This is a genomic window from Actinocorallia sp. A-T 12471 (assembly GCF_033875155.1).
Taxonomy (GTDB): Bacteria; Actinomycetota; Actinomycetes; order Streptosporangiales; family Streptosporangiaceae; genus Actinocorallia.
The window spans coordinates 169317-226014 of record NZ_JAWZTE010000011.1 but is presented as its reverse complement, the minus strand read 5'-3'; the positions used below and the strand labels follow the sequence as shown (position 1 = coordinate 226014).

General features: G+C 71.6%; 53 protein-coding genes (2 of these 53 only partly in view). 26 read left to right on the top strand and 27 right to left on the bottom strand.

The features are described from left to right. The 3 genes in view from R9X44_RS27095 to R9X44_RS27085 are tightly spaced (at most 33 nt apart) and all read left to right on the top strand, a layout consistent with a single transcriptional unit that may run on beyond the window. Window positions 1–494, top strand: the end of a protein-coding gene (locus R9X44_RS27095) for an FAD-binding oxidoreductase (protein ID WP_319817117.1). It extends 631 nt beyond the left edge of the window; only the last 494 of its 1125 coding nucleotides appear in the window; the start codon falls outside the window, past its left edge; the stop codon is at window positions 492–494. Continuing rightward, entirely contained in the window at window positions 495–1793 is a 1299-nt protein-coding gene (locus tag R9X44_RS27090) for a (Fe-S)-binding protein (RefSeq protein WP_319817116.1), read from the top strand. It abuts the gene before it with no gap. 33 nt (window positions 1794–1826) lie between these two features. Next, the gene (locus R9X44_RS27085; protein WP_319817115.1) at window positions 1827–2480 is read left to right on the top strand and encodes a hypothetical protein; all 654 of its coding nucleotides are present in this window, start codon (window positions 1827–1829) and stop codon (window positions 2478–2480) included. 25 nt (window positions 2481–2505) lie between these two features. On the opposite strand, the gene R9X44_RS27080 is transcribed toward R9X44_RS27085, so the two are convergent. The 7 genes from R9X44_RS27080 to miaA form a co-directional block, all read right to left on the bottom strand. Continuing rightward, entirely contained in the window at window positions 2506–3822 is a 1317-nt protein-coding gene (locus tag R9X44_RS27080; RefSeq protein WP_319817114.1) for an ABC transporter family substrate-binding protein, read from the bottom strand. Between the two features lie 497 nt (window positions 3823–4319). After that, the gene (locus R9X44_RS27075) at window positions 4320–5699 is read right to left on the bottom strand and encodes an ABC transporter ATP-binding protein (RefSeq protein ID WP_319817113.1); all 1380 of its coding nucleotides are present in this window, start codon (window positions 5697–5699) and stop codon (window positions 4320–4322) included. Beyond that, entirely contained in the window at window positions 5696–6544 is an 849-nt protein-coding gene (locus R9X44_RS27070) for an ABC transporter permease (protein WP_319817112.1), read from the bottom strand. Before R9X44_RS27070 ends, R9X44_RS27075 begins: the two co-directional genes overlap by 4 nt. Next, complete coding sequence (locus R9X44_RS27065; protein WP_319817111.1) at window positions 6541–7509, bottom strand: ABC transporter permease; 969 nt, start codon at window positions 7507–7509, stop codon at window positions 6541–6543. Before R9X44_RS27065 ends, R9X44_RS27070 begins: the two co-directional genes overlap by 4 nt. 304 nt (window positions 7510–7813) lie before the next feature. Next, entirely contained in the window at window positions 7814–8554 is a 741-nt protein-coding gene (locus tag R9X44_RS27060) for an SCO6745 family protein (RefSeq protein ID WP_319817110.1), read from the bottom strand. Between the two features lie 99 nt (window positions 8555–8653). Continuing rightward, window positions 8654–9490: a diaminopimelate epimerase gene (dapF, locus tag R9X44_RS27055; RefSeq protein ID WP_319817109.1), complete on the bottom strand. Its 837-nt coding sequence runs from the start codon at window positions 9488–9490 to the stop codon at window positions 8654–8656. Beyond that, window positions 9487–10377, bottom strand: coding sequence for a tRNA (adenosine(37)-N6)-dimethylallyltransferase MiaA (miaA, locus tag R9X44_RS27050; RefSeq protein WP_319817185.1), 891 nt, complete (start codon window positions 10375–10377; stop codon window positions 9487–9489). Before miaA ends, dapF begins: the two co-directional genes overlap by 4 nt. Before the next feature lie 119 nt (window positions 10378–10496). Here miaA and R9X44_RS27045 point away from each other — a divergent pair, with 119 nt between their 5' ends. Next, window positions 10497–10688, top strand: coding sequence for an antitoxin (locus R9X44_RS27045; protein ID WP_319817108.1), 192 nt, complete (start codon window positions 10497–10499; stop codon window positions 10686–10688). Between the two features lie 18 nt (window positions 10689–10706). On the opposite strand, the gene R9X44_RS27040 is transcribed toward R9X44_RS27045, so the two are convergent. Further along, on the bottom strand, window positions 10707–11372 hold the full coding sequence (locus R9X44_RS27040) for a class III extradiol dioxygenase subunit B-like domain-containing protein (protein ID WP_319817107.1): 666 nt from the start codon (window positions 11370–11372) through the stop codon (window positions 10707–10709). Between the two features lie 23 nt (window positions 11373–11395). Continuing rightward, the gene (gene miaB, locus R9X44_RS27035) at window positions 11396–12877 is read right to left on the bottom strand and encodes a tRNA (N6-isopentenyl adenosine(37)-C2)-methylthiotransferase MiaB (protein WP_319817106.1); all 1482 of its coding nucleotides are present in this window, start codon (window positions 12875–12877) and stop codon (window positions 11396–11398) included. Between the two features lie 231 nt (window positions 12878–13108). Between miaB and R9X44_RS27030 the strand changes: the two genes are divergently transcribed. The 6 genes from R9X44_RS27030 to R9X44_RS27005 all read left to right on the top strand — a co-directional run bounded on the left by R9X44_RS27030 (window position 13109) and on the right by R9X44_RS27005 (window position 18821). Next, window positions 13109–13858, top strand: coding sequence for an amino acid ABC transporter ATP-binding protein (locus tag R9X44_RS27030; protein ID WP_319817105.1), 750 nt, complete (start codon window positions 13109–13111; stop codon window positions 13856–13858). 127 nt (window positions 13859–13985) lie between these two features. After that, window positions 13986–14834: a glutamate ABC transporter substrate-binding protein gene (locus tag R9X44_RS27025; protein WP_319817104.1), complete on the top strand. Its 849-nt coding sequence runs from the start codon at window positions 13986–13988 to the stop codon at window positions 14832–14834. 67 nt (window positions 14835–14901) lie between these two features. Continuing rightward, window positions 14902–15588, top strand: a complete 687-nt coding sequence (locus R9X44_RS27020) for an amino acid ABC transporter permease (protein ID WP_319817103.1) — start codon at window positions 14902–14904, stop codon at window positions 15586–15588. Then, window positions 15585–16499, top strand: coding sequence for an amino acid ABC transporter permease (locus tag R9X44_RS27015; protein WP_319817102.1), 915 nt, complete (start codon window positions 15585–15587; stop codon window positions 16497–16499). Before R9X44_RS27020 ends, R9X44_RS27015 begins: the two co-directional genes overlap by 4 nt. A 71-nt stretch (window positions 16500–16570) precedes the next feature. Then, window positions 16571–18553, top strand: coding sequence for a prolyl oligopeptidase family serine peptidase (locus tag R9X44_RS27010; protein ID WP_319817101.1), 1983 nt, complete (start codon window positions 16571–16573; stop codon window positions 18551–18553). Window positions 18554–18626: 73 nt separating this feature from the next. Continuing rightward, a complete protein-coding gene (locus R9X44_RS27005) occupies window positions 18627–18821 on the top strand; it encodes a DUF3046 domain-containing protein (protein WP_319817100.1) in 195 nt (64 codons plus the stop codon). A gap of 18 nt (window positions 18822–18839) precedes the next feature. Here the strand turns inward: R9X44_RS27005 and R9X44_RS27000 are convergent, their stop codons facing one another. The 4 genes from R9X44_RS27000 to R9X44_RS26985 all read right to left on the bottom strand — a co-directional run bounded on the left by R9X44_RS27000 (window position 18840) and on the right by R9X44_RS26985 (window position 21858). After that, window positions 18840–19283, bottom strand: coding sequence for a DUF350 domain-containing protein (locus R9X44_RS27000; RefSeq protein WP_319817099.1), 444 nt, complete (start codon window positions 19281–19283; stop codon window positions 18840–18842). Between the two features lie 101 nt (window positions 19284–19384). Then, window positions 19385–20521 (bottom strand): glutathionylspermidine synthase family protein, encoded by a 1137-nt coding sequence (locus R9X44_RS26995; protein WP_319817098.1) that lies wholly within the window; start codon window positions 20519–20521, stop codon window positions 19385–19387. Window positions 20522–20524: 3 nt separating this feature from the next. Then, entirely contained in the window at window positions 20525–20851 is a 327-nt protein-coding gene (locus tag R9X44_RS26990; RefSeq protein WP_319817097.1) for a hypothetical protein, read from the bottom strand. A gap of 143 nt (window positions 20852–20994) precedes the next feature. Further along, window positions 20995–21858, bottom strand: a complete 864-nt coding sequence (locus tag R9X44_RS26985; protein ID WP_319817096.1) for an ATP-grasp domain-containing protein — start codon at window positions 21856–21858, stop codon at window positions 20995–20997. Between the two features lie 258 nt (window positions 21859–22116). Here R9X44_RS26985 and recA point away from each other — a divergent pair, with 258 nt between their 5' ends. Both recA and R9X44_RS26975 read left to right on the top strand, forming a co-directional pair. After that, a complete protein-coding gene (recA, locus tag R9X44_RS26980) occupies window positions 22117–23235 on the top strand; it encodes a recombinase RecA (protein WP_319817095.1) in 1119 nt (372 codons plus the stop codon). A 101-nt stretch (window positions 23236–23336) separates the two neighbouring features. Next, on the top strand, window positions 23337–23897 hold the full coding sequence (locus tag R9X44_RS26975) for a regulatory protein RecX (protein WP_319817094.1): 561 nt from the start codon (window positions 23337–23339) through the stop codon (window positions 23895–23897). A gap of 50 nt (window positions 23898–23947) precedes the next feature. On the opposite strand, the gene R9X44_RS26970 is transcribed toward R9X44_RS26975, so the two are convergent. Both R9X44_RS26970 and R9X44_RS26965 read right to left on the bottom strand, forming a co-directional pair. Then, window positions 23948–24109, bottom strand: coding sequence for a hypothetical protein (locus R9X44_RS26970; RefSeq protein WP_319817093.1), 162 nt, complete (start codon window positions 24107–24109; stop codon window positions 23948–23950). After that, window positions 24106–24462 carry an ATP-binding protein gene (locus tag R9X44_RS26965; RefSeq protein ID WP_319817092.1) on the bottom strand — a complete coding sequence of 119 codons (357 nt, stop codon included), beginning with the start codon at window positions 24460–24462 and terminating at the stop codon, window positions 24106–24108. The genes R9X44_RS26970 and R9X44_RS26965 overlap by 4 nt, the downstream gene beginning before the upstream one ends. Before the next feature lie 184 nt (window positions 24463–24646). Here R9X44_RS26965 and R9X44_RS26960 point away from each other — a divergent pair, with 184 nt between their 5' ends. From R9X44_RS26960 to R9X44_RS26940, 5 genes are all read left to right on the top strand, one after another. Then, window positions 24647–25477, top strand: coding sequence for a Scr1 family TA system antitoxin-like transcriptional regulator (locus R9X44_RS26960; RefSeq protein WP_319817091.1), 831 nt, complete (start codon window positions 24647–24649; stop codon window positions 25475–25477). Then, complete coding sequence (locus R9X44_RS26955; RefSeq protein ID WP_319817090.1) at window positions 25468–25644, top strand: DUF397 domain-containing protein; 177 nt, start codon at window positions 25468–25470, stop codon at window positions 25642–25644. Before R9X44_RS26960 ends, R9X44_RS26955 begins: the two co-directional genes overlap by 10 nt. Window positions 25645–25839: 195 nt before the next feature. Next, on the top strand, window positions 25840–26916 hold the full coding sequence (locus R9X44_RS26950; RefSeq protein ID WP_319817089.1) for a hypothetical protein: 1077 nt from the start codon (window positions 25840–25842) through the stop codon (window positions 26914–26916). Between the two features lie 56 nt (window positions 26917–26972). After that, complete coding sequence (locus tag R9X44_RS26945; protein WP_319817088.1) at window positions 26973–28064, top strand: hypothetical protein; 1092 nt, start codon at window positions 26973–26975, stop codon at window positions 28062–28064. Between the two features lie 121 nt (window positions 28065–28185). Beyond that, on the top strand, window positions 28186–33846 hold the full coding sequence (locus R9X44_RS26940; RefSeq protein WP_319817087.1) for a DEAD/DEAH box helicase: 5661 nt from the start codon (window positions 28186–28188) through the stop codon (window positions 33844–33846). A gap of 1005 nt (window positions 33847–34851) precedes the next feature. Here the strand turns inward: R9X44_RS26940 and R9X44_RS26935 are convergent. Further along, entirely contained in the window at window positions 34852–36045 is a 1194-nt protein-coding gene (locus R9X44_RS26935; RefSeq protein WP_319817086.1) for an ROK family transcriptional regulator, read from the bottom strand. A gap of 277 nt (window positions 36046–36322) precedes the next feature. On the opposite strand from R9X44_RS26935, the gene R9X44_RS26930 reads away from it, so the two are divergent. The 3 genes from R9X44_RS26930 to R9X44_RS26920 all read left to right on the top strand — a co-directional run bounded on the left by R9X44_RS26930 (window position 36323) and on the right by R9X44_RS26920 (window position 38226). After that, window positions 36323–36802, top strand: coding sequence for an Rrf2 family transcriptional regulator (locus R9X44_RS26930; RefSeq protein WP_319817085.1), 480 nt, complete (start codon window positions 36323–36325; stop codon window positions 36800–36802). Window positions 36803–36943: 141 nt separating this feature from the next. Then, window positions 36944–37723, top strand: coding sequence for a YndJ family protein (locus R9X44_RS26925; RefSeq protein WP_319817084.1), 780 nt, complete (start codon window positions 36944–36946; stop codon window positions 37721–37723). After that, window positions 37720–38226, top strand: a complete 507-nt coding sequence (locus R9X44_RS26920) for a DUF1990 domain-containing protein (protein ID WP_319817083.1) — start codon at window positions 37720–37722, stop codon at window positions 38224–38226. Before R9X44_RS26925 ends, R9X44_RS26920 begins: the two co-directional genes overlap by 4 nt. 290 nt (window positions 38227–38516) lie before the next feature. On the opposite strand, the gene R9X44_RS26915 is transcribed toward R9X44_RS26920, so the two are convergent. From R9X44_RS26915 to R9X44_RS26870, 10 genes are all read right to left on the bottom strand, one after another. Further along, complete coding sequence (locus R9X44_RS26915) at window positions 38517–38885, bottom strand: helix-turn-helix transcriptional regulator (protein WP_319817082.1); 369 nt, start codon at window positions 38883–38885, stop codon at window positions 38517–38519. A gap of 111 nt (window positions 38886–38996) precedes the next feature. Further along, window positions 38997–40274, bottom strand: coding sequence for a CinA family nicotinamide mononucleotide deamidase-related protein (locus R9X44_RS26910; protein ID WP_319817081.1), 1278 nt, complete (start codon window positions 40272–40274; stop codon window positions 38997–38999). A gap of 5 nt (window positions 40275–40279) precedes the next feature. Next, window positions 40280–40837: a CDP-diacylglycerol--glycerol-3-phosphate 3-phosphatidyltransferase gene (gene pgsA / locus R9X44_RS26905; RefSeq protein WP_319817080.1), complete on the bottom strand. Its 558-nt coding sequence runs from the start codon at window positions 40835–40837 to the stop codon at window positions 40280–40282. Further along, window positions 40834–42270, bottom strand: a complete 1437-nt coding sequence (gene rimO / locus R9X44_RS26900) for a 30S ribosomal protein S12 methylthiotransferase RimO (protein WP_319817079.1) — start codon at window positions 42268–42270, stop codon at window positions 40834–40836. The genes pgsA and rimO overlap by 4 nt, the downstream gene beginning before the upstream one ends. Window positions 42271–42321: 51 nt before the next feature. Further along, the gene (locus R9X44_RS26895; RefSeq protein WP_319817078.1) at window positions 42322–43086 is read right to left on the bottom strand and encodes a helix-turn-helix domain-containing protein; all 765 of its coding nucleotides are present in this window, start codon (window positions 43084–43086) and stop codon (window positions 42322–42324) included. Between the two features lie 84 nt (window positions 43087–43170). Then, on the bottom strand, window positions 43171–45735 hold the full coding sequence (locus R9X44_RS26890; protein WP_319817077.1) for an FtsK/SpoIIIE family DNA translocase: 2565 nt from the start codon (window positions 45733–45735) through the stop codon (window positions 43171–43173). Window positions 45736–45811: 76 nt separating this feature from the next. Beyond that, window positions 45812–46495 carry a Crp/Fnr family transcriptional regulator gene (locus R9X44_RS26885; protein ID WP_319817076.1) on the bottom strand — a complete coding sequence of 228 codons (684 nt, stop codon included), beginning with the start codon at window positions 46493–46495 and terminating at the stop codon, window positions 45812–45814. Window positions 46496–46588: 93 nt separating this feature from the next. Then, the gene (locus R9X44_RS26880; protein WP_319817075.1) at window positions 46589–47446 is read right to left on the bottom strand and encodes a 1,4-dihydroxy-2-naphthoate polyprenyltransferase; all 858 of its coding nucleotides are present in this window, start codon (window positions 47444–47446) and stop codon (window positions 46589–46591) included. Continuing rightward, window positions 47443–48999 (bottom strand): MFS transporter, encoded by a 1557-nt coding sequence (locus R9X44_RS26875; RefSeq protein ID WP_319817074.1) that lies wholly within the window; start codon window positions 48997–48999, stop codon window positions 47443–47445. Before R9X44_RS26875 ends, R9X44_RS26880 begins: the two co-directional genes overlap by 4 nt. A 161-nt stretch (window positions 49000–49160) precedes the next feature. Further along, on the bottom strand, window positions 49161–50123 hold the full coding sequence (locus R9X44_RS26870; protein ID WP_319817073.1) for a DMT family transporter: 963 nt from the start codon (window positions 50121–50123) through the stop codon (window positions 49161–49163). Here R9X44_RS26870 and R9X44_RS26865 point away from each other — a divergent pair. The 4 genes from R9X44_RS26865 (at window position 50122) to R9X44_RS26850 (ending at window position 54911) form a co-directional block, all read left to right on the top strand. After that, entirely contained in the window at window positions 50122–51516 is a 1395-nt protein-coding gene (locus R9X44_RS26865; RefSeq protein ID WP_319817072.1) for a PLP-dependent aminotransferase family protein, read from the top strand. The genes R9X44_RS26870 and R9X44_RS26865 overlap by 2 nt on opposite strands. Window positions 51517–51527: 11 nt before the next feature. Further along, complete coding sequence (locus tag R9X44_RS26860; RefSeq protein ID WP_319817071.1) at window positions 51528–52055, top strand: GNAT family N-acetyltransferase; 528 nt, start codon at window positions 51528–51530, stop codon at window positions 52053–52055. A gap of 224 nt (window positions 52056–52279) precedes the next feature. Further along, complete coding sequence (gene dapA, locus R9X44_RS26855) at window positions 52280–53197, top strand: 4-hydroxy-tetrahydrodipicolinate synthase (RefSeq protein ID WP_319817070.1); 918 nt, start codon at window positions 52280–52282, stop codon at window positions 53195–53197. Window positions 53198–53222: 25 nt separating this feature from the next. Further along, the gene (locus R9X44_RS26850; RefSeq protein WP_319817069.1) at window positions 53223–54911 is read left to right on the top strand and encodes a ribonuclease J; all 1689 of its coding nucleotides are present in this window, start codon (window positions 53223–53225) and stop codon (window positions 54909–54911) included. Window positions 54912–54963: 52 nt separating this feature from the next. On the opposite strand, the gene R9X44_RS26845 is transcribed toward R9X44_RS26850, so the two are convergent. After that, the gene (locus tag R9X44_RS26845) at window positions 54964–55335 is read right to left on the bottom strand and encodes a DoxX family protein (protein WP_319817068.1); all 372 of its coding nucleotides are present in this window, start codon (window positions 55333–55335) and stop codon (window positions 54964–54966) included. Window positions 55336–55463: 128 nt separating this feature from the next. On the opposite strand from R9X44_RS26845, the gene R9X44_RS26840 reads away from it, so the two are divergent. Both R9X44_RS26840 and R9X44_RS26835 read left to right on the top strand, forming a co-directional pair. Then, entirely contained in the window at window positions 55464–56042 is a 579-nt protein-coding gene (locus R9X44_RS26840) for a TetR/AcrR family transcriptional regulator (RefSeq protein WP_319817067.1), read from the top strand. Between the two features lie 95 nt (window positions 56043–56137). Continuing rightward, window positions 56138–56698, top strand: partial view of a serine/threonine-protein kinase gene (locus R9X44_RS26835; RefSeq protein WP_319817066.1) — the 5' end (the start) only. The gene runs 1767 nt beyond the window's last position; the window shows 561 of its 2328 coding nt (coding positions 1–561); the start codon lies at window positions 56138–56140; its stop codon lies off the right edge, out of view.

The window sequence follows — 56698 nt, the reverse complement described above, 5'->3', positions numbered from 1 at the left end:
CGCTGCTGCATTCGCCGCTCGTACCGAGCGCCATAGAAGTAGACGGAGCCGGACGGCACAGCACGGTCGCCGCCTTGTTCGAGGGAAGCGCCGCCGAGGCGCGCGCGGCGGAGGCCGTCCGCCTGCTCGGCGGCGGGGCCCGCGTCGCCGAGGAACCCCAGTGGTGGGGCCGCTACCCCGAGGCCGAGGTCCTGCTCGAGGTCAGGGCCAAGCCGAGCGAGCTCCCGGAAGTGCTCGCGTTGGGCGGCTCACGTATACGCGGCTCGGCGGGCAGCGGCGTGTGGTTCATAGGCACCTTCGCCGCTTCCGCCCCCGATCTTGTGGCCCGGCTGCGCCGCCGCTGGACGACGGTCGTCCGCAGCGCGCCCCCGAGGCTGCACGGGTCACTCGACCTGTGGGGCCCGTCCCCCGCGCTCCCCCTGATGCGCAGGGTCAAGGACCAGTTCGACCCAGGCCACCGCCTGTCCCCCGGCCGCTTCCTCGGAGGTCTGTAGATGAGCGACGAGTTCGGCGAACTGCTCGGCGACTGCGTCCACTGCGGGTTCTGCCTGCCCACCTGTCCGACCTACGTGCTGTGGGGCGAGGAGATGGACTCCCCACGCGGCCGTATCCACCTCATGGCGCAGCACCACGAGGGCACGCCGCTCACCCCGGAGATGGCCGGCCACTTCGACGCGTGCCTCGGCTGCCTGGCGTGCGTGTCGTCGTGCCCGTCGGGCGTGCGCTACGACCGGCTGATCGACGAAACGCGGGCCGAGGTCGAGCGCGTCCACCCGCGCACCCGCTCCGAGCGGGCGCTGCGCGAGGCGGTCTTCGCGCTGTTCCCGTATCCGCGCCGCCTGCGCGCCGTACGGGGCCCGCTGCGGCTCTACCAGGCCAGCGGCCTCGGCAGGGTCGTCCAGCCCGTCCTGGCCAGGCTCAGCCCCGCGCTGGCGGCGATGGAGCGGCTCGCCCCGCCGCTCGGCAGGGCGACGCGGCTGCCCGAGCGGGTCGCGGCGCGCGGTGATCGGCGCGCGGTGGTCGGGATGCTCACCGGATGCGTGCAGCGGGAGTTCTTCCCGCAGGTCAACTCGGCGACGGCGCGCGTCCTCGCCCTCGAGGGCTGCGACGTCGTGATCCCCAAGGGCCAGGGCTGCTGCGGCGCGCTGTCCCTGCACTCGGGACGCGCCGACGAGGCCAAGGCGTTCGCGCGCGCGACGATCGAGGCGTTCGAGCAGGTCGACACGATCGTGGTCAACTCGGCGGGCTGCGGCTCGGCCATGAAGGAGTACGCGCAGCTCTTCGCCGACGAGCCCGAGTGGGCGGACAGAGCCGCCGCCTTGTCGGCCCGTACGCGCGACTTCACCGAGTTCCTCGCCGAGCTCGGCCCTCAGGCCGAAAGGCACCCGCTCGAGCTGACCGCCGCCTACCACGACGCGTGCCACCTCGCACACGGCCAGGGCGTCAGGGCCCAGCCCCGCGCGCTGCTGCGCGGCATCCCCGGCCTTGAGATAAGGGAGATCGCCGACCCCGACGTGTGCTGCGGCTCGGCTGGGACCTACAACCTCTTCCAGCCGGAGGCCGCCGCGGAGCTCGGCGACCGTAAGGCCGAGCAGGTCGCCGCGACCCGGGCGGAACTGCTGATCGCCGCGAACCCCGGATGCACCGCGCAGATCGCCGCCGCGCTGGCCAGGGGCGGTGCGCCGATGGCGGTGGCGCACCCGGCGCAGGTGCTCGACGCGTCGCTGCGCGGGCTCGGCCCGGCGCACCTCGTGTCCCACCGGCATCACGTTGCTAACGCAACCGTGCGCTAGGCTCCGTGCTCCAGCCCGCAGATTGGACGTTCCGTGTCTGGATCGCACCGCTCTCCAGGTAGCAGACGCAAGAAGCAGAACCGCAAGGGCGCGGTGGTGGCCACCGTCGCCCTCGCGGGGCTGCTCGCCGTCGCCGCCGTAGGCGTGGGCGCTTACATCGCCCGGGAGACCGGCAAGGACGACGACGGTAAGAAGTCCTCGGTATCCGTCGCCCCAGCGGCCACGGGCCTCGCCAGCCCCGCCTCCGGCGAGCCGATGACGCTCTCCGACACCGAGGGAAACAGCTACACGATCGCCGCCGTGGACGCCGGACGCGACGAGAACGGTAGGGCGTACGCCGAGTACGTGATCGCCAACACCGGCGACGCCCAGGCCCCGCTGGAGACCCCCGGCGACCTCTTCGTGTCCAAGACCAAGTCGAAGGCCACCGCCTGCATGGAGCAGCCGGGAGCGCCCACGACGATGTGCACGCCGCCCAACTCCACCGAGGTGCTCGGCCCTCTGGAGGGATCCCCCGACATCGTCAGCGACGGCGTAGACGAGTACATGCCTGCGCACGCCGAGTACCTCGTGCGTATCACCACCGACGACGAGGTCGACGAACTCGCCGCGAGCGACCTCGGCCTCTACGTCTGGGACGTGCGCTTCATCAAGGACCGCAAGGCGCGTCTCATCCCCATGCCCTGACGCCGCGCCGTACCTCACCCCGCCCTCAGCGGAACCCGATGTCCTCGTACACGAGGTCGGCCAGGCCCGGCGCTCCTATGTTCGCCAGGCGGGCGTCCACGGCGACGAGTTGAGGCCGCTGGTAGAGGGGCACGACGGTAGCGAGCCGCCACAACCGGGCGTCGGCTTTGCCGAGCAGTCTGCGGCTCTTGGCCGGGTCGAGGGAACGGCCCGCCTTGGCGAGCAGGGCGTCGACCTGGAGGTCGCCCGCCCCGGTGAAGTTCTGGCCGCCGTCGGAGGAGAACACCGACGTCATCCATGAGGCGGGGAACGGGCCGCCGAGCCAGGAGAACGCGACGAGGTCGAAGTCGCCGCGCACGACGTACTGGCTGATCATCGCGTTCTGCGGAACGGGCCGCAGTTCGACCGCGAACCCCGCCTCGCCGAGCAGTTCCTGGACGAGTTCTGCCTCCTCCCGGTATGCGGTGTTCCCCGCCGGGATCAGATACCGCAGCGCGGGCCGTGAACCGCCCAGCAGCCGCCGCGCCTCGGCGACGTCGCGGGCCGGGGCGCGGTCGCGGTAGCCGGGCTGGCCCGCGACGAAGAAGCGGCTGCCGAGCGTGCGGGGCGGCGCGTCGAGCCGCGCCAGGGCCGCGCGCGCGAGCAGGTCGCGGTCCAGCGCCAGCAGGACCGCCCTGCGCACGGCGGGGTCGGCCAGCGGCCCCCGTGCGGCGTTGAGGGTCAGGTGCCGCCAGTCCGCGCCCGCCGCGCGGCGCACCCGCGCCCAGGGCAGCCCGCGCGCGCGCAGGTAGGCCCCGACGTCCCCGCCGACGTCAAGGAGGTCGATCTCGTGATTGGCGAACGCGCCGGCGCGGGCCGCGGAGTCGAGCGCGCGGAAGCGGATCTCGTCCAGCTTGGCGGGGGCGCCCCACCATGACGGGTCGCGCTCGACCGTCACCGTGCCCGCGGTCGCGTCGAGTTCTTTGGGACGGAAGGGCCCTGCGGTCACCGGAAGGGCCGACACCCAAGCGTGGTCGAACGCCTTGGGGTCGCGCGTTGTGGAGGCCGGGTAGAGCGGGCTGAACAGGGCCTTCCAATCAGCGAACGGCCTGCGGAACTCCACCACGATCTCGCCCGGCGACTTCCCTTTGCGCACCTCGGATATGTCGGCGTACCCGGTGTCGGAGGCGATCTTGTACCTGCGGTCGCGTCCCGACAGCGCCTTGGCCTGCGCCTTGAAGTCCCGTAGCCCGATCGCCCTGCCGTCCGACCAGCGCGCGCGCGGGTTCATCCGGTACCGGATCGTCTGCGGCGACTTCTTGATGACGCGGGCCTCAAGCAGGTAGTCCCGGTCGGGCGTCACGCGCCCCGAGGAGTCGGCCACCATCGGAAACGGAAGAACCGCCCGCAGAACAAGCTCCGTGGCCCCCTCCATCCCCGCGACGTGATGGTGGTTCCACTGCGTGGGGAACACCGGCAACGGCCAGCGCAACACCCCGCCATCCCGCACCTCCTGACGCGCCAACGGCGCAAGATCAGAAGCAGCAGGTTCCGGCGGCGTCCCGGAAGTCCCCGCCGTACAAGCCACCACCCCCACCCCAACCAGCACAAGCGCGACCACCGCCCGCACCCCCCGAACCCCCACCCTCCGCACACGAGCAGCACGGCCCCTCAGCGCCACCCGACCCTCCACCGGCACCGCACGAACGTTCGGTCGGTCCGCGCGGTCCCTCAGGGTCGCTGAATCCACCCGCGTAGCACGAACGTTCGGTCGGTCCGCGCGGTCCCTCGGGGTCGCTGAATCCACCCGCGTAGCACGAACGTTCGGTCGGTGCGTGTGGTCGGCGCGGTCGTTGGGGGTCACTGGATCTTTCCGTTGCGGAGGAGGAGGGTTCGGTCGGCGAGGGTGGTGAGGACGTCTTCGTCGTGGGAGACGAGGAGGCAGGCGAGGTCGAGGGCGGTGCGGAGTTCGCTGAGGAGGTCGACGATCTCGGCTTTGGCGCGTGCGTCGAGGGCCGATACGGGCTCGTCCAGGAGTAGTAGGCCGGGGTCGAGTGCGAGCGCGCGGGCGATGGCCACCCTTTGGCGCTGTCCGCCCGAGAGCGCGCCGGGACGGCGTCCGGCCAGGTCGGCGGGCAGCCCGACGCGCGCCAGCAGCTCGGCGGCCCTGCCGTCCGCCGGACGGCCGTGCACGCGCAGCGGCTCGGCGAGGCTCTGCCCGACCGTCATGACGGGGTCGAGGGCCGCCCTGGGGTCCTGGAAGACCGGCTGCATCCTGGCCCGCAGCGCCCGGCGCGCGGCGGGCTGCAGCGTGCGGGTGTCGCGGCCGTACACGACGATGCGTCCGGCCTGCGGAGGCCCGAGCCGCAGCACCTCGCGCAGGAGCGTGGTCTTGCCCGCGCCCGACGCCCCCGACAGCCCGACGATCTCTCCCGCGCCCACCTCCAGCGACGCCCCGTCGAGCACCTTGCGGCCGTCGAGTACGCAGCCGAGGCCGGACACCGAGAGCACCGGGTTGCCTGTGGGCCGTACGCGCAGGCGTAGGCCGGAGTGCTGCACGGGAGCCGGATCGCCGAGCACCCCTTCGCGCAGCGCGAGCACCCTGTCTGCGCGGCGTGCCACGAGTCCGGGATCGTGAGAGATGAGCAGGAGCGCGCTACCGGCCTCCCGGCACAGGCCGCACAACAGGTCCATGGTCCGCTCGCGTACGTCCGGGTCGAGCGAGGCCGTCGGCTCGTCGGCGACGACCACGGCGGGCCGGTGCGCGACGGCCATGGCGATGAGGACGCGCTGGCGCATCCCGCCCGAGAGCTCGGCCGGGTAGGCGCGGTACCTGTCGGCCGGGATGCCGACCATTTCCAGGAGCCGCGCCGCGCGCTCACGCGCCCCCGCCCGCCCCGCGTGCACCCGGACCGCCTCGGCGAGCTGTGATCCGACCCCGCGCACCGGCGTCAGGGCGGCCAGGGGGTCCTGCATGACGAGCGCGATCCGGCTGCCGCGCAGCCGCGACCAGGCGCGGTCGTCAAGGCCGTGCACGGGCGTCCCCGCGACGTGGATCTCGCCCGACGCCCGCGCGTCACGCGGCAGCAGCCCCAGCAACGCGAGCGCGATCGCGGACTTCCCCGCCCCGGAAGGACCCGTCAACGCGACGACCTCTCCCGCCGCCGCCTCGAAGTCGACCCCCTTGACGACCTGCGCGTTCCCGTAGGAGATCCGCAGATCCCGCACCCGTAGGTTCACCGGTCCTCCAACGCGCGATGCAGACCGTTGCCTACGAGGTTGACCGCCGCGGTGAGGGCGACGAGGACAAGGGCGGGCGGCAGGAACAGCCAGGGCTGGACCGTCGCCACGGGCGCTCCTTCGGCGATGAGCGTGCCGAGGGAGACGTCGGGCGGGGCGACCCCGAAGCCGAGGAACGACAGCCCGCTCTCGCCGAGGATCGCCATCCCGACATTGAGGGCGGCGTCGGCGGCCAGCAGTCCTGCGAGGTTCGGCAGGATGTGCCGCAGCACGATCCTGGCGCGCGACGCGCCGAGGTAGGACGCGGCGAGCACGAACTCCCTGGCGCGCAGCGACCGCGTCTGGGCGCGGACGGCGCGCGCGGTGAGCGGCCACAGCAGCAGCGCGAGCAGGAACACCACGTGCCCGCGCGACGCCCCCTGCGGCGCGATCACGGCCACCAGGAGCACCCCGGGCAGGACGAGCAGCAGGTCGGTCCCCGCCATGAGGAGCCGGTCCATGGGCCCCCCGACGAGCCCCGCGAACGCCCCGACCAGCGCCGCGACGGCCGTCGCGGCGAGCCCGGCGGCCAGGCCGAGCAGCAGCGACGAGCGCAGCCCGCGCATCGTCAGGGCCAGGACGTCACGGCCGGTGCCGGTCGTGCCGAACCAGTGCCGCATCGACGGCCCCTCGTGCAGCGCGGTCAGGTCCATCGCCCGCCACGCGTCGCCGCCGCGCACCAGCGCGGCGAGCGCCAGCAGGGCGAGGACCAGCAGCCCTCCCACGACCGCCTTGTCTCCCCGCAGCGCACCGCGTAGGCGAGCGCCCGGATTCGCGCCGCGCAGCGCGTGCGTCAGCCCGGTCACAGGACGCCCTCCCGCTGCCGGGACGCCATCGGGTCCAAAAGGCGATGGAGCACGGCAGCCGCGAGAGAGGCCGCAGGTACCGCGAGTGCCGCGACGGCCGTGCAGGCCGCCACAGGATGCGGGTCGGAAGCGCGCAACGAGTCCAACAGCCAAGCCCCCATCCCCTGCCGCCCGAAAGCCGTCTCGACATACGCCGCGCCGACCAGCAGGAATCCGAGGCTGTAAGCGAAGTACGTGGTTGTCGGAACGAGCGCGGTCCGCAAGCCGTGGCCGAAGTACGCCCGGTAGAGCCCGAGACCCCGTGCGCGCGCGGCCCGCACATGCTCGGACTCGGCCGCGTCGCGCATGAGCGCCTGCTGGTAGCGGCCGAACAAGGCGACGTAAGCCAGCGCCACCGTCAGAGTCGGCAGAACGAGGTGCTGGAGACGGCTGAGCAACCCGTCGCCCCCGTCGCCCACCCACCGCACGAGCGGCAGCCCGGTGACGCCGTTGAGCCGCTCCCCCGCGAGCTGGAGCGCGATCGCGATGACGAACACCGGCGTCGCAAGCAGCACATGGGACACGGCGGTGAAGACCCGTCCCGGCACGCGGGCCAGCGCCGCCCACGCGCCGAGCGCCACCCCCGCGAGCGCCCCCAGGACGGTGCCGGGCAGCAGCAGGACGACGCTCGTGGCGAGTCTGCCGGGCAGCTCGGCGGAGACCGAGGCCCCCTGGAGGGTGCGGCCGAAGTCGCCCCGGACCGCGCCGGACGCCCACGTCAGGTACCGCTCGTGCAGGGGCGTGCGGTCGTTGAGGTTCAGCGCGTCGAGCTCGGCCTCCACCGCGGCCTGCGGCGGCTGTGGCTGACGGCCCTCAAGACGCGCGCGCGGTTCGAGGCTGAGCGCGGCCAGGAGGTACCCCAGGCTGGCGGCCGCCGCCGCGAGGGCGAGCGCGACGCCCGCACGCCGTACAAGGGGGAAGAGCACCCACCGCTCCCGTCGTCAACAACGCAGAGCAAGTGAGATAGCACGCTCAGCTATCCGAGCGGCGGTGAGGTGGGGGATTGGGCATGACGCGCATGGACCCGTGCGTGAACGCGGCCGTGAACGCGAAGGGGGCCGGTGGTCGTCCCCCGCCAAGAGTATGACCACCGGCCCATCTGGTTCGCGTCCCGGGGCTCCCGACCCGGGGGGCGCGTACCCCCTTACGGATATGAAGGTACGGTCCTGGACATCCCGCCCCGAAGGGACAGCGGTCCCGATGTCTTCGGGAGCCCGTAAGGGACAACCCCTAACGGGTGAACGCGACGGCGTGCGCCTGCGCGAGCAGAGCGGCGAGTTCCTCACCTTCGGCCTTGTCGAGCCCGTCGAACGCCTGCTGGGCGAGCCTGTCGGTGACGGCCTCGGCCTCGCGCCACAGCGCGCGGTGCTCGTCGGTGATGTCCTCGAACGGCTCGGGCCAGCCGAACAGCCGCGCCTGGTCGGGCCCGGAGTTCAGCGGGGAGCCGCCGATGAGGACGGCCTGGAGCGCCGTCAGGCCGGCCGCCTTGACCGCGACGAAGTGCAGGCCGCCGCGCAGTTCGCGCAGCGCGTGGACGAGGTGCATGACCCGGCCGCGCGGGTCGTCGTCCAGCGGCAGGGCGCGCCAGCCGCCGAACAGGGGCGCGCCGATCGGGTCGGCGTTCTGCACGACCGCGAGCAGCAGCTCGGCGAGGCGCTCGGGCTTGTCGAACGCGGCGAGCTTGCGGCGGCCGAAGCCCTGGCAGGCCGCCAGATAGCCCTGGGCGGCCTCGGCGGCGGGCATGGGCACCGACTCCCATGACGCCCGCACGACGTCCACAGGGAAGAATCCGGCCGCCGAGGCGACCACGTCGGCGTCGACCTCGCCGAGGACGCCGCAGCGCCCACGGAAGTACGGGCCGAGGAAGCCCTCGACGCCGGTCGCGCGACCGAAGTCCCTGGCCTCGCGCGAGAACATGAACGCCCCGCCCAGTTCCTGGATGTGCCGCTGCACGGCGCCCGCCACGGTCATCCCGCCTCCTGCCACCGAAAAACCGAATGATGTTCTGGGCAGGCTAGGACACCCGTCATAGGCGCACCAGACCCGCCCCCCTCGCGGGCGGGCGGGGGCTCAGCGCAGGACGCCGTCGGCGACCAGGACCGCGGGGCCGCGCAGGAAGCTCGTCACGCCGTCGAAGACGACCTCGACCCGGCCGCCGAGCACGTCGACGGCCCAGGTGGACGCTTCGCGCAGCGGGTCGAGCCCCGCCGCGACGGCCGCCGCCACGGCGGTGGCGACCGCGCCTGTGCCGCACGAGCGGGTCTCTCCTGAGCCGCGCTCGTGCACCCGCATGGCCACGTGCCTGTCTTCGATCGGACGGAAGAACTCGACGTTCACGCCGGCCGGGAAGTCGGCGGCGGAGAACGCCGGCTCGCGGGTGAGGTCGAGCGCCGCGACGTCGTGGTCGATCAGGCAGGCGAGGTGCGGGTTGCCCATCGAGACCTTCAGGCCCCGGTAGACCGTGCCGCCCACCCGGGCCTCGCTTTCGGCGAAGACCTCCGGCCTGCCCATGTCCACGGTGACGTCGCCGCTCTCGCCGAGCGTTACGGCCTTGACCCCTCCGCGCGTCGCCACCGCGAGTTCTCCCGGCGCGGCGAGGCCGGAGTCGACAAGGTAGCGGGCGAAGACGCGGACGCCGTTGCCGCACATCTCCGCGACGCTGCCGTCGGCGTTGCGGTAGTCCATGAACCACTCGGCCGCCACGTCGGACAGCCCCGCGGCCTTCGCGCGCACCACCCGCAGCACCCCGTCCGCGCCGATCCCGGCGCGGCGGTCGCAGATCCGCGCGACGTCGGCGGCGGCGAGGTCGAGTTCGCCGTCGGGGTCGGGGAGGATCACGAAGTCGTTCTCCGTGCCGTGCCCCTTCGTGAAGGCGTGTCCCGTGAGGGCGCGTCCCGTGGTGCTCATGCACAGATCCTAAGGGCGCGCTCGAGGAGGTCAGGGGCGTCGTAGGGCAGCCACTGGATGCGCGGATCACGCCGGAACCACGACTCCTGACGCCGCGCGAACCTCCGGGTGGCCCGGACGGTCTCCTCCTTGGCCTGCTCCTGCGTCCACTCCCCCGACAGGTGCCTGAGCACCTGGGCGTAGCCGAGAGCCGCCGACGCCGTACGGCCCTCCCGCAACCCCTCACCCTCAAGTTCGCGTACTTCCTCCACAAGACCCGCCGCCCACATGCGGTCCACCCGCAGCGCGATCCTCTGGTCAAGCTCAGGACGCGGTACCAGCAGCCCTATCTGGACGGTCTGGGGATCACGGTAGAGGTGCTCGGGAAGGCTCGCGGTGAAGGGCCGCCCGGTGATCTCGATGACCTCGAGCGCGCGCACGACCCGACGCCCATTGGACGGCAGGATCTTCTTCGCCGCCTCCGGGTCGGCCTCCTCCAGCCGGGCGTACAGCACGCCCGAGCCGACCTCCTCCAACTCAGCTTCAAGACGGGCCCGTACCTCCGGGTCGGTCCCGGGGAACTCCATGACGTCCAAGGCCGCCCGGATATACAGGCCCGACCCTCCGACGAGGACGGGGACCCCGCCCCTCGCCCGGATGTCTGCGATCGCGTCATGGGACATGCCCTGGTACTCGGCCACGCTCGCGGGCTTGGTGACGTCCCAGACGTCGAGCAGGTGGTGCCGGACCCCACGGCGTTCGGCCTCGGTGAGCTTGGCGGTCCCGATGTCCATGCCCCGGTACAGCTGCATCGAGTCGGTGTTCACGCACTCGCCGCCGAGGCGCAGCGCCAGATCGACGGCGAGGTCGGACTTGCCCGCCGCGGTCGGACCGGCCACGGAGATCACGTTCACGGGTATCGGTTTCCAGGGTGCGCGAGGTTAACGGGGACGAGATGGGTAGTAACACAGAGATATCGGACGTCCGGAAGATCCGCACGGTCCGGACCAGTATCGGGGGGAAGCCGATGAGCATCGTCCAGAAGGTGATGGACATGTTGGGCAAGCACGCCGACAAGGCGGACTCGGCGATCGACAAGACCGGCGACATGATCGACCGCAAGACAGGCGACAAGTACAAGGGCCAGGTCGACTCCGCGCAGCAGAAGGCCAAGGACGCCGCCCGCCAGCTCGCCGACAAGCAGCGCCGCGCCCGCTAGCGCGCGGCCACGCGCCCGTCAGCGCCACACCGCGGCGAAGTAGCCCACGCCGTAGGGGGCCTCGTCGGCGAGCAGCGCGGCGGCGAACCGCCGGCCTCCCGCCGCCCCCGCGAGCACCTGCCACGCCGCCCGCCCGGCCGCCATCAGCTCCTCCGACAGCTTCGGATCGAGTCGGCCGAGCGCGGCGGCGTCGGCCTCACCCAGCGCCCTGGCGACCTCGGCGTCGTAGGGCGCGGCGCGCTCGTCGAAGTAACCCGGCGCCTTCTCGTCCCGGCAGGCCGACCCGTCTCCCATGACGAGCAGGGCCACATCCCGCGCGGCGAGCCTTTCGCCGAGTTCCAGGCACTCCGCTTCGGACGCGTCCGAAGCGATCTCCTGGAACGCCGAAGGCTCCCGTCCGTCCAGCAGCCACCTTCCGACCGTCAAGGACAGCGGCAGTACGGGCGCGCCGTCCCCCACCCGTAGGTCGAGCCCCCAAGGCGCGAACGTGCCCGAGGCCGTCCCCGGGTGCGCTCGGGTGTGCTCGCCTCCGCCGACCACCACGAGGTCGCCCCCGGCCGCGAGCACGGAGTCCACGGCGGTTCTGCACGCCGCGCGGAGCCCGTCGAGTTCCGGGGCGGCCAGGCCCGCGATCTCGGGCACGAGCAGGGGCGGATGCGGGCACACGGCCGCCGCGATCAGCACGCCGTCTCCTTACGGGCAGATCATCAAGGGCAGGTGGAGCAGCCGGACGCCGCCGGTGCGGGCGCGGGCGCGCCGATCTTCGGCATCCCGAGCGGGACCGCCGCTCCGGCGGCCTCAGGAGCCGCCTGACGGGCCTCCCAGGCGTCCCCGGCCCTGGTCCGCCGGACCGACCGCACGGGGGCGTCGGCGAGCAGATGGTGCGGCGCGGCGTAGGTGACCTCGACGGTCGCCATGTCGCCGGGGCGCACCGGCTGGTCGGGCCGGGTGAAGTGGACGAGGCGGTTGTCGGGCGCGCGCCCGGACAGCCGCCGCGTCTCGGCGTCCTTGCTGCCCTCGCCCTCGGCCACCAGGACCTCCAGGGTCCTGCCGACCTGCTTCTTGTTCTCGTCCCAGGAGATCTGCTCCTGCAACTCCACGAGCCGCTCGTAGCGCTCCTGGACGACCTCCTTGGGCACCTGGTGGTCCATGGTCGCCGCGGGGGTGCCGGGCCGCTTGGAGTACTGGAACGTGAACGCGCCGGAGAAACGGGCCTCCCGCACGACGTGCAGGGTCTGCTCGAAGTCCGCGTCCGTCTCGCCGGGGAAGCCGACGATGATGTCGGTGGTGATGGCCGCGTCGGGGATGGCGGCGCGCACCCGCTCGATGATCCCGAGGTAGCGGTCCTGCCGGTAGGAGCGGCGCATCGCCTTCAGCACCGGGTCCGAGCCGGACTGCAACGGCATGTGCAGCGACGGCATGACGTTCGGCGTCTCGGCCATCGCGGCGATCACGTCGTCGGTGAAGTCGCGCGGGTGCGGCGAGGTGAAGCGGACGCGCTCAAGGCCGTCGACGCCGCCGCAGGCGCGCAGCAGCTTGGCGAATGCCTCGCGGTCGCCGAACTCCGCGCCGTAGGCGTTGACGTTCTGGCCGAGAAGGGTGACCTCAAGGACGCCCTCGCCCACCAGCGCCTCGACCTCGGCGAGGATCTCTCCGGGCCGCCTGTCCTTCTCCTTGCCGCGCAGCGAAGGCACGATGCAGAAGGTGCAGGTGTTGTTGCAGCCGACGGAGACCGACACCCAGGCCGCGTAAGGCGACTCGCGACGGGTGGGCAGCGTGGAGGGGAAGACCGACAGGGACTCCTCGATCTCCACCTGCGCCTCCTGCTGCACGCGTGCGCGCTCCAGCAGGACGGGCAGGGCCCCGATGTTGTGCGTGCCGAACACCACGTCCACCCAGGGCGCCCGCTTGACGATCGTGTCCCGGTCCTTCTGCGCGAGGCATCCCCCGACGGCGATCTGGAGGCCGTTCTCCGCCTTCTTCCGCAGGTGTCCGAGGTTGCCGTACAGGCGGTTGTCTGCGTTCTCCCGCACCGCGCAGGTGTTGAAGACGATGACGTCCGGTTCGCCTTCGGCCCTGACGTATCCGGCGGCTTCAAGCAGCCCGGACAGGCGCTCGGAGTCGTGGACGTTCATCTGGCAGCCGTAGGTGCGCACCTCGTACGTGCGGGGAGACTCAACAGTGTTCATGGCGTGCCCCAGAGTACCCCCGGGAAGGGAACACAGCGCTGGCGTCACGGAGGGAAGCGGGAAGTATGACACTGAATGACGGCCTCGCCGGAAGACAACCGGAAGCGAGGGGTATTCCGGAAAAGACGCGGAATGATACGACCAAGGGCCCTTTGGATAACACTGTCGTGATCAGATCGGTATCGGCGTGTCCCTCCCCTCCCGTGATCAAGTGAACTAGCGTCTCGCCGTATGACGGTTAGCGGCGACCCCCTTGTGGTCCTGGAGAACGTCAACAAGTACTTCGGCGACCTCCACGTGCTGAAGGACATCGACCTGGAGGTGGCGCGAGGCGAGGTCGTCGTGGTGGTCGGGCCGTCCGGCGGAGGCAAGTCCACGCTCTGCCGGACCATCAACCGGCTGGAGACGATCGACTCCGGCTCCATCACCCTCGACGGCGTGCCCTTGCCGCAGGAAGGCAAGGCGCTGGCTCGGCTCCGCTCCGAGGTCGGGATGGTGTTCCAGAGCTTCAACCTCTTCGCGCACAAGACCATCCTCCAGAACGTCACGCTCGGCCCCACCAAGGTGCACAGGACGCCGAAGGCCGAGGCCGACGCGGCCGCGATGGAGCTCCTGACGCGCGTCGGGATCGCCGCCCAGGCCGACAAGTACCCCGCCCAGCTGTCCGGCGGCCAGCAGCAGCGCGCCGCCATCGCCCGCGCGCTGGCGATGCGGCCCAAGCTCATGCTGTTCGACGAGCCGACCTCCGCGCTCGACCCCGAGATGGTCTCCGAGGTGCTCGACGTGATGACCGGCCTCGCCGAGGGCGGCATGACGATGATCGTCGTCACCCACGAGATGGGGTTCGCGCGCAGCGCCGCGCAGCGCGTGGTCTTCATGGCCGACGGCCAGATCGTCGAGCGCGCCGCGCCCGAGGAGTTCTTCACCGCGCCAAGCACCGACCGGGCGCGCGACTTCCTGTCGAAGATCCTCCGCCACTGACCCCCCGCACCGACCCCCGCACCGTCCCTTGCCCCCGAGCACCGACCCCCGCTCCCGACCCCATCCGGCCGCCCTCGAGGACACCCCTGAGCTCGCACTCATCGGACCCTGAAGGGACCCCCGTTACATGAGACGTATATTCCTCGCCCTTGCCGCGTTCGCCTTGGGCGCGTCCGCCCTGTCCGCCTGTGGCGGCGACGGCGGCGCGACCGACCTCGTCACCAAGGCCAAAGAGGACAAGAAGATCAAGGTCGGCATCAAGTTCGACCAGACCGCGATCGGCGTGAAGAAGCCCGACGGCTCAGTCGAGGGCTTCGACGTGGACGTCGCCAAGTACGTCGCCGGCAAGCTCGGCGTGCCCGAGAGCGGCATCGAGTGGGTCGAGACGATCTCGGCCAACCGCGAGCCGTTCCTCATGCAGGGCCAGGTCGACATGGTCGTCGCGACCTACTCGATCCTCCCCGAGCGCAAGGAGAAGGTCACCTTCGCGGGCCCGTACGTCATCGGCCACCAGGACATCATGGTCCGCGGCGACGACACGTCCATCACGAAGGTGGAGGACCTCAAGGGCAAGCGCATCTGCCAGGCGTCGGGGTCCAACTCCTACAAGCGCATCACCGACCCCCCGCCCAACGGACGGGAGATCGACGCCGACCTCGTACCGGCGGGCAGCTACTCGGAGTGCATCACCAAGCTGAGCGGCGGCACCCTGGACGCGGTCACCACCGACGACTTCATCCTCGCCGGCTTCGCCTCCCAGGGCGGCGACTTCAAGATCCTCGGCACGCCGTTCACCGATGAGAAGTACGGCATCGGCATCAAGAAGGGCGACGTCGCCTCCTGCGAGGCCATCAACACCGCCCTCGGCGAGATGTACTCCGACGGCACGGCCACCCAGCTCCTCCAGAAGTGGTTCGGCACCGCCAAGGGACTCGAGCTGCCCACCTCCGTCCCCCCGGCTGAGGGCTGCTCCTGATCACGGCGCGGAACGCGGGGTCTTGAGCGCCCGCGTTCCGCGCCCAACCTGAGCGGAGACCGCGCAGATGGAAACGTTGTTCGACAATCCCCTGTTCGACAACCATGACGCCGTACTGACCGCCTTCTGGGCGACCATCCGGCTGACGGTGACCAGCGCCCTGTTGTCCTTCGTGTTCGGGACCCTGCTGGCGGCGCTGCGCGTCTCCCCGGTTCCCGTGCTGCGCGGGGTGGGGACGGTCTACGTGAACATCGCGCGCAACACTCCGCTCACGCTTGTGCTGCTGTTCTGCTCCTTGGGGATCAGCAGCACCCTGCGCCTTAACTTCGACGTCGAGGACCCGTCCTTCAACGGGTACTGGTTCGCCGTCCTCGGCCTCACCGCCTACACGTCGGCGTTCGTGTGCGAGACCTTGCGGGCCGGGATCAACACCGTCCCGATGGGCCAGGCCGAGGCGGCGAGGGCGATCGGCCTCAGCTTCGCCCAGTCGATGCGGCTGGTGATCCTGCCGCAGGCGTTCCGCGCCGTCATCGCGCCGCTCGGCAGCGTCCTGATCGCGCTCACGAAGAACACGACGGTCGCGGCGGTCGCCGGGTACGCCGAGGCGGCGTTCATCATGAAGGAGATGCTCTACGAGAGCACGGGCGGGGCGATCGAGATCTTCCTCGGCTTCGCCGCCGGGTTCGTCGTGCTCACCCTCCCGATCGGCTTCCTCACCGGACGGCTCGCCAGGCGGCTGGAGATCAAGCGATGAAGACCCCTGCCGCTGCGCGGTCCACCTCCGCGCCGCGTAAGCGCGCTCGTCCGACCGGTACCGCGGGGGTCCTCTTCGACGCCCCCGGCCCGAAGGCGCGGATCCGGCACAACGTCCTCACCCTGGTCGGGGTGGTGCTGCTGCTCCTCGTCGCCTGGTTCGTGTGGAGGCGCATGGACGAGGCGGGCCAGTGGGACGGCGACCTGTGGAGCCCGTTCCTCGACCCCCAGGTCTGGACCGGACTCATCCTTCCGGGCCTGTGGGGCACGCTGACGGCCGCGGCGGTGGCTGCGGTGCTGGCCCTCGCGTTCGGGGTCGTCTTCGGCCTGGGACGGCTCTCAGAGCGCGCCTGGATCCGTCTGCCGTCGGCGTGGGTCGTGGAGTTCTTCCGCGCGATCCCCGTCCTCATCATGATCTTCTCGGCGCAGTACCTCAGCTTCTCGGTCGCCGGACAGGTCATGCCCGCCTTCTGGGCGGTCGTCATCGGCCTCACCCTCTACAACGGGTCGGTCCTCGCCGAGGTGTTCCGCGCGGGCATCCTCGCGGTGCCGCGCGGCCAGTCCGAGGCCGCCTACGCGCTCGGCCTCCAGCGCGGGGCCGTCATGCGGCTGGTGCTGCTCCCCCAGGCCGTGACGGCGATGCTCCCGGCGATCGTCGGCCAGATGGTCGTGCTGCTCAAGGACACCGCGCTCGGCTACATCATCAGCTACGAGGACCTGCTGAACGCCGGCTTCCGGATCGTCCCCTCCAACTTCGGCAACCTGATCCCGGCCGCCGTCGTCGTCGCGCTGATCTACATCCTGATCAACCTCGTGCTCGGCTGGGCCGCCGCCCGTCTCGAGGCGCGCAGCCGCCGCGGCCGGAGGTCGGCGGCCGCGCCCGTCACCGCGCCGCCCGCCCCCGGTACCTGATCACGTTACTTTCAGGTGGCAAACGCCCTGTCTTGGTCCCAATGGGCCTCGGCATGCGGGACGATTCCGGTATGACCGCTCGCGTGACCCCCTTCGGCTCTTGGCCCTCCCCGATCTCCGCCGCCGACGTCGCCCGAACGCGCGTCAGGCTCAGTTTCCCCACCGCCGTCGGAGACGACGTGTGGTGGCAGGAGAGCAGGCCGGAGGAAAGCGGTCGCACCACAGTCGTGCGCAACGGACGCGAGGTGCTTCCACCTCCGTGGAACGCGCGCACCAGGGTCCACGAATACGGCGGCAAGTCCTATCTGCCGACCCCTCGCGGCCTCGTCTTCGCCAACTACGAGGACCAGCGCCTGCACCTGCTGTCTCCCGGCGACGCCAGGCCGCGTCCCCTGACGCCCGAGCCCGCGATCCCCGGGGGCCTGCGTTACGCCGACCTCGTCCTGTCCCCGGACGCCTCGGAGGTCTGGTGCGTGTGCGAGGGCCACGTGGCCGCGCCCCCCGCCGCCGAAGGCGAGCCGGTGCCTCCGGCGGGCGTGCGGCGCGCCATCGTCGGCATCCCCCTCGACGGCCGCGCCGCCAACGACCCCGGCGCGATCAACGAGATGGTCACGGGAAGCGACTTCTACGCCTCCCCCACGCCCTCGCCCTCGGGCGGGCACCTTGCGTGGGTGCAGTGGAACCACCCGCGCATGCCGTGGGACGGCACCGAGCTGCGCGTCGGCGTCGTCGACCAGGGCAGGGTCGTGTCCCCGCGCACGGTCAAGGGCGGCATGTCCGAATCCGTCCTCGCGCCGCTGTGGCGCGACGACACCACCCTGTACGTCGTGTCGGACTGGCCCGGCTGGTGGAACATCTACCAGGTCGGCCTGTACGGCGAGTCGCCTCAGGCGCTGTACCCGGCCGAGGAGGAGTTCGCCGGCCCTCTGTGGAGCCTGGGCGGACGGCCTTACGCGCTGCTGTCCGACGGCCGCCTTGCGGTCATGCACGGCCAGGGAGACCAGCGGCTCAGCCTGTACGACCCCGAGACGCTCGAACTGGAGACGCTCGACCTGCCCTACACCGACTGGCAGATGAGCCTGTCGGCCGACGGCACCACGATCGTCGGCATCGGCGCGGCCCCGGCGCTGCCGTCGTCGGTGGTGCGGATCTCCGCGACCGACGGCCGGGCCACGGTCCTGCGCCGCGAACTCGACAGGGTGCCTCCGGAGACCTACCTCCCGGTCCCCCGCGACGAGATCTTCGAGGGCCAGTTCGGCAGGCCAGTCCACGCCCTGGTGTACGAGCCCACGAGCCCCGACGCGATCGCCCCGCAAGGCGAGCTGCCGCCTTACGTCATCTGGGTCCACGGCGGGCCCACCGCGCGCTCGTCCGGCACGCTCAGCCTGGAGCGCGCCTACTTCACCAGCCGTGGCATCGGCGTCATCGAGGTCGACTACGGCGGCTCCACCGGCTACGGCCGCGCCTACCGCGAGCGGCTGCGCCGCCAGTGGGGCCTCGTCGACGTCGACGACGCCATCTCGGTCGCGACCTCGATGATCAAGGCCGGGCGCGCCCACCCCGACCGCCTGGCCATCCGCGGCGCGAGCGCGGGCGGATGGACCACCCTTGCGGCGGTCACCTCCGACACGGTCTTCAAGGCCGCCACGTCGTACTTCGGCGTCAGCGACGCCACGACGCTGCTCGCCGAGACGCACGACTTCGAGTCGCGCTACCTGTTCGGCCTGATCGGCCCGATCCCCGGCTACGAGCGGTCCTACGAGGAGCGCTCGCCCCTGCACAGGGCCGAGCGGACCTCCTGCCCCGTGCTGCTGCTCCAGGGCTTGGACGACCCGGTGGTGCCTCCCGCGCAGTCCGACGCGTTCGCGCGCGCGCTCGGCGACAACAAGGTGCCCTACGCCTACCTGGCGTTCCGCGGCGAGTCCCACGGCTTCCGCAGGGCCGAGACCCTCCAGACCTGTCTGGAGGCCGAGCTGTCCTTCTACGGACAGACCCTTGGCTTCCAGCCCCTGGGGGTACCCGTCCTCAAGCTCACCGAAGGCCAGGCCGCCTGAAACCGGCGCCCTCCGGCGCTCGCCTTGGGCACGTTCGGCGTACGCACCCAAGGGCGGCTGGCAGACTGGCCCGGTGAGGCTGACCGCTTTCTGGGAGAAGATGAACCGCCAGTTCGGCGAGGCGTACGCGCGCAGCGTCGCCGCGGACTACGTCCTGGCCGAGCTGGGCGGACGCACCGCCGACCAGGCGTTCGCCGAGGGCGTCGACACGCGGACGGTCTGGCGTGCCGTCTGCGCCGCCTTCGACGTGCCCGACCGGATGCGGTGACACCCGCCCGGCCGGGGCTCAGATCACCGCGAGCGCGGTGACGAGGCCGATCATCACGTGGGTGACCGCGAGTAGCCAGGTGCCCGGCTGGAGCGTCGTCTCCCGGCACAGCTCCTTGATCTTGAACCCGATGATCAGGTCGAAGACCAGCATCGCCACGACCTGGCCGACGATCCCGACGACGCCGTAGACGGCCGTCGCGAGCAGCCCTTCGAGGAGCACCGCGTCGGTGGCGAAGATCGACGCCGACACGATGACGCCGACCGCGACCATGCCCGCCCCGGCAAGGAGCGTCGCGTTGGGGTTGCGGTCGTGACGGATGACCGAGACGAGCCGTCCAGGGGTCGCGAGGTCCACGACGTAGAAGCCGATCACGAACAGGACGAGGCCCAGGGCCGCGTAGGCGAGGATCGCCAGGACGTTCTGGCCCAGGATCTCGGCGAAGGCGCTGTCGAGGGACATGGTGTGGGTTCCTTACGGGGGATGCGGGGTTCTACGGGGGGATGGGGAGCCGTACTGCGGGGGTCCTGAGGCATCTCACAGGGGATCTTCACAGAGGGAGGTCACAGAGGGATGCGGTGCGGGATGAACGATGAGGTGTCGTCGGTGATGAGTCCTGAGGTCTCCCGGATGCCCAGCCCCGCCGACTCGTCGGCCACCATCCACGCGCCGAGCACGGGGTGCTGTCCGTCGAAGTCGGGAAGCGGGACGAACTCCTGGAAGACGAACCCCTCCGCGCCGTACCCGCCCAGCGTCTCGGTCCGGAACGACGGCGTCGTCACGGTCATGCTCGCGCCCTCCCGGCCGAGCAGCGGCTTGCGGATGTGCGAGGACATGTCGCGGGGGCCGTCGAGGTAGGCGGGCAGCAGGTTGGGGTGGCCGGGGAACAGCTCCCAGAGCAGGACGAGGAGCCCCTTGTTGGACAGGAGCATCTTCCACATCGGCTCCACCCAGTCGGCCTCGTCCACGTGCGCGCCGAACGGCTCGGCGACGATCCACTCCCACGGGTACAGCTTGCAGAGGGTCTTGATCTCCGCGTTGGACATGTCGCGGTAGTACTCGCCGTCCCAGCCGACCTCCTGCATGGAGATGGGGACGCCCTGGCGTCCGGCCTGCTCGGCCGTCTCCTGGAGGTAGGCGATCGTCATCAGCTCCTCGCCGGACTCGTCCATCTCCGTCCAGGCGAAGTGCACGGGACCGGGCCGCAGAGGCATCTCACGCCAGCGGTCCACAAGGCGCTCGTGCAGGGAGTTCCACTGGTCGTCGGCGGGGAAGACCTCCTCCTTCCAGTACCACTGGATGATGGAGGACTCCACGAGGGAGGTGGGGGTGTCGGCGTTGTACTCGAGCAGCTTCGCCGGGCCCGTGCCGTCGTAGCGCAGGTCGAACCTGCCGTACAGGTGCGGGTCCGCGCGCCGCCACGACTGCTCGATGGCGGGCGCGTACCTCTCGTCTATCCGCAGGAGTTCGTAGCGGCCCGTCTTCACGACGTGTTCGGCGGCCTCAAGGCACATCCGGTGGAGGGTCTCGACGTCCTCCTCGAGCCGCAGCACCTCGTCCATCTCCAGCACGTAGTGGACGGACTCGTCCCAGTACGGCCGGGTCAGGTTCTCGGGGTGGGCGGTGCGGTGGTAGGCGAGTCCCTGCGACTCGATGGTCTCGGCCCAGCCGTCACGCGGCCGGGAGCGCTCCCTGCGCAACGGTCAGCTTCCGCCGCCGCCGGACCAGCCGAAGCCGCCCCGCAGCGTGGTGCCCGACTTGGTCTTGATGCTGCCCTTCTTGGGCTTGAGGGTGCTGCCGCCGGTGACGACGCCGCCCGAACTGTTGCCGCCGTAGTACCAGCGGTAGCTCGAGGACGAGGAGTCCGAGCAGTTGGAGTCGCTCACGACGCGATATCCGCCACCGGGCAGCCCTCGGCTCTCGACGCAGTCGGCGGTGTGCGAGCCGCCGCCACAGGCGGTCAGCGACATCGACAGGGTGCCGAGAAGGCCGACCTTGACGGCACGGGAACTCATGCGGCGCTGCGGCATGTGGGGGGTCCCTCCATGGAAAAGCGGTGCTGGGGAAGTCTAGGGGCTTCCATATGTTCCGTGTTATGACGCCACGAGCGAACATTCGGTTTCCCGGTGATACGCCGCTTTCACCCGCGAGCAGAGCGGAGAAAGCAGAAGATTCACCCGGGATCGGGCAGGTGGAAGTACAGGTCGCCGACGTCCGCGCCCGTGTGCAGATCGCTCACCTGGCCGTCGCCGACCTCCACGACCCGCCACGCCCCGTCGACGCGCCGCGCCAGGTCGGTGGTGACGAAGCGGCAGCCCAGCGCGCGGACGGCGGGACGCACCGGGTCGAGGTCGGGGAAGGCGTCCGCGTCGGGGGTGTCGGGGTGCGGGCCCACGAGCACCGGGTCGCCGTCCACCCACCACACGCGCGCCTCGGCCGTCGTGTACTCCTCGAACGCGCGCAGCACGACGCCGCCCGTCAGGAACTCGTCCTGGAGCTCCACCATCCGGTGGACGACCCGGGCCAACGCGGCGGTGTCGGAGGAGTCGGGCACGTAGCACGCCTCGTCCCACTCGTGCTTGCGCGACTTCACGTAGTCCTTGACCACCAGCGGCCCGGGCGGCAGCTCGCGCGCCACGTCGGCGAGCCGTCCTGACGCGGGCAGCTCGCGCGGCATCAGCGCGAGCCACGCGCTCTGCGGCGTCAGCCCGGCGAACGTGTCGTACCAGCCGGGCAGCTCATGAGCGCGCTGGTAGCTGTCCGGAGGGGTCATCATCGGCGCGCCGCGCGCCACGAGCGCCTTGGCCAGCGCGTGGTATTCCGCGGCGCTCAGCATCCAGCCGCGGTACCACAGCGCCCCCGCGCCGCGCGGCACCCTGCGGACGGCCTCGGCCGCGTCGCCGCCGCGCAGCGCCTCGAGGTCGAGCAGGATCGGCGCGCCGCCGGAGGCGCGCAGGATCTCCGCCTCGGCGTGGAAGTGCTCGTCCACGCGACGCGGCCGGAGCGGATCGGCACAGAAGAGGACGGACAGGGTCATCGTGTACCCCACAGTGATCGCCTGCTGCGCCGTCAGGTTACGTCGCGCCACGCCCGCCGCGCAGCCGGATTCGCCGCGAACCCGTCGCCGGGACCGGCCGCGCCACGGGGTTTCCCGAAGTTGTCCACAGGCTCCGGCCCTGATCGAATTTATGTTCGGTAGAGTTTGCGACGCGCGGGGTCCCCGATTCTGTCAGTGGGCTCTCGTAGCGTCGGTCCCGACATGACGAAGAAGCAACCGACCCGACAGGGGCACACGATGGCAGGCAACGACCGCGAGAAGGCGCTGGAGACAGCGCTCGCCCAGATCGAACGGCAGTTCGGCAAGGGCTCGATCATGCGTCTCGGCGACGAGGTGCGCGCCCCGATGGAGATCATCCCCACCGGGGCGATCTCCCTGGACATCGCCCTGGGCATCGGCGGCCTGCCGCGCGGCCGCGTGGTGGAGATCTACGGCCCGGAGTCCTCGGGTAAGACCACCGTCGCGCTGCACGCCGTCGCGCAGGTGCAGAAGACCGGCGGCATCGCCGCGTTCGTCGACGCCGAGCACGCCCTCGACCCCGACTACGCCGAGAAGCTCGGGGTGGACACCAAGTCGCTGCTGGTCTCCCAGCCCGACACCGGTGAGCAGGCGCTGGAGATCACCGACATGCTGATCCGCTCCGGCGCGGTGGATCTCGTGGTCATCGACTCCGTGGCGGCCCTGGTGCCCCGCGCCGAGATCGAGGGCGACATGGGCGACAGCCACGTCGGCCTCCAGGCCAGGCTCATGTCGCAGGCGCTGCGCAAGCTCACCGGCGCGATCAACCAGACCAAGACCACCGCGATCTTCATCAACCAGCTGCGCGAGAAGGTCGGCGTCATGTTCGGCTCCCCGGAGACCACCACCGGTGGCCGGGCGCTGAAGTTCTACGCCTCGGTCCGGCTCGACGTGCGCCGCATCGAGACCCTGAAGGACGGCACCGAGCCCGTCGGCAACCGGGTGCGGGTGAAGGTCGTCAAGAACAAGGTGGCCCCGCCGTTCAAGGTCGCCGACTTCGACCTGCTGTACGGGCACGGCATCAGCCGTGAGGGCGGCCTGATCGACCTCGGCGTCGAGCACGGTTTCGTGCGCAAGTCCGGCGCCTGGTACACCTACGAGGGCGATCAGCTCGGCCAGGGCAAGGAGAACGCCCGCAACTACCTGAAGAACCACCCCGAGACCTCCGACGAGATCGAGAAGAAGATCAAGGAGAAGCTCGGCGTGGGCCCGCGGGTGGACGCCCCCGCCGATGGCGCGGCGGCCCCCGCCGTCCCGCCCCCCGCCGAGGCTCCCGCGGCCCCGGCGGCTCCGGCCCGCCGCACCCGCACCGCCTCGGCCCCCAAGCCAGGCGACTGACCTGCCGCCCTTCGTCGTGTCAGGGCCGCCCCTGTCGGGGCGGCCCACCGGCCCGGGCGCAGGTGCCGTAGGCGAGTGGGACACGAACGGAAGGGGGAGGCATGGCTTATCGAAGAAGGCAGTGGCCTGACCGGGGGGAGGTTCAGCCGCCGGCTGATCCGGAGGCCGCCGCGCGGGACATCTGCCTGCGCCAGCTCACGCTGTCGCCGAAGACGCGGGCGCAGCTCGCCGAGGCGCTGGCGCGCAAGGCGATCCCGGACGAGGTGGCCGAGCAGGTGCTCGGCAGGTTCACCGAGGTGGGCCTCATCGATGACGAGGCGTTCGCGCAGGCATGGGTCCGCTCCCGCCACAACGGCAAGGGCCTCGCGCCGCGCGCCCTGTCGGCGGAGCTGCGCCGCAAGGGCGTTGACGAGGAGACCGTCAAGGAGGCGGTGGCCGACCTCCAGCCGGAGGATCTTGACGCGGCCGCCCGTGCGCTGGTGGCCCGCAAGCTCGCCTCGACCGCGGGCCTCGACCCGGCAAAACGCACCCGCCGCCTTGTCGGCATGCTCGCCCGCAAGGGCTACGCCCCCGGCCTCGCCTACCAGGTGGTCCGCGACGCCCTCGCCGAGTCCTCCTCCGACGACGACTTCGACTCCCCACCCCCCGACGCCCCCCTCTGACCCCCGGGCACGGCCGGGGTGCGGGTCGGGGCGGGTGTGCGGGGGTTGGGTCATGGCCAGCGGTCGGGGTTGGCGGGGTGGTCGGGGTGGGGGCGGTCCGGGTCGCGGCGGGTTTCGGCGCGCCACTCGTCGAAGGCGAGGAAGGCGAAGATGAGGCCGGTGCCGAGCAGGGCCGTCACGGCGATGAGGCTCGCGATGATCGCGCCGCTCACCACCGGACCACCGCCCAGACGACCTTGCCGCCGCGCGTCGAGGGCCGAACTCCCCAGGCGTTGTCGGTGAGGTGCGCGACGAGGGCGAGCCCACGTCCGCTTTCTTCCTCGTCGCCGGCCTTGTCGTGCGCGACCGCGGCTCTGAGGTCCTGCCAGGGGAAGGGGTCCCAGACCTCGGTGAGCCAGCGGTTCACGCCGACGGTGAGCGCGCACCTGGGCTCCGGCCACCCGAGCGCGTGTGCGTACCGGAGCGCGTTCGTGCACAGCTCGCTCACCACGAGCGCGATCCTGTCCCTGGCCTCTTCCGGCACGCCGCGCTCCAACGCGAGCCGCCCCGCGTGATACCGCGCCACCCTCACCCCGGCCCCGCTCCCCACCGACAACCCCGGCCTCTGCCGAGCCCGCACCGGAAGCGATTCGTCTTTCGCAGCCATCTTCCTTCCCTCCGTGCGAATATCTGTGATCCTGTGACGGATCAAACACGCACGGGCTACATTCGTCGCGTAAAACTTTTACTCCCATTACGCGGGGATGGTGATGGCACAGCGTCAGGACATCGATCCGGACCGTTCAATCCGCGAGCGCATCGCGCACGACCTGCGCTTCTTCAGAGAGCGGGACGGGCTGTCACAGAGCGATCTCGGAGCACGGATCGGAGCCGTAAAGCAGTATGTGAGCGCGATCGAGCGCGCCGACCCGAAGTTCAACCTCCAGACGGACCACGCCCGGCACGCCGACGAACTCTGGGGCCTCCCCAACCACTTCCAGCGCCTGGTGAAGGCATCACGGGAACGCTCAGACGAGGACTGGTACGCCGAACACCTACCCCTCGAAGCGAAGGCCGACGAACTTTTCGTCGCCCAACTCGGGCTGATGCCGGGCCTCCTCCAGACGGAGGACTACGCGAGGGCCGTCATGCTCAAGGCCACGGGACCCGCGAGCCTCGACCAAGGACTCGCGGAGAGGATCGAACGCCAGAAGATCCTCAGTCGCCCCAAACCACCACTACTCTGGGTCCTTCTCGACGAAGCGGCACTCCGCCGCGTCGTCGGGAGTCCAGCGATCATGCGCGGGCAGCTCGAAAGGCTGGTCGAGCTGTCGTACCACCCGAACCTGTCGGTCAGGGTGGTTCCGTTCACCGTCGGCTGGCACCCAGGCGTGACCTCCTCCTTCAAGATCATGAAGTTGCGAGACAAGACACACGCCTACAGCGAAACCACCGGCGGCGGTCGGCTCACGAGCAGGCTTGACGAGGTGCGGCACTTTGAGCTGCGATTCCGACGAACAGGCGAAGACGCCCTAAATCGGGATGATTCGCGGTCTCTGCTTAACGCGATAGCGGAAGGGTTCAAGTCGACATGGAACTGAAGTTCTTCAAGTCCTCCTACTCCGAGGGGGCGCACACGGACTGTGTCGAGGCGGCCTTTGGCGAGCAGGAGCGGCACTTTCGGGACTCCAAGAACCCGGACGGCGGCACCCTCAGCCTCAGCCCGGCCGCCTACTCGGCCTTCATCGGAGCCTTGAAGGCGGAGTAGCGGGGGCGGCGGGAGAAAGCGGGAATCCTCGGGGGCCTTGGGCTCCCGGGGGTTTCGTTTTGGGGGGTGTGGGGGGTGGGGTGGGCGTGGCAGAATTCCGCGGTCGGGCCGGGCGGGGTTCTTGTGAGGATTGAGGGCGGTATGGGGCGTTCGCGGGATTCTTGGGTGCGGTGGGGGGCGGTGGGGGCGGCTGCGGTGGTGCTCGCGGGTGGCTTTGTGGGGGCGGCGGGGGCGGCCGGGCACCGGTGGAAGGTGCTGTGGAAGGCGGGCGGGGAGGGCGACTTCGTCGCGGAGATCGTGGCGGCGGGGCCTAAGGATCTGTGGGCGTTTTCCGGGCGATATCCGGACTCCGGGTTCATTGTGCCGAAGGCCAGGCACTGGGACGGGAAGAAGTGGCGGGTGGTGAAGCTGCCCGCGCGGGCCAAGGGCGGGATCGAGTTCGCGGCGGCCGCGTCGAGCAAGGACATCTGGGCGAACTTCAACCAGTCCGTGGACTCCGACGGGTATGCCGGGATTCTGCACTGGGACGGCAAGACCTGGAAGGTGTCCAAGCGGCTGCCCAGGTACTCCTCCTACCGCGCGAACGAGATCCTTCCGTTCGGGGGTGGGAAGGCCGCGGGGTTCTTTGGGAATCGGTTGTGGCTCAATGACGGGCGGTCCTGGACGGAGAGTCGGGCTGATCGGCCGGTCATCAGCCCGTCGGGCGGCTCGGCGCGCGCTATCTGGGCGCTCGGGGAGGATCAGGGCTCCGGTGGCGGTTTCCCGTTCTCCGCGCCGAAGGTCTACCGGTTCAACGGGACCTCGTGGCGGCACGTCCCCGTGCCGAAGGCGCTGCTGCGGACCGACCGCGGCCCCTGCCTGAAGCAGGAGCCGAAGGGCGAGTGCTCGGGCGAGCTCTATCCCAACGCGATCCTCGTGTCGGCCGACCGGGTCCTGCTCACCGCCACCACCTGGGGCTGGCCGACCGACAACTGGCGCGCCCTGGTCTGGCGCGGCGGAAAGTGGCGCGCGCTCACCGGCCTGCGCAGGCACTCCGTGGGCGACGTCGAGTCCGACGGTTCCGGCGGGTTCTGGGCCGTCACTTACCGGGGTGCGCGCGCCCAGGTCGTCCACGTCACCGCCAAGGGCAAGGTCATCCAGTACCCGAGCCCGGCGAAGGGCGCGCACTTCGACCGCATCTCCGTGACGCCGTCCGGAACCGTCTTCGCGGCCGGATACGTCATCGACGCCGCCGACAACTACGCCGGACGCGTCTGGCGGCTCGACCGGTGAACCCGCGCACACCCGAGGCACCCGGAACCCACGACTCACCCGGAACAGAGGCCGCGATGACCCGGAACCGCCGCAGGGCCGTCGTCGCGCTCGCGGCCGCCGTCGCGCTCCTCGCGCCGGCCGGGCCCGCGCACGCCGCGCCGGGCTGGACGACCCTCCTGAAGGACCCCTCCATCGGGTTCGTCACCGCGCTGCACGCCGCGAGCGCCCGCAGCCTGTGGGCGTTCGTCACGGTGGAGGGCACGCAGCCGAACACCGACGTCACCCAGGCCAGGCACTGGGACGGGAAGAAGTGGCGGACGTATCCGCTGCCCGTCAACGGCCACGTCTCCTCCGCCGATTCCTCGTCCCCCTCGGACGTGTGGGCCTACGTCTCACCGGTCCCCGACCAGCCGGAGACCGGCGCGGCGATCCTCCACTGGGACGGCCGGAGCTGGACGGTCTCGCACCGGCCCCGGCGCGAGCAGGCGTCCGAGAGCCTGATCACGGCGCTCGGCAAGGGCCGTGCCGTCACCACGGTCTTCACCCCGAAGGGCACGAGGGTCCTCACCCGTTCCGGCGGCAGGTGGACGGGCCGGACGGCGTCCGGCCTCGGGCTCTCCCCGGTCTGGCCGCTGTCCACCCGGAACATGTGGGCGCTGGGCGACAGGCTGAAGGGCTCGGGCAACGAATACGTCCACCACTTCGACGGCGCGAAGTGGCGGCGTCGTCAGCCGCCCAAGGCCCTGCTCAAGATGGGTGAGAAGGAGTGCCTGCGGATCTGGCCTGGACTGCCGCGCTCCGAATGCCCGACCGGCTGGGTTTCCGCGCTTGTGCCCCACTCCGCGAAGAACGTCCTTGCGGTCGTGCGGTTCATGCACCCCACCGAGCTCACCACGGTCCTGCGCTGGAACGGCTCGCGGTGGGTCCGCGTCCCCGGCCACTGGCCGGTGACCCTCTACCGCACCGAAGCCGACGGCAAGGGCGGCTTCTGGGCCGTCGGAGGCTCCGATGACAAGCTCGTGCGGCACTACCGCGCGGGCGTCATGACCCGGGTCGCCGCGCCCAAGGGGGCGGCCGGGATGCACGGGCTGAGCGTCGCGCCCTCCGGCCGGGTGTTCGTGGCCTCGTCCTACGGCTATGTCTGGACCCGGCCCGCCGCGAGGTGAGGCCCAGAGAAAGCGCCTGCGGGGGTCTTGAGCTGGGGTTTTGGGGGCGGGGCGCGGTTTTGTCGGTGGGGCGGGGGAGGATGGGGGTGAGGGGCGCGGGGCCCTGGCAGCGGGGGGAGTCATGGCGGAGCGAGGTGGGTTCTCGGCGGCGACGCGTGAGTGGTTCGCGGGGGCGTTCAGCGGGCCGACGGCCGCGCAGGAGGGGGCCTGGCGGGCGATCTCGCGCGGGGAGAACACGCTTGTCGTCGCGCCGACCGGGTCGGGCAAGACCCTCGCCGCGTTCCTGTGGTCGCTTGACCGGCTGGCGGCCGAACCCGTCCCGGAGGACCCCAAGGCGCGGTGCCGGGTGCTGTATGTGTCGCCCTTGAAGGCCCTTGCCGTCGACGTTGAGCGGAACCTGCGGGCGCCGCTCACCGGGATCAGACACGCGGCACGGCGGCTCGGGCTGCCGGAACCCGACGTCAGGACGGCGATCCGCTCCGGCGACACCCCGGCCGACGAGCGGCGGCGGCAGCTCACCAGGCCGCCGGACATCCTCATCACCACGCCGGAGTCGCTGTTCCTCATGCTCACCTCGCGGGCCCGCGAGACCCTGGCCGGCGTCGAGACAGTGATCATCGACGAGGTCCATGCCGTCGCCGCCACCAAGCGCGGCGCGCACCTCGCGCTGTCCCTGGAGCGCCTTGACGCGCTGCTCCCCAAGCCCGCGCAGCGCATCGGGCTTTCGGCGACCGTACGGCCACTCGAAGAAGTCGCGGCCTTCCTCGGCGGCGCGCGCCCCGCTACCGTCGTGCAGCCTCCGAGCGAGAAGACGTTCGATCTGCGGGTCGTCGTACCCGTCGAGGACATGGGCGAGATGCCGCAGTCCGGCGAGGACCCGCGCCAGCGCTCGATCTGGCCGCACGTCGAACAAGAGGTACTCGACCTCATCGCGGCGCACCGCTCGACCATCGTGTTCGCCAACAGCCGCCGTCTCGCCGAGCGGCTGTGCGCCCGTCTCAACGAGCTCGCCACCGAGCACCTGTACGGGCCGCTTGAGGAGGACCACTCCCCCGCCGCGATGATGGCGCAGGCCGGGTCCGCGAAGGGGCGACCCGTCCCGTCCGACGTCGCCGAACTCGAAGATCTGTGGGCTGTCCCGTTCGACGCGGCCGAGGCCGTCCCGAAGGAAACTCCCGAGCAGGCCGACGAGCTCGCCGGGGGCGACGGCAGATGGGTCGCCGACGAGGCCGACGCCGCCGAGGAGCTGCGCAGGGTCGACTTCGCCGGCGTCGAACTCGGTGGCGCGGCCGAAGACCCCGAACGCACAAGGCGGCTCGACGCGCTCGTCCGCAGGGTCGCCCACGACGGCGCGGTCGAGGTCGCGCGCGCCCACCACGGCTCGGTGTCGAAGGAGGAGCGGGCCGCGATCGAGGACGCGCTCAAGGGCGGAAGGCTGCCCGCCGTGGTCGCCACCTCGAGCCTTGAACTCGGCATCGACATGGGCGCGGTCGACCTCGTCGTCCAGGTGGAGTCGCCGCCGTCGGTCGCGGGCGGGCTCCAGCGCGTCGGACGGGCCGGGCACCAGGTCGGCGCGGTCTCCCGTGGGGTGATCTTCCCGAAGTACCGGGGCGATCTCGTACAGACCGCCGTGGTCGCCGAGCGGATGCGCGAGGGCGCGATCGAGGCGCTGCGCTACCCCCGCAACCCCCTCGACGTGCTCGCCCAGCAGATCGTCGCCATGGTCGCGATGGACGAGTGGGACGTGGACGAGCTGGAGACCGTCGTCAAGCGGGCGGCTCCCTTCGCGGGCCTTACGCGCGGCGTGTACGAGGCGACCCTCGACATGCTCGCCGGCCGTTATCCAAGCGAGGAGTTCGGCGAGCTGAGGCCCCGACTTGTATGGGACAGAGTGGCCGGGGTGCTGCGCGGCAGACGCGGGGCGCAGCGCCTCGCCGTGGTGAGCGGCGGCACGATCCCCGACCGCGGGCTGTTCGGGGTGTTCCTCGTCGGCGAGAAGTCCTCGCGGGTGGGCGAGCTCGACGAGGAGATGGTCTACGAGTCGCGCGTCGGCGACGTGTTCGTGCTCGGCGCGAGCTCGTGGCGGATCGAGGACATCACACCCGACCGGGTGCTGGTGTCGCCCGCGCCTGGCCGTCCGGGCAAGCTGCCGTTCTGGCACGGCGACTCCGCGGGCCGTCCGGCCGAGCTCGGTCGCGCGCTGGGCAAGTTCACGCGTGAGCTGTCCGCGCTGGCGCCCGAGCGGGCGATGGAACGCGCCGCGGAAGCCGGGCTCGACCCTTGGGCCGCCGACAACCTGGTCTCCTATCTGGCCGAGCAGAAGGAGGCCACCGGACGCGTCCCCGACGACCGCACCCTCGTGGTCGAGCGGTTCCGTGACGAACTCGGCGACTGGCGTCTTGTGGTGCACTCGCCTTACGGGGCCCTGGTGCACGGTCCCTGGGCGCTGGCCATCGCCGCCCGCCTGCGCGAACGGTACGGCGGCGACGCCCAGGCGATGCACGCCGACGACGGCATCGTCCTGCGCGTCCCCGACACCGACGAGCCGCCTTCGGCTGACCTGTGCGTGTTCGACCCCGATGAGATCGAGCGCGTCGTGGTCGCCGAGCTCGGGTCGTCGGCGCTGTTCGCGGCGCGGTTCCGCGAGTGCGCGGCCCGCTCGCTGCTGCTGCCGCGTCACCGTCCCGACCGGCGGATGCCGCTGTGGCAGCAGCGGCAGCGCGCGGCCCAGCTCCTCGCGGTCGCCGCGAAGTACGAGACGTTCCCGATCATCCTGGAGACGGTCCGCGAGTGCCTCCAGGACGTGTTCGACGTCCCCGGCCTGGTCACCCTGATGCGCGACATAGCGGCCCGCCGTACCCGCGTCTCTGAGGTCGAGACCCCTACGGCCTCGCCTTACGCGCAGTCCCTCCTGTTCCGCTACATCGCCGCGTTCATGTACGAGGGCGACTCTCCCCTTGCCGAGCGCAAGGCGCAGGCCCTGTCACTCGACTCCTCCTTGCTCGCCGACCTCCTCGGCCAGGCGAACCTCCGCGAACTCCTCGACGCCGAGGTCCTCGCCGAAGCCGAAGCCGAACTCCAGCGCCGCACCCCCGCCCGCCGCGCCCGCGACGCCGACGCCCTCACCGACCTCCTGCGCGCCCTCGGCCCCCTCACCACCGAGGAGGCCGCCCACCGCGTCGCCCTCCCCCACGAACCCCGCGAAACCGCCACAACCGAAGTCCCCGGCCCACAGCCCCCCGCCGAACCCGAACACCCCAGCGCACACACCACCGCCCCGAACGCCCCCTTCTCAGACACCTCACGCGACACCGAAGGCGCGTCCGACGCCCCGCAACCGCCGCGTCACGACGACCCGGACGACCCCTTCTCAGGCACCTCACACGAGACCGAAGGCGCGTCAGACGACCCGCGAAAGCCGCGTCACGACGACCCGAACGGCCCCTCCTCAGGCACGTCACGCAAGACCGAAGACGCGGCCGACGACCCGCGAAAGCCGCGTCACAACGACCCGGACGATCCCTTCTCAGGCACCTCACGCGAGACCGAAGGCGCGGCGGACAAGGCTGCCTCGGGGGCGGCGCGTGGGGCCGAAAGCGTGGGCGAGGCCCTAGGGGCGTTTAGGGGCGGTGAAGGGGCGGTGGAGGCCGTCTCGGGCGCGGCGGGTGGGGGGCGGTTGGTGGAGGCGGCAGAGGTCGCTGAGGGGTGGTTGCGGGAGCTGGAGGGTGAGCGGCGGGTGGTGCGGGTGCGGGTCGGCGGGGAGGAACGTTGGGCGGCCGTGGAGGACGCCGGGAGGTTGCGGGACGCGTTGGGGACGCCGCTTCCCGTGGGCATCCCCGAGGCGTTCCTTGAGCCCTCAGACGATCCCCTGGGCGGGCTGCTGTTGCGGCACGCGCGTACGCATGTGCCGTTCACCGCCGCGTCGGCGGCGGTGCGTTACGGGCTCGGGGCCGCGGTCGTCGGCGAGACGTTGCGGCGGCTGCCTCAGCTCGTCGAGGGCGAGTTCACGCCGGACTCCTCCGGCACCGAGTGGGTCGACGCCGAGGTGCTGCGGATGCTGCGCCGCCGCTCGCTCGCCAGGCTGCGCGCGGAGGTCGAGCCGTCGCCGCCCGAGGCCCTCGCCCGGTTCCTGCCGCGCTGGCAGGGCGTGGGCGGCCGCCAGTCCGGCCTCGACACCCTCGTCGGCGCGATCGAACGCCTCCAGGGCTCCGCCGTGCCCGCCTCTGCCCTCGAAACCCTGATCCTGCCTTCCCGGGTACGCGGCTACACCCCCGCCCTCCTTGACGAGCTGACGTCCTCCGGCGAGGTCGTCTGGACCGGCCGCGGCTCCCTCCCGGGCGGCGACGGCTGGGTCTCCCTCTACCTCGCCGACACCGCCCCCCTCCTCCTCCCGCCCCCGCTCGACATCACCCTCACCCCCACCCACGAAGCCGTCCTAGACCTCCTGTCCGACGGCTCGGCCCCCTTCTTCCGCACCCTCTCCGACCGCCTCAACACCCCCCGCCCACCCGCCGCCCCCGACCAGCACAACAGGCCCAACACTCCCGAACGAAACAACTCCGACCAAGCCGACAAACTCGGCGCTCCCGGACGTCCCGGCCCCGGCCAACCCGCCGAGCCCAGCGCCACCGAACGTCCCGGCCCCGGCCAACCCGCCGAGCGCAACGCCGCCGAACCTCCCGGCTCCGGCCGACACGACGAGCGCAGCGCCGCCGAACCTCCCGACCCCGGCCAACCCGCCGAGCCCAGCGCCGCCGGGCGGCCCGACCTCGGGCGGGCCGACCTCGGGCGGGCCGACCTCGGGCGGGCCGACCTCGGGCGGGCCGACCTCGGGCGGGCCGACGGGGGCGGCGGCGCTGGGCGGGGTGGAGAGGGCGCGAGTGCGCGGGTTGATGATCGGGAGCTCGTCCAGGTGCTCTGGGATCTGGTGTGGGCGGGGAGGCTCACCAACGACACGCTCGCGCCGCTGCGTGCCGCGTTGGGCGGGGGGCGGCCCGCGCATCGGGCGGCATCGGGGCGTCGGGGCAGGCCCGTGTTGCCGAGCCGCACGGGGCCGCCGACGGCGGCGGGGCGCTGGTGGCTCACGCCCACGGCCGCGGCCGATCCGACGCGCCGCGCGCACGCGCTCGCCGAGACGCTGCTCGACCGTTACGGGGTCGTGCTGCGCGGCGCTGTTGTGGCCGAGCACACACCGGGCGGTTTTGCTGCGGTTTATCCGGTCCTGCGCGCTTTTGAGGAGACCGCGCGGTGCCGTCGCGGCTACTTCGTCGACGGGCTCGGCGCGGCGCAGTTCGCGCTGCCCGGCGCGGTCGACAGGCTGCGGTCCCTGCGCTCCCCCGCCCAGGACGCCCCGCGCGCCGACGTCCTCGCCGCGACCGACCCCGCGAACCCCTACGGGGCCGCCCTCCCGTGGCCGGAGACCGCAGGAGGGCACCGCCCGGGCCGCAAGGCTGGCGCGCTGGTCGTCGTCGTGGACGGCGTCCTGACGCTCTACGCCGAGCGCGGCGGCCGCACCCTGCTCACCTGGAACGCCGACGCCCTGCCCACGGCGGTCGCGGCCCTCGCCGCCGAGATCCGGGGCGGTTCCCTCGGCGCGCTGACCGTCGAGCGCGCCGACGGCGTCGCGATCCTGGAAAGCCCCCTGGCCGAGATCCTCGAATCCTCAGGCTTCGTCCCAACCCCACGCGGCTACCGCCTCCGCCGCTTACCCCCGCCAGCCCCTCAATCAAGCCCGCGCGGCCAACGCCCCCGCCGCTTACCCGCGACGGCGCACCTCGATTAAGCCCGCGCGGCCGACGCCCCGCCGCTTACCTGCCGACGGCACCTCGATCGAGTCCGTGCGGACGACGCCCCCGCCGCTTACCCGCCGACGGCACCTCGATTGAGCCCGCGCGGCCGATGCCCCCGCCGTTTGCCCGCCTACGGGACCCCGGTCGAGGCCGCGCGGCCGGCGCCCCACCGCTTACCCGCCGACGGCACCTCAATTAAGCCCGCGCGGCCGACGCTTGCCCGCCGCCGACGTTCGCGCGGACGACGCTTGCCCGCCGTCGGGATCTCGGTCGAGGCCGCGCGGGCGACGCCGCGCCCCGGGCGTCGACGGTAATTCGGTCGACTTTTGGGGCGGAAGTTTGGGAATCTGCGTGGGGGACATGGTGTTTTCCCCTATGAGTGGCAGGGTCGGGATCATCCGCGCGAGGGATTGCGAAGTCGTCCTCCGGGTTGATGAGACGCAGGCCGAATTCTGTCACTGTGAACTGGTAGGCGTAGAGATCTCCCGGACGGCGTCGCCGTCCGGCCGAAGAAACGGGGAGGCGGCATGACACCTACCGCTCGCTGGGCAGAGGCCCGGCGCCGGAGGCTCCGCACCATCTCCCGGACAGTCCGCGACCGCGCCCAGACCGACCCGCGCCGGACGGAGGCCGCGGTCTCCGAACCCGTCGAGCGCCCGGTGCCCCAGCCCGCCGCCTGACCCGACCTCCACCGAAGGCCGTCCGCCCCGCGGACGGCCTTCGCCGTCCCATCCCCGCAACGCACGGCCTATCTTCCGAGACCAAGCGCGCTAGGCGGCCGCACCCAAAAGACCCCGCCGCGACCACCGTGCAGCGCACCTCACAGAGGCAGCCGCGACCAAGCGCGCTGGAGGCGGTCAAGAAACCCCGTCACGGGCGGCATGCGGCGCGGCTCACACGTGAGCGCCCGGGACCAAGCGCGCTAGGCGGCCGCGTTCAAGAAGACCCGCGGGTGGCGGGCGGTGTGTTGCGTGCGTGGGCGGGCGGGGGCTAGCGCGCTAGTCGGTGGTGGTGGAGAAGACTTCTTCTCGGGCGTGGGCTACGGCGGTGTGGAGGGCGCCCTGGAGGACGGGGGTGCGGGTGAGTTGGCCGGGGACGACGCGGGGGCGGGTCGGGGAGATGCGGGCCGTGGCGTGTTCGACGCGGCGGGCCAGGGGCGCGCCGCCGGCCGCGCCGAGCGCGCCGGTGACGACCACGAGGCCGAGGTCGAGCACGATGTTGACGGCCGCGACGCCGAGGGCCAGACGGGTCGCCAGGGCGTCGAGGAAGTCCGCGGCGGGCCCTGAGTCCACCGCTGCGGCCTCCGCGACGGCCTCCAGGGCCGACTTCCCCGCGATGCCGTGTTCGGCCGCGAGCGCCACGACGGCGTCCGCGCCGACGAGCGAGCCGAAGCCCCCGGCAAGAGCAGGCTGCCCATAGGTGACCGACTCCGTGACGCCCTCGGGAAGGGCCGCCCCCGGCACGGGCAGGTAACCGATCTCCCCCGCGCCCCCGGAGACGCCCCGGTGCAGCCGGTCCCCCATCATCACCGCGAGGCCGAGCCCCCGGTCGATCCACACGAGCGCGAAGTCCGCAACATCCCTGGCGGCCCCGTGCTCACGCTCGGCCACCGCGACGAGGTTGACGTCGTTCTCGATGATGACGGGACGCCCAAGGTCACGCCGCAAGGCATCGAGGACCCCTTCGTGCCACGCGGGAAGGTCGAAGGCGAACCGCACGTCCCCCGTCCTAGGGTCGACCACACCAGGCGTCCCGATGACGAACGCGTGCAACGCCGACACAGGCACCTTCGCACTACGGCACGCCTTCGCGACGGCCGCGTGCACGCTCTGCACAGGATCGGCCCCGTCATCAAGCGCGACCACGGCCCGGGACCGTTCCGCCCCGGTGATGTCAGCGATGCCCGCGATGACCGCTTCGGGCCCGACCTCAAGCCCCGCGACGAACGCCGCGGAAGGCACCACCGCGTACAGCGCCGCGTTAGGCCCCCTGCCTCCCGCCTGCTCCCCGACGACCTGGACGAGCCCGCGTTCCTCAAGCCGTCCGAGCAGCTGGGAGGCGGTGACCTTGGACAGCCCGGTACGGTCGCCGATCTGGGCGCGGGTGAGCGGCCCTTCGCCTATGAGGAGTTCGAGCGCGGCCCGGTCGTTGAGTTCGCGCAGCAGGCGGGGCGTGCCCGGCCGTCTCGCCATGAGGCCACCTCGAGTCATCCAGGGTCCGCGCCGACGGATCAGTAAAGTTTGTTATGAGTTTACCGACTCCGGGGCGCGGCCCCGCCCGCGCCGCGGCCCCTCCGACGCCGGATCGTCCAAGCCTCCCGCAGCCCGGACACGGAAATGATCTCGACGGGATCACGGTTCGCGCGCGGAGCGGTGACCGGTTCGACTTCTCCGCTCTAATCGGTCTTTCAAGGCTGCTCTACCGGGGTGGTGGTGAAACCTGTCCCCGTCACAGGGGATACTTGGTCACATGCGACTGTCTGCCAGGGTTGATTACGCGCTGCGCGCCGCCTCCGAGCTGGCCGCCGCGGCCGAGTCCTCGACGGGGGGACACCCGGTGACGGCCGTCCAGCTCGCCGAGACGCAGGCGATCCCGCCCAAGTTCCTGGAGAACATTCTGGGACAGCTTCGCCGATCCGGCATCATCCGGAGCCAGCGGGGGCCCGACGGCGGCTACTGGCTGGCCAAACCCGCCTCCCAGATCTCGCTCGCCGACATCATCAGGGCCATCGACGGCCCCCTGCTCGGCGTGCGCGGCGAGCGTCCCGAGGACGTCGGCTACAGCGGCGCGGCACGTGCCCTGCAGGAGGTCTGGATCGCGCTGCGCGCCAGCGAGCGCTCGATCCTCGAGGCGGTCACCCTCGAGCACATCGCCTCCGGCGAGCTCCCCGACGCCGTGCAGCGCCTCACCTCCGACCCGGCCGCTTGGAACAGTCCCACCTTCACCTGATCCCACCCCAGATGGCCGCTTCCGGCCCTTCATCCCCTTCTCACCCGGAAGGGGATTTTTCTTCCCTCCGACTTGAACACGTTCAAACTCCCCGACTACGCTGACACCGTCCATATTGAACACGTTCAAAGCCGGTGCCCCATGAGCTTCGCGCTCGCCCTGATCATCTGCCTGGGAATGCTCGCCGTAGTCCCCCTCGGCCTCTCCCTCGCCGACGCCGCACGACTACAACGCCCCTGGCTCGCCGGCGCCCTCCCCGGAGCCACGAGCCTCTTCCTCCCCGTCGGCACCCCGGCCGCCCTCCTGGCGTCCCTCTACGCACTCGCCACTGCGATCCTGCTCGCCGAGGCGGTCCGACGCCTCCCCAGCGCGCTGCGCGACCCGCGTCAGGCGGCGTTCGCGACGGCGCTCGGCACCCCCGCCGTAGCGGCACTCGCCCTTGTCGCCGAACGGGCGGGCCACCCTCTGCTCGGCTACTCCCCGACGATGCTCGCCCTCACGGTCGCCCACTTCCACTTCGCGGGCTTCGCCGCCGCCCTGATCGCCGGTCTCGTGTGCCGTCCCGAGGCGGGAAGGGCGGGACGCTTGGCCGCGCTGACGGTTCCGGCGGGGACGCTCGGCGTGCTCGGCGGCTACTTCGTCGGCCAGTGGGCGGAGTTCGCCGGAGCCGTCGTCCTGACGGCGGGCATGTGGCTCGCCGCACTGCTCTGCTGGCGGACGGGAAAGGCCGCGCTGCGCATCGCAGGGGCGGTGCTGGTCCCGTCGATGCTGCTCGCACTGTGGTACGCGTGGGGTGAGGCGTCAGGGATCGCGCATCCGGGGATCGGCTGGATGACCGCGACGCACGGGGTCGCCAACGCCGTCGGTTTCGGACTGTGCGGGGTGCTCGGGTGGCGTTCGGTCAGGGAGGTTCGCGCATGACGTTCACTTACGCCGAGGTCGGGGCCACCCGCGAGGAGGCGCTTCCTCCCGGTTACTCCCATCTGCGCGTACGTCGCACGATCGGACACGGCGAGGCCGCCTACCGGGCCGCCGCCGAGGCGCTGATGACGTTCGCGATGCACCGTGGCATCCCCGTCGGGGTCAGGGCCGGGGCGGATCGCGCGGCCGAGGGCGTCCCGGTGACGGTGACGCTCGCCGGGCTCGTCCGCGCCCCCTGCCGGATCGTCTGGACGGTCGAGGAGCCGCGCCGCACCGGCTGGGCCTACGGCACCCTCGCGGGCCATCCCGAGAGCGGCGAGGAGTCCTTCGTGGTCGAGCACCACGCCGACGACGCCGTCACCCTGACCGTCACCGCGTTCAGCCGCCCGGCGCTGGCGCTCCTGCGCCCCCTGCAGCCGCTCATCGTGCCGCTCCAGCGCCTGTACGCCCTGAGGTGTGCCGGGGTGCTCCGCAAGACCGCCAGGGCCGCAGCGGCCTCCTGAGACGGCGAAGCCGCGTCCCGCTCGGAAACGGGACGCGGCCCTCGGAGACGCTGCGCCGCCTCCGGTGCGGGGCTACCAGAATGGCTGGTAGGGGTACCGCTGCGTACTGATGCCTACAACGCCGACGGGCCCCCCGGTATGCCCGTGGGGGGCCCGTCGATCAAGCTGAGGTCCTGCTCATCGCGACGCGGGAGGGCACGGCCTGGTTGACGGACCCCGCCCACACCGGCGGGTCCGTCGGACGGTCGGGGCCGCGGCCGCCGTGGCCGCGTCCCGAAGCTGCGTTCGGGTCAGGCCGCGACCATGTCCCCCCGGAAGGCGTCTCCGGCGATCGCTTCAGGCGAGTCGGGTACCGGAGAGGCCGGGATGGTCTCGGAGATGCGCTCGTGCTGCGGAGCGCCGGCCATGACCGGCTCCGCCTGGAGTTCCGCGAGCGCAAGTAGATCGGACACTTCTCGCAGGACGTGTGACAACGGCACGCCCAGCGCCTTGCAGATCGCCGCGAGCAGCTCAGAAGAGGCTTCCTTCTGACCGCGCTCCACCTCAGAGAGATATCCCAACGACACCCGGGCCGCGGCGGACACCTCGCGGAGGGTGCGACCCTGGCGCAGCCGGAGCTGCCGCAGAACGTCACCCAGCAGCTGGCGAAGCAGGACCATCGCTCGCTCCCTCCCCATCGTGCGGACCATCTGACGGTTCCACCGTACCCGTCTCCGCCCTGAGCTTGGCAGAGCCGGGAAATCGTGTTCGCTGCGAACGTAACGCCTTATTCAGCGCAAACCTTCCAGACCTTCCTGATCCTGTTCCCATTCCCGGATCATCGCAACCCTCAAGACTTCGTGTCGAAGCAGGTCGAGAGCGTGAACCACGGTCATGTCACGGACCAAGGAACGGGCTCGTGACCCATCCCGGGGCAAAGTCAGGGTCGGTGTGAAGGATCGCGAGCCCTCCGGCCCGCAGACCCCGATATGCACCGTCCCGACCGGTTTTCCGTCCTGCGGGTCGGGTCCGGCCACCCCGGTGACGGCGAGGCCGCGGGTCGCGCCGAGCCTGTCGCGCGCCCCCTCGGCCATCGCGACGGCGACGTCGGGGTCGACCGCGCCGCGCTCGGCGAGCAGGTCTTCGGGGACGCCCAGGAGCGCGGCCTTCAGCGGCGTCGCGTAAGCCGTCACGCCGCCTCGGAACACCGCCGACGACCCCGCAGGGGCGGTCAGCTCAGCCCCGAGCAGCCCGCCGGTAAGGCTCTCGGCCACCGCGACGGTCTCTCCGCGCTCGCGCAGCAGGTCGAGGACGGCCGCCGCAAGGCTCGTGACGCGTCCTTCGGCATAGACGGCCTGGCCAAGAAGCCCACGTGCCTTCGCGACCGCCGCGTCAAGCGTCCCCGGCGAGTCCGCCGTGATCCGTACGTCGACGTTGGCCGGAGAAGGCAGGTAGGCGAGGGAGACCCCCTCCATCCGCTCGACGGGCGCGAGCCGCCCGGCGAGGACCGTCTCCCACACCCCGGCCGTCCGCAGGGTCAGCACGGCGGGCGCGGCGGGGGTCCGCCACTCGGGAAGGACGGTCTCGGTCATGATCGCGCGCATCTCGTGCGGGACGCCGGGCAGCGCGAAGACGGGTCTGCCCGCGAGCTCCATCCGGATGCCGGGCGCGGTCCCGACCGGATTGGGCAGTTTCGCCGATCCTTCGGGAAGGTCCGCCATGCGCAGCGCCGACTCGCGCAGCCGCACCCCGTACTTCATGCTGCGTTCGCGGATCGCCGCCTCGGTCACCGGGTCGCGCACCAGCTTCACCCCGGCGAGGTAGGCCAGGGCGTCGCGGGTGAGGTCGTCGTAGGTGGGCCCGAGGCCGCCGGTGATGATCAGCCCGTCGGCGCGGTCCAGGGCCGCCGTGACGGCCTCGCCGATCGCCTTGAGGGTGTCGCCGACGACGGTCGAGCGGACCACCTCGACGCCGGCCCTGGTGAGCTCCTGGCCCATCCACGCGCCGTTGGTGTTCAGGGTGTCGCCGATGAGCAGTTCGTCCCCGACGGTCAGCAGTTCCACGCGCACGGGCCTCACCCTAGTGCCGCGCGCCGCCTGGCACCCAGGTACTCGAGGCCGGAGACGATGGTCATGACGACCGCCGCCGTCATGAGGACGCCGTTCAGCGGGTCGAGCCGCACCGGAAGCAGGTAGACGAAGATCGCCAGCATCTGGATCGCCGCCTTGTACTTGCCGAGCTTCTCCGCGGCCACGACGACGTCGCCGCGCAGCAGGAGGAGCCGGTGGACGGTGATCGGGATCTCCCTGGCCAGGATGATCACGGTCGCCCACCACGTCAGCTCGCCGTTGATGGACAGCCCGACGAGGGCCGCGCCGGTGAGGAGCTTGTCGGCGATCGGGTCGACGATCTTGCCGAAGGTGGTGATCTCCTTGCGGCTGCGCGCGATCCTGCCGTCGGCGTAGTCGGTGAAGGCCGCCACGCAGAACAGGGCGAGTGCGGTCAGCCGCCAGCCTGTGCCGTCGGTGAGGACGAGGAGGGCGAAGAAGGGGGGCACGAGCGCGATGCGGAGCACCGTCAGCACGTTGGCGGGGTTCAGCGCGCTCACCCGCCGGTCCTGCGGCGGGGTCACGGCCTGCGGTCCTCGGCGTCCGTCGGCTTGACGGCGTCGCCGAACAGGTCGACGCCCTCGGCGTCGGTGATCAGCGCGGTGACGAGGTCGCCGACGGCGAGGCCGGTTCCGTGGACCGTGGTCGCGCCGTCGACCTCGGGGGCCTGGTGGAATCCGCGTCCCTCCCAGACGCCCGGCTCGGTCTCGCGTTCCACAAGGACGGTGATCTCGGTGCCGATCCGCTCCTCGGCGCGCTGCGCGGTCAGCTCCTCGGCGAGGCCGCTGACCTCGGCGAGGCGCGCGTCGATCTCGTCCTGGTCGAGCTTGCCGTCCAGGTTGGCGGCCTCGGTGCCGTCCTCGTCGGAGTAGCCGAAGACGCCGATGGCGTCCAGCCGCGCGGCCTCCAGGAAGCCGGTGAGGTCGGCGAGCTCCGCCTCGGTCTCGCCGGGGAACCCGACGATGAAGTTCGACCGGACGCCCGCCTCGGGGGCCAGCGTGCGGATCTGGGCGAGGAGGTCGAGGAAGCGCTCGGGGTCGCCGAAGCGCCGCATCCGGCGCAGGACGGTGCCGCTGGCGTGCTGGAAGGACAGGTCGAAGTAGGGCACGACGCCCGGTGTACTCGCGATCACTTCGAGCAGCCCTGGCCGTAGTTCGGCGGGCTGGAGGTAGCTGACGCGTACGACGTCCATGACCTGGGTCAGTTGGGGAAGCAGCTTCTCCAGCGCGCGCAGGTCGCCGAGGTCCTTGCCGTAGGAGGTGGAGTTCTCGCTCACCAGGACGATCTCGCGTACGTCGTGTCCGGCGAGCCACTCGGCTTCGGCGAGGATCTCCTCGGGCTTACGCGAGACGTACGAGCCGCGGAAGGCGGGGATCGCGCAGAAGGTGCAGCGGCGGTCGCATCCCGAGGCGAGCTTCAGCGGCGCGACGGGCCCTCCGCCGAGCCGCTTGCGCAACACCCGAGGCCCGGACGCGGGGGCGAGCCCTTCGGGAAGCTCCGACGGCTCGCCATGACCGGGCACGTGGACGTGCGCGGAAGAACGCTCCACCGGCGTGATCGGCAGCAGGGTCCTGCGGTCGCGCGGCTTGTGCGCGGTGATCGCCCGGCCCTCGACGACGTCGTCGAGCCGCTCGCCGATCGTCGCGTAGTCGTCGAAGCCGATCACCGCGTGCGCCTCGGGCAGCGCGTCGGCCAGCTCCGCGCCGTACCGCTCGGCCATGCAGCCGGCCGCGACGACCTTGGCCCCGGTGTCGTGCGCGGCGAGCAGGGTGTCGATGGAGTCCTTCTTGGCCGCGTCGATGAACCCGCAGGTGTTCACCACGACGACGTCGGCGCTCTCGGACCCCTCCTGGAGCCTCCAGCCGGACGCCTCGAGGCGGGCGGCGAGTTCTTCGGAGTCAGTCTCGTTGCGGGCGCAACCGAGGGTGACCAGGGACACGGTGCGGGGCTCGGGCATGCCTCTAAAGGTAGTGGGTAAAGGTAGTGGGCCCCGCACCCCTCCCGTGACTCAGGAGGCGTCGAGCTTGTCCCCGTCGAAGAACAGCCGGACGACCTGGCCGTCCTTGCCGGGCACCCCGAGGTCCTTGCCGTTGACGGTGAGGACCACTCCCCCGGCGTTGCCGAGCGTGATCTCCACTGTCTTACCCGTCCAGTTGCCTGTCTTGCCCTTGGCGAGGGTGCCCATGAACGGCTTGTCTCCGCCGACCGGCTGCACCCGCACCCACGACTGCGCGGTGGCGCGGATCTGGACGAGCACGTGGCCCTTCTTGACCTTCACCGGCGGCGGGACGGCGGCCACCGCGTCCTGGCCCGGCGTCCCGGCCGCCGCGGGCGACGCGGTGGCCGTCACGGTGTCCTTCGCGACGACGGGGGTGACCCGCTCCTCCTTGCCGCCGCTGAAGAACTGCACGATGCCCCACACGGCCACCAGGGCGAGCACCGCGGCCATCGCGGCGCTCCAGTTGGTCGGCCGCCGCTCCTTGAACTTCAGGGGCGTCTCGGGCTCGAAGGCGGCCGCCGCGCTCACCTGGACGCCGGGCGCGCCGCCATGGGTGTCGTCGTACTCGCGGATCAGCGGATCGGCGTCGACCCCGAGCACGCGCGCGATGCTGCGGATGTGGCCGCGCGCGTAGAAGTTGCCGCCGCACAGCGAGTAGTCGTCCTGCTCGATCCCCCGGATCACGGTCTCCCGGATGCGGGTGCGCTCGGCGACGTGCATGACGGTGAGACCCGAATCACGCCGTGCCTGACTCAGGACTTCACCGATGCTCATGAGAAACCTCCACCGCGAACGCTGTCATGATCAGTCTAGGACCGTGATCTACGCCGTTCCGTAAGGATCGGCCCCACTTCCGAGTCACGAATTGAGCAAGGCGAGGACTTCGGCGAGTCCGTCGGGCTTGACGAGGACGTCGCGCGCCTTCGAGCCCTCCGACGGTCCGACGATGCCCCGGCTCTCCATCAGGTCCATGAGCCGGCCCGCCTTGGCGAAGCCGACGCGCAGCTTGCGCTGGAGCATCGAGGTCGAGCCGAACTGCGTGGACACCACGAGTTCGATCGCCTGGACGAGCAGTTGAAGGTCATCGCCGATCTCCTCGTCGATCTCCTTGCGGGGTCCCGCGTCGGCCTGTACGTCCTCGGCGTACTCGGCCTCCATCTGGGCCTTGCAGTGAGCGACGATGCCCGCGATCTCCTTCTCGGAAACGTAGGCGTTCTGCAGCCGCATCGGCTTTGACGCGCCCATGGGCAGGAACAGGGCGTCACCCTGCCCGACGAGCTTCTCCGCGCCCGGCTGGTCGAGGATGACGCGCGAGTCGGCGAGCGACGACGTCGCGAACGCCAGCCGGGAAGGCACGTTCGCCTTGATCAGCCCGGTGACGACGTCCACGGACGGCCGCTGGGTGGCGAGCACAAGGTGGATGCCCGCCGCGCGCGCAAGCTGGGTGATCCGTACGACGTGGTCTTCGACGTCGCGCGGCGCGACCATCATCAGGTCCGCGAGCTCGTCGACGATCACGAGCAGATACGGGTACGGCGTGTAGACGCGTTCGCTTCCGGGCGGCGCGGACAGCTTGCCTGCGCGCACCGCCTTGTTGAAGTCGTCTATGTGCCGGAAGCCTGACGCGGCGAGGTCGTCGTAACGCCGGTCCATCTCCCCGACGACCCAGCCGAGCGCCTCGGCCGCCTTCTTCGGGTTGGTGATGATCGGCGTGATCAGATGCGGAATCCCCGCATACGACGACAGCTCCACCCGTTTGGGGTCGACAAGGATCAACCTCACCTCGTCGGGCGTCGCCCGCATCAGCACCGACGTGATCAACCCGTTGATGCACGTCGACTTGCCCGCGCCCGTCGCGCCCGCGATGAGGATGTGCGGCATCTTCGCGAGGTTCGCCACGACGGTGCGGCCCTCGACGTCCTTGCCGAGCCCCACCAGCATCGGATGCTGGTCAGAGGCCGCCACCTGGGAGCGCAGGACGTCGCCGAGGGACACGAGGTCCTTGTCGGTGTTGGGGATCTCCACCCCGATCGCCGACTTGCCGGGGATCGGGGAGATGATCCGGACATCCTGCGACTTGACCGCGTAGGAGATGTTCTTGGTGAGCGCGATGACCTTCTCGACCTTGACGGCCGGGCCCAGCTCGATCTCGTACCTGGTGATCGTCGGGCCGCGCGTGAACCCGGTGACCTGGGCGTCGACGTCGAACTGCTCGAGCACCCCGGTGAGGGCGTTGACGACGATGTCGTTGGCCTTGGTGCGCGGCTTGATCGCCGACCCGGCCTTCAGCAGCCCGGGTTCCGGCAGCTGGTAGCCCTCGCCGGACGGGTTGATCTTGAGCTGCTCCGCCCGGGTGGGCGCGGGGCTCGGGTCGGGGACGGTCGGGGCCTCGACGGCCGGGGGTTCGGCGGCGGCCTCCAACGCGGGCGGCCCGCCGTCCTCGTCGCCGAACAGCTCCTCCGACAGCGGCGGGCGCGGCGCGCCCTTGCGCGGCTCCACGACGGGGGTGTCGTACGGCCGGGTGTGCTCCCCGACCTCGAACTCCCCTTCGCCTTCGGCGTCCTTCTTGCGCCTGCGACGGCCGCCCGTGCCCTTGCGGCCGCCCTTGCCGCCGGAGCCCGAGGCCCCGTCGGCGTCCGGCTTGCCGCGCTGGAAGGTGAGCCGCATGAGCTCGTCGAAGCGGTCGGGGATGCGGTGGACGGGGGTCTTGGTGACGACCAGGAGGCCGAAGAAGGAGATGAGCAGCAGCAGCGGCACCGCCACCCACGCCGACAGCAGGGTCTCCAGCGGCGCGGAGACCAGCCAGCCGAGCACGCCGCCCGCCTTGCGGACGTGGTCCATGTCGGAGGGCGCGGGGCTGCCTGAGGCGATGTGGACGACCCCGGCTATGCCGAGGAACAGCGCGCTGGAGCCGATGGCGATGCGTCCGGCGTCCTCGTGCCGGTCGGGGTGGCGCAGCGTGCTCCAGGCGAGGAACGCCAGCATGAGCGGCAGCGCCATCGCGAACTTGCCGAGTCCGCCGCGCGTGATCATTTCGAGGACCTCGGTGAACCAGCCTCGCGGGGTCCACCAGGTCACTGAGGCGAAGACGATGGCGACGCCGAGAAGGCCGAGGCCGGCGCCGTCCCTGCGGTGTTCGGGTTCCAGTTCGCGCGCTCCGTCTCCGTAGGCTCGGAACATGGAGCCGACTCCCCTGGCGACCAGCATCCAGAACCCGGCGAGCATCCGGAAGAAGCCGAGGAAGAGCCTGCTGAGCGGCCCCGGGCCGCTCCGGGGGGGCGGCGCCTGCTTGCGGGGAGGCTTCTGCCCGCCCTTGTGCTGCGCCTTCGCCGGACGGCGGCGTGCTGCGGGGGATTTGCCGGCGGGTCCGGAGGACCCGCCACGCGAGGAGTTCCGCGTACCTCCGGACGCACGTGAGGCCATGCCGCCGAGCGTAACCCGAGGCGCAAGAGCAACCAAGAACAAAACGGGCGCGTGTCGTCACGTGCCACGAACGGGGTCAGCTCTCCCCGAGGAGTTTGCGCAGGCCCTCGGGGTCGAGGAGCACGATCCTGCGCCACCTGGTCCTGATCAGGCCGCGCTGCCGCCAGTCGCGCAGCGCCCTGGCGACCGTCTCGCGGGAGGCGTCCACGCAGCTCCCCAGCTCCTCCTGGGACAGCGGCGGAAGCCTGACGCCGCCCTCGTCGGGGGTGCCGCTCTCCTCGGCGAGCGCGAGCATGAGCCGGGCGAGGCGGGCCGCGCCGTCGAGGCTGCCGAGCGCGACGATGCGCCCGTCGGACTGTGCGAGCCTGCGGCTGGCGGTCCGGTAGATGAGCGGCCACGCCTGCGGGTGGTCGTTCAGGAACGCGGCGAACCTCGGCCTGGTGACCGACAGGGCGCTGACGGGGTGCAGCGCGGTCAGGGTCGCGGTGCGCGGCGAGTCGTTGAGCAGCCCGGTCTCGCCGACGAGTTCGCCGGGGCCGCGCACGGCGATGACGACCTCGCGGCCTTCGAGGTCGCCGACGGCGACCTTCGCCCAGCCCGACTTGATGATGAGGACCTGGTCGGGCCGCTCGCCCTGGAGCAGCAGGTGCGTCCCGGCAGGGAAGGTGCGGACGCGGCCGCCGCGCAGGAGCGCCTCGCGGGCGGGAGGCTCGAGGCTGCTCCAGAAGTTCTCTGGCCGGGAGGGTTCGACGGGGGTCATGGTCTCATTTGACTACGGATTCCCCCCGCGCGATCCCTTCTCTGTAAGGAAATTGCCCACGCGGCTTTCGGTGCGCGTCTTAGGACGGCGTCTTCACAGCGCAAGGCCGATGGCGAGCAGGACCCCGAAGACAAGCTGGACCCTTCCGGCCTCGCCGAGGACTTCGACCAGCTCACCGCCCTGCGCGCCCTGCAGGACCCGCCTGGACGGGGCCAGCGTCAGCGGCGCGGACAGCAGCGCGATGAGCGCCCACGGACGCGCCGCGCCGAGGCCGATGACGAAGATGTACGGCATCGACAGGCACAGCGTGAACAGCACCCGCGACATGGTGTCGCCCAGGACGACGGCGAGGGTGCGCTTGCCGGTCATCGCGTCGGTGTCGATGTCGCGGACGTTGTTGACGACAAGGACCGCGCACGACAGCAGGCCGACGGGGATGGCCGCGGCCCAGGCCGTCCAGGGGACGTACTCAAGCTGGACGTAGACGGTCCCGACGACGGCGACGAGGCCGAAGAACACGAAGACCGACAGCTCGCCCAGCGCGCGGTACCCGTACGGCCGCGAGCCGCCCGTGTAGAACCAGGCGGCGGCGATGGCGGCGGCCCCGACCAGCAGCAGCCACCACGAGGTGACGGCGACGAGGACGAGCCCCGCGACGCCGCCGACGGCGAAGCTGAGCAGCGCGGCGGCCAGCACCTGCTTGGGCGGCTTCGCGCCGGACCCGGTGAGCCGCATCGGCCCGACGCGGTCGGCGTCGGTGCCCTTGACGCCGTCGCTGTAGTCGTTGGCGTAGTTCACGCCGACCTGGAGCGCCAGGGAGACCAGCAGCGCGAGGGCCGCGCGCCACCAGACGGCGTGGCCCTCACCGATGGCGAGGCCGGTGCCGACGGCCACGGGCACGACGGCGGAGGGCAGCGTCCGGGGGCGGGCGCCGGCGATCCACAGGTTCATAGCTCTTTTCCGCGCAGCCGGAGGGTCATGATCAGTCCGACGGCGAGGATACCGGCGGTCACCAGGGCCGCGTGGCCGGTCGCGGTGGCGAGGCTCTCGATCGCGGCGCGCGACAGCTCGGGGTCGAGGGCCGCGATGTTGGTGCCGACGTTGCCCTGGAGCTCGGCGGCGGCCTCGGCGTCACCCGTCCTGGCCTGCATGGCGTGGCCGAGGCTGGTGGCGAAGACCGTCCCGATGCAGGCGATGCCGAGCGCGCTGCCGATCTGGCGTGAGGTCGACTGGGTGCCGGACGCCTGGCCGGACTGGCCGCGCGGCACGTCGGCGAGGGAGACGTTGGTGAGCTGCGCGGACGTCATGCCGAGGCCGAGGCCGTACAGCAGCATCCAGGGCGCGAGGCCGAAGCCGGTGGTGCCCGCGTGGGTCGTCAGGCCGATCGCCAGTACGGCGGCGAACTCCAGCGCCATGCCGTACTGCACGACGCGTGCCGCGCCGATGCGGCGGCCGAGCCGCGCGGCGGTGCCGCCGGACAGGAACGAGCCGATCGCCAGCGGCAGGATCGCGACGCAGATCTGCAGAGGCGAGTCCCCGTGCGCGCCCTGCAGGAACAGCGGGAGGATGAACAGCAGGCCGAGTTCGCCGACGCTGATGAGCGAGGCCGCGGCGTTGCCGCGCCGGAACGTGGCGATGCGGAACAGCCGCAGGTCGAGCATGACGGGTTTGCCCGCACGCGCCCTCGCCCGCTCCACGAGCACGAACGTGATGAGCAGCAGGACCGAGGCGGCCAGCGCGAGCGGCACCGGCGAGATCGGCCAGCCGGGCAGCTCGTCGGACGCCTGCCACCAGCCGTAGGTCTGGCCCTCGATGAGGCCGAAGACCAGCGCGCCGAGGCCGAGCGCGGAAAGGACGCCGCCCTTCCAGTCGAGCCCGCGCGGGCCGGAGGCGTCGCGGGTCTCCGGGATGTACTTGAGCACGCCCGCGATGAGCAGCGCGCCGAGCGGCAGGTTGATGGTGAACGCCCACTGCCAGCCGTGCGAGGTGGCCAGCCAGCCGCCGAGCAGCGGCCCGACGGCGGTCATGCCGCCGATCATCGAGCCCCAGATGCCGAACGCGATCGCGCGGTCGCGGCCGTGGAACAGGCTGTTCACCGTCGAGAGCGTCGCCGGCATGATCATCGCCGCGCCGACGCCCTGGAGCGCGCGCGCCGCGATCAGCTCGCCCGCGCTGCCGGAGGCGGCCACCGCGAGGCTCGCCACGACGAACACGACCGTGCCGACAACGAACATGAGACGGCGGCCGTACACGTCGGCGAGGCGGCCGAAGGTGATCATCAGCGCGGCGAAGACCAGCGAGTAGATCGAGGTCAGCCACTCGGCCTGGGTGGCGCGCAACCCGATCTCGTCGACCACGCTCGGCAGCAGGACGCTGACGATCGTGGCGTCGACCACGATGAGCGAGACCGCGAGGCTGATGACGGCGAGGCCGAGCCAGCGCCCTTTCCCGCCGGGCGGCGCGGCCGCCTCATCTCGCGGGTCGGCGGTCGTCGGCGCGCTCATTCTCATCCCGGGTCTTGGCTTGTGGTGACGGATCTGGCGGACAGATCCCGTGGTGGCAGAACGGGCCCAAGCCTATTCCCGCCTCCCGGACGTCCCGAACGGCCCCCTCCCGGTGCGTCGGAGGAGGCCGGGGACGCTGGTCGGGCGGCGTGCCCGGGGCGTCAGACGAGGGGCCTCCGGTAGCCCTCCACGCGCGCGGCATCCGGCGGGCGGACGCGCGCTGTTGACGGCCGCGTAACGCCCCCTCGGGAAGCGCGCTGGGTCCACGCGACGCACCCCAGGACGGCGAGGGCGGCGACGAGCGTCAGCGGGTCGAAGGGGTCGCCGAGCAGCAGCGCGGCCCAGCCGATGGTGAGCAGCGGCTGGAGCAGCTGGACCTGGCCCGCCTTCGCGATGCCCGCCCTGGCCAGGCCCGCGTACCAGGCGAAGAACCCAAGGAACATCGAGAACAGCGACACGTACGCGAAGCCGCCCAGCGCGCGCGGGGTCCAGTGCGGCTCGGTGGTCGCAAGGAGAAACCCGGTGACGGGGACCGTCAAGGGCGTGAAGAGGACGAGCGCCCAGCACACGACCTGCCATGCGGGACGTGAGCGCGACAGCCGCGCGCCTTCTGCGTATCCGACCGCGCCGAGGACGAGCGCGCCGAGCAGGAACAGGTCGGCGACGGTGAAGGTGCCGCCGCCCTCCCACAGGGTGAAGACGGTCACGCACGCGGTGCCGGTGAGCGCGGCCCGCCAGAAGGCCGGAGACGGCTTCTCCCCCGCGAACAGCACGGCAGCTATGGCGGTCGCGGCCGGGAGCAGCCCGACGATCACCGCCCCGTGCGAGGCGGAGGCACCGAGGTCGAGCGCCAGCGTCGACAGCACCGGGAAGCCGAGGATGATCCCGAGTCCGGTGAGGACGATCCCGCGCGGCTCCCTGGGCAGCGGGGCCCTGGCGCACAGCAGCGCGATCCCGGCCGGGACGGCGACGAACGCGGCACGCCCTATCCCGATCAGGTACGGATCGAGCCCTTCGAGGGCGAGGACCGTGCTCGGGAGCGTGAGCGAGAACGCGAGCACCCCTCCGAAGGCAAGGAGGAGCGCTATCGGGTCGGGGGCAGTAGCGCTATCGTTATCTCTCATGAACAACGATAGCAGTGTCGCTTCCCTCGCCACCAGGCTGCGGGCGGAAGCCACTGGCCTTCGTGCCGGAACCCGGATGCCGTCGAGCCGTACCCTCACCGAGCGCTACCGCGTCAGCCCGGTGACGGTCTCCCGCGCGCTCGCCCTGCTCGTCGCCGAGGGCGTCGTGGTGACCAGGCCCGGCAGCGGCACGTTCGTCGCCGAGCGGCGCGCGGCGGCCTCCGGGGAGGCCGACCGCAGCTGGCAGAACACCGCGCTCGGCGAGCGCAGGGTCGACCCCGAGGGCGTCGCGCTCGGCCTCATCCCTGTCCCCGACGGGATCGTCCCGCTCGTCGGCGGCTATCTGCCCGAAGGGCTGCGGCCCACCCGCGCGCTGGCCGCCGCGAGCGCGCGGGCCGCACGCCGTCCCCAGGCGTGGGGCGCGCCGCCGCCCGAGGGGCTGCCCGAGCTGCGCGCCTGGTTCGCCGGGCTCACCGGCTGCACCCCCGAGGACGTCCTTGTCTCCGGCGGCGGCCAGTCCTCCCTCTGGCTCGCCCTACGCGCCGTCGTAGCGCCCGGAGGGCCCGTCCTCGTGGAGTCGCCCACCTACCCCGGCCTGATCGCGGCGGCCCGCGCGGCGGGCCTCACCCCGGTCCCGGTGCCCGTGGACGGCGACGGGGTCCGTCCCGATCTCCTCGCCGAAGCCTTCGCCCGTACGGGGGCGCGCGCTTTCGTCTGCCAGCCGACCTTCCACAACCCCACAGGCTCGGTCCTGCCTCCCGACCGCAGGGCGGGGGTGCTGAAGGCCGCCAGGCAAGCCGGAGCCTTCGTCATCGAGGACGACTTCGCAAGGCACCTGTCCATGGGCGCGGCCCCGGCCCCCCTGGTGGCCGGCGACGCGGCGGGGACCGTCGTGCACATCGCGTCGCTGACCAAGGCGACCGCGCCGTCCCTGCGGATCTCCGGGATCGTCGCGCGCGGGCCCGTCGCCGAGCGGATCAGGGCCGCGCAGCTCGTCGAGTCGTTCTTTCCCGCCAGACCCCTCCAGGAGACCGCTCTGGAGTTCGTCTCGTCCCCGTCGTGGCCCAGGCACCTTCGGGCGGTCTCGGCGGAGCTGAGGCGGCGGCGCGACGTCCTGGCGGCCGCGCTGGCCGAGCACGTCCCGGAGATCCAGCTTCCCTCGCTGCCGTCGGGCGGGCTCTACCTGTGGGGCCGTCTCCCGGAGGGCCTTGACGACGCCGCCCTCACCGAGACGGCTCGCGCCCACGGCGTCGCCATCGCCCCCGGCAGGCCGTACTTCCCCGCCGAACCCCCGGCCCCGTACCTGCGCCTCAGCTACAGCGCCGCAGCCGACACCGACGCCCTTGTCGAAGGCGTCCGACGGCTTTCCGCGGCCCTGCGCGCGAGCCGGTAGCGTGGCCGCCCATGACGGACGTCGGCGTCAGGGACGCGAGGCTCGGTGACACCGCGGCGGTGGCCGAGATCCAGGTGAGTGCGTGGCAGGCCGCCTACCGGGGCTTCATGCCCCCCGAGCCGCTCGCGGAGATGACGGCGTCGGCCGAGCCGTGGCGCGCGCGCTGGGCCGAGGCGGTGACCGCGCCGCCCTCCCCCCGGCACCGGGTGCTCGCCGCCGTCGCCGACGGGGTCGTGGTCGGCTTCGCCGCGTTCGCCCCGGCCGAGGACCCCGACCAGGACGCCGACGCCGCCGAGGTCGTCACCCTCGCCGTCGACCCCACCCGGGCCCGCGAGGGCCACGGCAGCCGTCTGCTCGCGGCCGTGGCCGACCAGCTCAGGGAGCTTTCCTTCACCACCGCCGTCACCTGGGTCTTCGCCGAGGACGCCGCGCTGCGCGCCTTCCTCGAACCCTCAGGATGGGCCCCCGACGGCGCCACCCGCACCCTCGCCCTCGGCCGCCCCATCGAGATGGTCAGGCTGCACACGTCACTCGCGTGACACCGTTTCCGAGCTGTGACCGAAGATCCGGGAGATTCAGGTAACACGGCGCGGAAGGCACGCGATAGCGGGATAGACGCCGCTTTGATCCGCGTACCCCCGAGCGTGGATCGAAGCGGCGTCTCTCGTTTTTCCGCCCCTCGCGGGCGGGGCGGGGGCCGTTTTCCCCAGGCCGGACGGCTCCGGCTCACCTGACGGTGCCGCGCGGGGGTACGGTTCGGTGCATGGCACCCAGCACAACACCCGACGCCCCGTTCGGCCGGATGCTCACCGCGATGATCACCCCCATGCGCGCCGACGGCTCCGTGGACGAGGCCGGCGCGGCCGAGCTCGCCGTCCGCCTCGTCGACGAGCGCCGCCACGACGGCCTGGTGATCAACGGCACCACAGGTGAGTCCCCCACCACCGACGACGCCGAGAAAGAGCGCGTCCTGCGCGCGGTCGTGGAGGCCGTCGGCGACCGGGCGACCATCGTGTTCGGGGCCGGCAGCAACGACACCCGGCACAGCATCCACCTGGCGAAGGTCGCCGAGCGGGCGGGGGCCGACGGACTGCTCACCGTATGTCCGTACTACAACAAGCCGCCGCAGGAGGGTATCTACCGTCATATGACGGCGATCGCTGACTCCACCGGCCTCCCCGTGATGCTCTATGACATCCCGGGCAGGGCGGGCGTGCCCATCGAGAGCCAGACCCTGATCCGGCTGGCCGAGCACCCGCGCATCGTGGCCGTCAAGGACGCCAAGGCCGACCTCTTCGCCTCGTCCCAGGTGATGGCGGTCACCGACCTCGCCTACTACTCGGGCGACGACAACCTGAACCTCGCCTGGCTGTCCCAGGGGGCCGTCGGGTTCGTCAGCGTCGTGGGGCACGTGGCGGGCACCGAACTGCATGAGATGATTGAGCTCTACCGGTCCGGTGACGTCACCGGGGCGCTGGCGATCCACCGCCGGCTGCTCCCCGTCGTCACCGCGATCATGACGAGGACACAGGGCGTCATCGCGGTCAAGGCCGCGCTGGCCCTGCAGGGACTTCCCAGCGGAGTGGTGCGCGCCCCGCTGGTGGACGCGACGCCGGAGTTCACGGCGCAGCTACGCGAGGACTTGATCACAGGGGGTATCAAAGTGGAGGCCGCTGAGTGAGTTTTACCTGTTTCGAGGGCGCCGTATGAGCCATCCGCATCCCGAACTGGGACCGCCGCCCGCGCTGGCGCGGGGAGCCCTGCGCATCGTCGCGCTGGGCGGGCTCGGGGAGATCGGCCGCAACATGGCCGTCTTCGAGTACGACGGACGCCTGCTGATCGTCGACTGCGGCGTGCTCTTCCCCGAGGAGGAGCAGCCGGGCGTCGACCTGATCCTGCCCGACTTCGACTACATCCGCGATCGGCTCGACCTGATCGAGGCCGTCGTCCTGACGCACGGCCACGAGGACCACATCGGCGCGGTCCCCTACCTGCTGCGCGAGCGGCCCGATCTTCCCCTGATCGGCTCCCGCCTCACGCTGGCGCTGGTGGAGGCCAAGCTGTCCGAGCACCGGATCAAGCCGGTGCTCCAGGTCGTCGCCGACGGCGAGCGCCGCGCGTTCGGACCGTTCGACTGTGAGTTCCTCGCGGTCAACCACTCGATCCCGGACGCGATGGCGGTCGGCATCCGCACCCCCGCGGGGCTCGTGGTGCACACCGGCGACTTCAAGATGGACCAGCTCCCCCTCGACGGGCGGCTCACCGACCTCGGCACGTTCGCGCGCCTCGGCTCGGAGGGCATCGACCTGCTGATGTCGGACTCGACCAACGCCGAGGTCCCCGGCTTCGTCACCAGCGAGCGCGACATCTCCGGCGCGATCGACAACGTGTTCCGCACCGCGCAGGAGCGGATCATCGTCGCGTGCTTCGCCTCGCACGTACACCGCGTCCAGCAGGTGCTGAACGCCGCGGTGAAGGCCGGGCGCAAGGTCGCCTTCGTGGGCCGCTCGATGGTCCGCAACATGGGCGTGGCGCGCGAGCTGGGCTACCTGGAGGTCCCCGAGCACCTGCTGGTGGACCCCAAGGCGCTCGATGAGCTGCCGCCGGAGAAGATCGTCCTGGTCTGCACGGGTTCGCAGGGTGAGCCGATGTCCGCGCTGTCGCGGATGGCCAACCGCGACCACCACCAGATCCGGATCACCGAGCGCGACACCGTGATGCTGGCGTCGTCGCTGATCCCCGGCAACGAGAACTCGGTCAACCGGGTGATCAACGGCCTCACCCGGTGGGGCGCGCGGGTCGTGCACAAGGGCAACGCCCTGGTCCACGTCTCCGGGCACTCCTCGGCGGGCGAGCTGCTGTTCCTGCTCAACCTGACCAAGCCGTCGAACTTCATGCCGGTGCACGGCGAGTGGCGGCACCTGCGCGCCCACGCCAAGCTGGCGTCGCTGACGGGCGTGCCGGACGAGAACATCGTCATCGCCGAGGACGGCGTCGTGGTCGACCTCGTCGAGGGCCATGCCAAGATCGTCGGCGCGGTCCCGGCCGGTTACGTCTACGTCGACGGCTCAAGCGTCGGCGAGATCACCGAGACGTCCCTGAAGGACCGCCGCATCCTCGGTGAGGAGGGCTTCGTCTCGGTCGTCGTGGTGATCGACTCCTCCACCGGCAAGGTCATCGCCGGTCCGGAGATCCACGCGCGCGGCGCGGGCATCGGCGACCAGGACTTCCAGGAGGTCCTCGACCGCATCGACGCGGCCATCGCCGAGGCCGCCGCCGACGGCATCGCCGACGTCCACCAGCTCCGCCAGAAGATGCGCCGCACGGTCGGCAAATGGGTCAGCGAGTCCTACCGCCGCCGTCCCATGATCGTCCCGGTCGTCATCGAAGCCTGAGCCACCCCTTCCGGCGTCCCTCCCAGGACGCCGGAAGGCCGCTCAAGCGGTGTCAGAGCGCGACGGTCCGCGCGACGGCGACGAACAGCGGCGCGGCGACCAGCAGGAAGACGACGGGGAGACCGTCGTACTCCTTGCGCCGGATGTGCACGACCGCCGCGCCGACCATCAGCGCGGCGAGGCAGTATCCGGCGATGGGCGTCAGCACCGGCAGCACGTCGAACGCCCACGGCAGCACGAGCCCGAGCGCGCCGGCGACCTCGGCGAGGCCGATGAGCCTGATCGCGGGCTGGCTGAAGTCGTTCGCCCAGCCCATCTTGGGGTTCTCGAGGATCTTCTCCTTCGTCTGGACGAGCTTGCTCGCCCCTGCCCCGCCGAGAATGAGCGCGACGATTCCTGTGACGATCCACACAGCGATGTCCACTGTCTTGTCCTCTTTTTCTGCTGGTTCACCCGGGGATGCGGTAAGTAAACGGACCTTACCCCGCTTAGTATGTGGTACGCCACCCCGGTTATGCTCGGTGCGACGCCTGCGCCGGAGAGGAAGTACGCGTGACCACTGAGCGGGCCGACGCCGCGCGCAACCGGGCCGTGCTGATCGCGACCGCACGGGAGATGCTCGCCGAGGTCGGCGCGGACAAGATCACCATGGACGCCCTCGCGGAACGGTCGGGCCTGGGCAGGGGGACGGTGTTCCGGCGGTTCAAGACGCGCCCCGGCATCTTCATGGCCCTGCTCGACGACGGTGAGCGCGCCTTCCAGGAGCGCGTGCTGTCCGGTCCCCCGCCGCTCGGCCCCGGCGCTGAGCCGCTCGACCGGCTCGTCGCGTTCGGCAGGGCGCGCCTCGGCTTCCTGCGCGAGAACCGGGAGATCGCCCGCGCCGCGTTCGACGGGCGCACCCCCGTCCCCTTCGGCCCGCCGACCACCATGACCCGGTTGCACATCGGGACGCTGCTGCACCAGGCGGGGGTCGCGGCCGACCTCGACATCCTCGCGATGCAGCTCAACGCGGCGCTCGACGTGCCCGTGCTGCTCTACGCCGCGCCGGAATGCGACGGGCGCGACGACGAGGGCTTCGAGGAACGGCTCGCCTCCGGCTGGGCGGACCTCGTCCACCGACTGACCCGCTGACGACGGGCCCGCATTGCCGTGTGGCGTCAGTCACAATGGGTGGGTGTCCGTGGACGGGCTGCTTCGTTGGGGGTTGTTGGGGTAAAGGTCCGGTCATGACCGCTTCCCTCCGACCGGATGATCCGGTGGCCGTCGGACCGTACCGGCTGACCGGACGGCTCGGGGCCGGGGGGATGGGCACGGTGTTCCTCGGGGCCGCCGACGACGGGCGTGCCGTGGCCGTCAAGGTCATCAACGCGGGGGCGGCGGGCGATCCGCAGTTCCGCGCGCGGTTCCGGCGCGAGGTCGAGGCGGCCCGGCTCGTGCGGCGGTTCTGCACCGCGCCCGTGCTCGACGCCTCGGTGGAGGACGAGCCGTTCTACATCGTCACCGAGCACGTGGCGGGGCCGACCCTTGAGGAGGCCGTCGTCCGGGGCGGGGTGCTGCGGGGCGCGGACCTTGAGGCGCTCGCCGTGGGGACCGCGACGGCGTTGGCCGCGATTCACGACGCGGGCCTGGTCCACCGCGACCTGAAGCCGTCGAACGTCCTGCTGTCGGCTTTCGGCCCGCGCGTCATCGACTTCGGAATAGCGCGCGCGCTTGACTCCGGCGCGGGACTGACCCGCGCGGGCCAGCTCATCGGCACGCCCTCTTACATGGCCCCCGAGATCATCAAA

What these genes read in the sequence shown, in the direction of transcription:
- R9X44_RS26870 (WP_319817073.1), bottom strand. Translation starts at nt 50,123, where the DNA reads ATGAGAGATAACGATAGCGCTACTGCCCCCGACCCGATAGCGCTCCTC.
- dapF (WP_319817109.1), bottom strand. Translation starts at nt 9,490, where the DNA reads ATGAGCACCACGGGACGCGCCCTCACGGGACACGCCTTCACGAAGGGG.
- R9X44_RS26880 (WP_319817075.1), bottom strand. Translation starts at nt 47,446, where the DNA reads ATGAACCTGTGGATCGCCGGCGCCCGCCCCCGGACGCTGCCCTCCGCC.
- dapA (WP_319817070.1), top strand. Translation starts at nt 52,280, where the DNA reads ATGGCACCCAGCACAACACCCGACGCCCCGTTCGGCCGGATGCTCACC.
- R9X44_RS26985 (WP_319817096.1), bottom strand. Translation starts at nt 21,858, where the DNA reads ATGACCCTGTCCGTCCTCTTCTGTGCCGATCCGCTCCGGCCGCGTCGC.
- R9X44_RS26935 (WP_319817086.1), bottom strand. Translation starts at nt 36,045, where the DNA reads ATGGCGAGACGGCCGGGCACGCCCCGCCTGCTGCGCGAACTCAACGAC.
- R9X44_RS26885 (WP_319817076.1), bottom strand. Translation starts at nt 46,495, where the DNA reads ATGACCCCCGTCGAACCCTCCCGGCCAGAGAACTTCTGGAGCAGCCTC.
- R9X44_RS26915 (WP_319817082.1), bottom strand. Translation starts at nt 38,885, where the DNA reads ATGGTCCTGCTTCGCCAGCTGCTGGGTGACGTTCTGCGGCAGCTCCGG.
- R9X44_RS26860 (WP_319817071.1), top strand. Translation starts at nt 51,528, where the DNA reads ATGACGGACGTCGGCGTCAGGGACGCGAGGCTCGGTGACACCGCGGCG.
- R9X44_RS26850 (WP_319817069.1), top strand. Translation starts at nt 53,223, where the DNA reads ATGAGCCATCCGCATCCCGAACTGGGACCGCCGCCCGCGCTGGCGCGG.
- R9X44_RS27030 (WP_319817105.1), top strand. Translation starts at nt 13,109, where the DNA reads ATGACGGTTAGCGGCGACCCCCTTGTGGTCCTGGAGAACGTCAACAAG.
- R9X44_RS26945 (WP_319817088.1), top strand. Translation starts at nt 26,973, where the DNA reads ATGACCCGGAACCGCCGCAGGGCCGTCGTCGCGCTCGCGGCCGCCGTC.
- R9X44_RS27060 (WP_319817110.1), bottom strand. Translation starts at nt 8,554, where the DNA reads ATGACCGTGGCGGGCGCCGTGCAGCGGCACATCCAGGAACTGGGCGGG.
- R9X44_RS26875 (WP_319817074.1), bottom strand. Translation starts at nt 48,999, where the DNA reads ATGAGCGCGCCGACGACCGCCGACCCGCGAGATGAGGCGGCCGCGCCG.
- rimO (WP_319817079.1), bottom strand. Translation starts at nt 42,270, where the DNA reads ATGCCCGAGCCCCGCACCGTGTCCCTGGTCACCCTCGGTTGCGCCCGC.
- recA (WP_319817095.1), top strand. Translation starts at nt 22,117, where the DNA reads ATGGCAGGCAACGACCGCGAGAAGGCGCTGGAGACAGCGCTCGCCCAG.
- R9X44_RS26895 (WP_319817078.1), bottom strand. Translation starts at nt 43,086, where the DNA reads ATGAGCATCGGTGAAGTCCTGAGTCAGGCACGGCGTGATTCGGGTCTC.
- R9X44_RS27010 (WP_319817101.1), top strand. Translation starts at nt 16,571, where the DNA reads ATGACCGCTCGCGTGACCCCCTTCGGCTCTTGGCCCTCCCCGATCTCC.
- R9X44_RS26890 (WP_319817077.1), bottom strand. Translation starts at nt 45,735, where the DNA reads ATGGCCTCACGTGCGTCCGGAGGTACGCGGAACTCCTCGCGTGGCGGG.
- R9X44_RS27015 (WP_319817102.1), top strand. Translation starts at nt 15,585, where the DNA reads ATGAAGACCCCTGCCGCTGCGCGGTCCACCTCCGCGCCGCGTAAGCGC.
- R9X44_RS27025 (WP_319817104.1), top strand. Translation starts at nt 13,986, where the DNA reads ATGAGACGTATATTCCTCGCCCTTGCCGCGTTCGCCTTGGGCGCGTCC.
- R9X44_RS27045 (WP_319817108.1), top strand. Translation starts at nt 10,497, where the DNA reads ATGAGCATCGTCCAGAAGGTGATGGACATGTTGGGCAAGCACGCCGAC.
- R9X44_RS26930 (WP_319817085.1), top strand. Translation starts at nt 36,323, where the DNA reads ATGCGACTGTCTGCCAGGGTTGATTACGCGCTGCGCGCCGCCTCCGAG.
- miaB (WP_319817106.1), bottom strand. Translation starts at nt 12,877, where the DNA reads ATGAACACTGTTGAGTCTCCCCGCACGTACGAGGTGCGCACCTACGGC.
- R9X44_RS26920 (WP_319817083.1), top strand. Translation starts at nt 37,720, where the DNA reads ATGACGTTCACTTACGCCGAGGTCGGGGCCACCCGCGAGGAGGCGCTT.
- R9X44_RS27090 (WP_319817116.1), top strand. Translation starts at nt 495, where the DNA reads ATGAGCGACGAGTTCGGCGAACTGCTCGGCGACTGCGTCCACTGCGGG.
- R9X44_RS26925 (WP_319817084.1), top strand. Translation starts at nt 36,944, where the DNA reads ATGAGCTTCGCGCTCGCCCTGATCATCTGCCTGGGAATGCTCGCCGTA.
- R9X44_RS26865 (WP_319817072.1), top strand. Translation starts at nt 50,122, where the DNA reads ATGAACAACGATAGCAGTGTCGCTTCCCTCGCCACCAGGCTGCGGGCG.
- R9X44_RS26975 (WP_319817094.1), top strand. Translation starts at nt 23,337, where the DNA reads ATGGCTTATCGAAGAAGGCAGTGGCCTGACCGGGGGGAGGTTCAGCCG.
- R9X44_RS26960 (WP_319817091.1), top strand. Translation starts at nt 24,647, where the DNA reads ATGGCACAGCGTCAGGACATCGATCCGGACCGTTCAATCCGCGAGCGC.
- R9X44_RS26940 (WP_319817087.1), top strand. Translation starts at nt 28,186, where the DNA reads ATGGCGGAGCGAGGTGGGTTCTCGGCGGCGACGCGTGAGTGGTTCGCG.
- R9X44_RS26990 (WP_319817097.1), bottom strand. Translation starts at nt 20,851, where the DNA reads ATGCCGCAGCGCCGCATGAGTTCCCGTGCCGTCAAGGTCGGCCTTCTC.
- R9X44_RS27000 (WP_319817099.1), bottom strand. Translation starts at nt 19,283, where the DNA reads ATGTCCCTCGACAGCGCCTTCGCCGAGATCCTGGGCCAGAACGTCCTG.
- R9X44_RS27020 (WP_319817103.1), top strand. Translation starts at nt 14,902, where the DNA reads ATGGAAACGTTGTTCGACAATCCCCTGTTCGACAACCATGACGCCGTA.
- R9X44_RS26955 (WP_319817090.1), top strand. Translation starts at nt 25,468, where the DNA reads ATGGAACTGAAGTTCTTCAAGTCCTCCTACTCCGAGGGGGCGCACACG.